The following is a 57,671-nucleotide window of genomic DNA, read 5'->3' on the forward strand; positions in this document are numbered from 1 at the left end:
GCCGCTCGGGCCGGCGAGGCCGCCGGCCGGGCCGGCGAGGCCGCCGCTCGGGCCGGCGAGGCCGCCGCTCGGACCGGCGAGGGCACGGGCCGGGTCGGCGAAGGTGCCGGCCGGGTCGGCGAGGCCGCCGGCCGGATCAGCGAGAGCGGCCGGGTCGGTGACGGCGCAACGGCGGGCGGACCTCTCCGCCAGCTCGGTGGCGGCGGCGAGGCGGTCGGCCAGCGCCCGGACCCGACGCGCTGGCCACAACGCGGCGAGCGGCACCCGCGCGTTGCGCAGCTCGTACCCGGGGACACCGAGTACGGCGGGGCCGACACCCGGGTCGAACCGCACGGCGGCGAAGCCGGTACCGGGCGGGCTGGTGGACAGCCAGGCCCGGGTGTCCGGGCCGGCGACGAGCAGTTCGCCGTCGACCGCGATCAGGTCCAGGCAACCGTCCGGCAGGATCCGGCCGGTGGAGCCCGCCGGGCCGACCCGCCGGGTCCACAGCGTCACCCCGGGCACGCCGGCCCGCCACTGCCGGTACCGGCCCTCGGCCGCGGCGGTGGTTGCGGTCGGTTCGACGTCGGGACGAGCGGCCACGGGAGCGGCGGGCCTTCGCTACGGCAGGGCGGCGATGATCTCGGCGACGTCGCGCCGCCGGCCGGTGTGGAACGGGATCTCCAGCCGGGTGTGCCGGCGCGCGGTCGCGGCCCGCAGCTCGCGCATCAGGTCCACGATCCGGTGCAGCTCGTCCGCCTCGAACGCGAGGATCCACTCGTAGTCGCCGAGCGCGAACGCGGGCACCGTGTTCGCCCGCACGTCCGGGTACTCGCGGGCCATCTTGCCGTGCTCGGCGAGCATGAACCGGCGCTCGTCGTCGGGCAGCAGGTACCACTCGTACGACCGGTTGAACGGGTAGACGGCGACGTAGTCGTGCGGATCCTCGGTCAGGAACGCCGGCAGGTGGCTCTTGTTGAACTCGGCCGGCCGGTGCACCGCCATCGACGACCAGGTCGGCGTCAGGTACCGGCCGAGCTGGGTGCGGCGGACCGCACCGAACGCGTCCTGCAGCGCGTCCGGATCGGTCGCGTGCCACCAGATCATCAGGTCGGCGCCGGCCCGCAGCCCGGACACGTCGTACGTGCCGCGCACCACGACGCCCTTGTCCGGCAACGCGTCCAGCAGCCCGGTCAGCTCACCGGTCAGTTCGTCGCGCAGCGTCGGCAGCGGCGCGGCCGCGGCGAACACCGACCACATGGTGTACCGCACGGTCGCGTTGAGTTCCCGGATCCGGGCGGCGTTGCTCGCGGTCTCGTCGGACATCGTCAATCTCCTGTGCTGATCTCGGCGGTTTCGGAGGTGGCCGCGGCGGCACGGCGGCCGGTTCCCGGGCCGGCCACGGAACGGCCGGTCGCGGGCGCGGCGGCACGCTCGGCGGCCGGTGCGGCAGCAGGCTGGTCGACGGCGAGCTGGTCGGCGCCAACGTGGTGGGCGGCAAGCTGGTCGGCGGCAACGTGGTCGGCGGCGAGCTGGTCGGCGGCGGCGAAGCCGGAACGGATACAGACCGGGATGCCCACCCCGTCGTAGCCGGCGCCGGCCAGCGCCAGCGTCGGGTGCTCGGCGAGCCCGGCCCGGGCGCGGGCGATCCGGTCCAGGTGGCCCGGCCCGTACTGCGGGAGGGCACCGCCCCAGCGCTGCACCCGGACACCGACCGGCTCGGGCAGCGTGCTGCCGAGGATCGCCGCGAGATCGGCGCGGGCCGCTTCGGCCAGGTCGGCGTCGCCGCGTTGCAGCACCCGGGTCTCGCCGTACCGGCCGAGCGAGAGCCGGACCACCGAGACGCCGGGCGCGGCGAGGTGCGGCCACTTGTGCCCGACGAACGTGGCCGCCTTGATCGCGTACCCCTCGGTGGCTGGCACCAGGAAGCCGGACGAGGCCGGCAGCACGTCGCCCGGCAGTACCAGGGTGACCAGCGCGATGCTCGCGTAGTCCAGCACGCCGATCTCGGCCGCGGCGGCCGGCGCGAACGCGGCCAGCAGCCGGGCGGCCGGCCGGGCCGGTACGGCCAGCACCACCGCGTCGGCGGTCAGGTGTTCCGGGTCGCGGGTCGAGCCGACGGTCAGCCGCCAGCCGGACGAGGTCGGCGCGAGCTCGCGGACCGGCGCGTCCAGCCGGGCGGTCGCGCCGCTCGCCGCGGCCAGTGCGGCGGCGAACGCGGACAGCCCGGCGGCCGGCACCCCGAACATCGGCCCGGTCGGCCGGGGCGCGTCCGCCTGCGCGGCGCGTACCGCGGCGGACAGGGTGGTCTCGTGCTGGGCGGCGGCGTGCAGGGCGGGCACCGTGACGGCGAGCGACAGGTCGTCGGCGCGACCCGCGTACACCCCGCCGAGCAGCGGGTCGACCAGCCGGTCGACGACCTCGTCGCCGTACCGGGGGCGCACCAGGGCGCCGACCGAGACGTCGGCACCGGGCGCGAGCAGCGGGTCCGGGCCGCCCGGCGGCTCCGGCGTCGCCCGGGCCGGCCCCGAACTGTCCAGTGTGGACGGATCGGCCGGGATGCCCAGCAGGGTGCCGCGCGGCACCGGCCGCGGCGCACCGGCCGCGATGATGCCGGCCGGCAGCGGAGCGGGCCGCGCCAGCGCGCCGAACCCGAGCTCGCCGGCCAGTTCGGCCAGCACCGGATCGCGCAGCAGCACCGACTCGGCGCCCTGCTCGACCCGGACGCCGGCCACCTCGCCGGTGGCGAGCTTGCCGCCCACCCGACCCGCCTGGTCCAGCAGCGTGATGTCCACGCCGGGGCCGAGGCGGCGGCGCAGTCGCCACGCCGCGCTCAGGCCGCTGATCCCGGCACCCACGACCGCTACGTGCACGCCTCCATCATTGCCCGCGCGCCGGCGCCGGCTACGCCGGGGGCAGCTGGTGCACCAGATCGACCACCCTGGCCAGCATGTCCGGATCGGTCTCCGGCAGCACCCCGTGGCCGAGGTTGAACACGTGCCCGGCGGCCTGGTCGCCCTCGGCACAGATCCGCCGCACCTCGTCGGCCAGCACCGGCCACGGCGCGAGCAGCAGCGCCGGGTCCAGGTTGCCCTGCACCGCCCGGTCCGCGCCGACCACCTCGGCCGCCGCCGACAGCGGGGTACGCCAGTCGACCCCGACCACGGTCGCGCCGGCCGCGGCCATCGCCGGCAGCAGGTGACCGGTACCGACGCCGAAGTGGATCCGCGGCACCTGCGGCGCGGCCTGCGCGACGGTACGCAGCACCGCCGCCGAGTGCGGCGCGACGAACGTGTCGTAGTCGGCGGCGGACAGCGCACCGGCCCACGAGTCGAACAGCTGCACCGCCGACGCGCCGGCCGCCACCTGCACCTTCAGGAACTCCCCGGCGATCGCGGCGAGCCGGGCGCACAGCTCGTGCCACAGCTGCGGCGCACCGTGCATCAACGCCTTGGTACGGGCGTGGCTGCGCGACGGCCCGCCCTCGATCAGGTAGCTGGCCAGCGTGAACGGCGCGCCGGAGAACCCTATCAGCGGGGTGTCGCCGAGCTCGGCGCACAGCATCCGTACCGCCGTGCTCACGTACTCCACGTCGTCGGCGGCGAGCGGCCGGATCGCGGCGACCGCGGCGGCGTCCCGGACCGGCTCGGCCACGACCGGACCGACACCAGGCTGGAGGTCCACATCGATGCCGACCGCGGCGAGCGGCACCACGATGTCGGAGAACAGGACCGCCGCGTCCACCCCGAGCCGGCGCACCGGCTGCAGGGTGATCTCGGTGATCAGCTCCGGCGTACGGCAGGCGGTCAGCATCGGCACGCCCTCGCGCACCGCGCGGTACTCCGGCAGCGAGCGACCGGCCTGACGCATGAACCACACCGGCCGGCGGGCGGTCGGCTCGCGCCGGCAGGCGGCAAGGAACGGGGACTCGGTACTCGTCGGCGTGCTCATCGCCGCCATCCTCGCACGCTGACCGGGCACCGCTGTCGGGTGCCCGTGGCGTACCGCAGCGGCACGCCACGGTGGGGAAACCCGTGCGGTTACCCACAATCCGGGCGCTCGGTGGGCGCCGCGCCCGGTACCGACGACGGGCAGACAGGGCCGGCGTGGCCCGGCGGATATCGCCGTCCCACCCGTTAGTCTCGTGGCATGGCGCCGTCGACCGTGCTGCCCCCCGAGACGTTCACGCGCGCCGTGCAGGGGCTGACCTCGGTCCGGCCGCGGGCGGAGATCGCGCTCGACCCGCTGCCGGCGCCGAAGCGGCTTGCGCCGTTCGCGCACGCGATCGGCGCCACGGTGCTGCGCGACGAGGACGAGGTGTCCACCGGCCGGCTGGTCCTGCTGTACGACCCGCAGGGCCATCCGGCCTGGCAGGGCACGCTACGGCTGGTCAGCTACATCACCGCCGAGATCGAGCCGGAGCTCGCGGCCGACCCGCTGCTGCCGGCGGTCGGCTGGAGCTGGCTGATCGACGCGCTGGACGCGCACGGCGCCGACTACACCGCGGTCGGCGGCACCGTCACCCAGACCACGTCCACCCGGTTCGGCGAACTGTCCGGGCCACCGGCCGCCGCCGACCTGGAGATCCGGGCCTCCTGGACCCCGCTGTCCACCGAGCTCGGCGTGCACCTGGAGTCCTGGTGCGCGCTGCTGTCCTCGACCGCCGGGCTGCCACCGCCCGGCGTCGCCGACCTCACCCGCTGACGGTGGTGGGGAGCAGACGCCGTCTGCTCCCCACCACCCGCGGTCGGCCGGTCAGTTGCCGAGGTAGGCGTCCGCCTTGTTGCACGGGTCCTGCAGCTGCTTGAGCAGCTTGTTGACCTTCTTGTCGTCGTTCTTCGACGCCGCGGTCAGGGCGTCCTCCAGCAGCGTCAGGCACTTGCCGATCGTGTCGCGTTCCTTGGTCACGTCGGCGTTCTTGTCCTTGGCGTCGGACAGATCCGACTTGGCGTCGTCACGCTGCTTCTTGACCGACGCCAGCTCCTTGTTGAGCTTGTCGGCCTTGGCGTTCAGTGTGTCGATCGTCTCCTGACGCGAGGCGGCGAGCTTCTTCTGCTGGTTGTAGTCGCCGTTCTTCGACACGTACAGCACGGTCATGGTCGCCGACAGGATCAGGAACACCGCGGCGACCGCGGCCAGCACCGGCAGCCACGGGCCCTTCTTGCGCTCGTTGGGCGCCGGCGCGAACCGGTTCTCCGGCGGCATGCCACCGGGGCCACCCGGTCCCATCGCCGGCAACGCCATGGTGTGCTGCGGACCCTCGCCGAGCGGCGGCTGCTGCTCCGGCGGGTACGGGCCGGGCGGCGGCCCGGCGAAGCCGGGGCCACTGGTCGGCTGCTCGCCGAAGCCACCACCGGGACCGCTGGTCGGCGGCACGCCGGGCACCCCGCTGGTGGGCGGGCCACCGAACCCGCCCTGCGGCGGCTGACCACCCTGCGGCGGCTCCCCGTAACCGCCCTGCTGCGGCGGCTGCTCGCCGAAACCGCCCATCGGCTGTGGCTGCCCGTACGGGTCGGGCGGCGGCTGGTTGTTCGGCGCTCCGGCGCCCCAACCCGGCTGCTGCGGGTTGTGGTCGGGCGGGAACGGACCACCGGGGTAGCCCGGTTGGCTCATCGTGACTCCTCCTCCATGGGGCGGTCGCCCCCTGCCTCAACGGACCCGGTGAAGGGACTGCCAGCGGGCCCTTCCACCGACCCCCATGTGACGATCATCGCTGGTCCGGGCAACCGGCCCGACATCACTTCCCGCAGACCGAGAACTGGTCGCAGGGCACGGAGATCGGGATCGCGAGGCCGATCCCCTCCGCGTCCCGGGCCTTCTCCGTGGCGATGCCGACGACCTGGCCGTCCGCGTTCACCACCGGGCCACCGGAGTTGCCGGGGTTGATCGCGGCGTCGAACTGGATGAACTTGTCGGCGCTGCCCGGCACCGCACGCTCCGGCGAACTGACCACCCCGGTGGTGACCGAGCTGCCCAGCCCCAGCGGCGAGCCCACCGCGACGACCGGCTCACCCGACCGCACCGGCTTGTCGACCACCGGGAGGACGTGGAAGCTCTCGTCGCACTCCAGCAGCGCGATGTCCTTGTCCGCGTCGTACTTGACCACCTTCGCCGGGTACGACCCGCCGGAACGCTCCAGCTTCACCGACTTGCTGCCGGAGGCCAGCAGATGCTCGACGACGTGGTGGTTGGTCAGCAGGTAGGTGCCGCCGCCGGGCGCGGCACCGACCACGAACCCGGTACCGAGGTATTCACCGGCGTCCACCTGGAACACGCTGGGCAGCACCTTCGCCGCGACCCCGGCGGAGTCCAGCGACTTCTTCACCCGCTGCCGCAGGCCGTCGACGTCGTTCTCCAGCTTGGCCAGCCGGCGGTCGTTCTTCTCCCCCGCGGCCACCGCCGACTTCTTCTGGTCGCCCAGCGCCGAGTTGGTCTCCACCAACAGCACCGTCTGCACGACGGTGACCACGACCAGCACGATCGCGATCACCGCGACCACCGTGCCGAGCCGGCTGCGCTGCGGGGACGGCGCCGGCCAGCCCGGCCCGCCGGTCGGCATCGGCTGGCCCGGCGCACCCCCGAACGGCGGCTGCCCGCCCACCGGCGGCTGCACCGACCAGGAGGAGGTGGCGTCCGACCAGCGGGCGGCGCCGTCGGCCGACGGCTCGGCGCCGGGCGCCGGCTGCTGCCCCGGCCCGGGCATCGGCTGGTACGGCCCGGCCTCGGCCGGGATCGATTGCGGCGCGGGGCCGGAGGTCGGCGAGTACGACGTCGGCGGGTACGGCGCGCCCTCGGGCGACGGTGGGTACGGCGCGTTCGAGGGCGACGGCGGGTACGGCGCGTCCGCTCCCTGCACCGGCTCCGCGCCGGGGGCACCGAGGTAGGGGCTCGACAGGCCGGGGTGGGCGGCCGTCTCCGACGACGGCGCACCGGCCGGCGTCGAGCCCACCGGCCCGGCCGCACCCGGCGTGGCCTCCGCACCGGGCCCGCTGGTCGTTGCCGTCGCGACGGCGGTCGAGGGCACCGCCTCGGGCGGCACCCCGGGCGCCCCGGCACCAGGTGTCGGAGCGGCCCCGGCCGGTTGCGGGGCCGGGTCACCGGCCGCCGACGGCGTCGGGGCGGGAACCGCCGGGAGGGGGTCCGGGCCGGCCGGCGGGGTCGCCGCCGGGCCGGGCGCGGCCGAGCTGGGGTTCGAGGCTTCCGGCTGGTCACCCGGGGTGGGCTCGGTCCGGCCGTCCGGCGGGTACGGGTCGGTCATCTGACTGCGGTCCTCCACGCTGCGCTGCCCCGGGCGACTGGCGAACGGGGTGGGGTGGTGCCGGCTGGAGCCGGCACCGGCTCGTGCGGCACACGTCCGAGCCGCGGACACACCCGCTGGCACACCGTAGCCGCTGCCCGCCAGTACCGGGAAGAGCCGGTCGGGCGGGCGGAGAGTACCCGACGCCGGCCGGGACCGGTACCAGCGGGCGCGTGGTGGCGAACCGGACCGAAACGGCTCCGCCCGAACGTGGTCGGGTCGCAAGAAAACGCCCGCCACGGCCGGGGCGGCCGGCGATCGGCGACGGTTTGCCCGTACGGTGGGCGGGTGGTCGACGCATCAACGCCGGTACCGCAGGACGCCGCCGCCCCAGCGCCTGCGGACAGCACGCAGGACACAGCGGTCGGTGACGCCCCGGCGCCGGTGCTGCTGCGCGAGCCTCGCGAGGGCATCCCCGAGCCGATCGCCGACGCCGCCGCGGTGCCGGCGCTCGCGGCCCGGTTCGGCGCCGGGACCGGCCCGGTCGCGCTGGACGCCGAGCGTGCCTCCGGTTACCGCTACAGCCAGCGGGCCTACCTGGTACAACTGCGCCGGGCCGGCGCGGGCACGGCGCTGGTCGACCCGATCCCGATCACCGACGCCGGCACCGACCTGTCCGCCCTGTCGGCCGCGCTGGCCGACACCGAGTGGGTGCTGCACGCCGCGAGCCAGGATCTCGCCTGCCTGGCCGAGCTGAACCTGCGCCCGCAGCGGCTGTTCGACACCGAGCTCGCCGCCCGGCTGGCCGGCTTCGAACGGGTCGGTCTCGCCGCCATCACCGAGCGGTTGCTCGGCTTCGCGCTGGAGAAGCAGCACTCGGCGGCCGACTGGTCCACCCGCCCGCTGCCGGCGAGCTGGCTCTCCTACGCCGCGCTGGACGTCGAGCTGCTGGTCGAGCTGCGGGACGCGCTGGACGCCGAGCTGCACCGGCAGGGCAAGTCGCAGTGGGCCGCCGAGGAGTTCGCCGCGCTGGTGCACGGGCTGCCGGCCCGGTCGCGGCCCGAGCCGTGGCGGCGCACCTCCGGCATCCACCGGGTGCGCGGCGCCCGCGGCCTGGCCCGGGTGCGGGCGCTGTGGACCGCGCGGGACGAGGTGGCCCGGCGCCGCGACACCGCGCCGGGCCGGGTGCTGCCGGACGCCGCCATCGTCGCGGCCGCCCAGGCCGATCCCGGCGACGAGCGGGAGCTGACCGCCGTACCGGGCTTCACCGGTCGCGGTGCGCGTCGCCTCGGCGGTACCTGGCTGGAGGCGTTGCAGCAGGCCAAGGCGCTGTCGCCGGCCGAGCTCCCGGCGGTGAGCGTGCCGCCGGACGGCCCGCCGCCGACCCACCGGTGGACCGAGCGTGACCCGGCCGCGGCGGCCCGGCTGGCCCGCGCCCGCGCCGCGGTCGGCGCCATCGCCACGGACCACACGGTGCCACCGGAGAACCTGCTCACCCCGGACACCCTGCGCCGGCTCGCCTGGGCCCCGCCGGAGCCGGTGGACGCACCCGCCGTACGGGCGTTCCTCGCCGACCACGGCGCCCGTCCCTGGCAGATCGGGCTGACCCTGGACGCGCTCACCGAGGCCCTCACCGACGAGTGACGCCGGACCGCCGGCGCCGGCCGACGCGGACACCACTGTGACCGGATGCACAGTCGGGGTTGCGTGCAAATCGTTCGTTACTGGCGAGTAGCATCGGCGGGAGAAGCCCGTACCTGCAAGGAGGCTCGCGTGCCCCGTAGCGTCCGCGACGTCGTCTTCGTCGACGGCGTGCGCACCCCGTTCGGCAAGGCGGGCGGCATGTACGCGGAGACCCGCGCCGATGACCTGGTCATCCGGTGCATCCGCGAACTGATCCGCCGCCACCCGGAACTGCCGCCCGAGCGCATCGACGAGGTCGCCATCGCGGCGACCACCCAGATCGGAGACCAGGGCCTGACCATCGGCCGCACCGCCGCACTGCTGGCCGGCCTGCCCAAGACCGTCCCCGGGTACGCGATCGACCGGATGTGCGCGGGTGCGATGACCGCGGTGACCACGGTCGCCTCCGGCATCGCGTTCGGCGCGTACGACGTGGCGCTCGCCGGCGGTGTCGAGCACATGGGCCGGCACCCGATGGGCGAGGGTGTCGACCCGAACCCGCGGATCATCGCCGAGAAGCTGGTCGACCCGTCCGCGCTGATCATGGGCGCCACCGCGGAGAACCTGCACGACCGGCTGCCCGGCGTCACCAAGCAGCGCGCCGACGCGTTCGCACTGGCCAGCCAGCAGAAGGTGGCCAAGGCGTACGCGGAGGGCAAGCTGCAGCCCGACCTGGTCACGATGGCCACCCGCTCGGTCGAGGAGGGCTGGGGCGTCGCCACCGTCGACGAGGCGCCGCGCGACACCAGCCTGGAGAAGCTCGCCGGGCTCAAGACCCCGTTCCGGCCGCACGGCCGGGTCACCGCGGGCAACGCGGCCGGCCTCAACGACGGCGCGACCTGCTCGATCGTCGCGGCCGAGGAGGTCGCCGCCGAGCTGGGGCTGCCGGCCGCGATGCGGCTGGTCAGCTACGGCTTCGCCGGCGTCGAGCCGGAGGTGATGGGGGTCGGCCCGATCCCGTCGACCGAGAAGGCGCTGCGGCTGGCCGGGCTGTCCATCGAGGACATCGGCCTGTTCGAGCTGAACGAGGCGTTCGCGGTGCAGGTGCTCGCCTTCCTGGACCACTTCGGCATCGCCGACGACGATCCGCGGGTCAACCAGTGGGGCGGCGCGATCGCGCTGGGACACCCGCTCGCGTCCTCCGGGGTACGGCTGATGACCCAGCTGGCGCGCCAGTTCGCCGAGCACCCCGAGGTGCGGTACGGGCTGACCGCGATGTGCATCGGCATCGGCATGGGCGGCTCGGTCGTCTGGGAGAACCCGGCTTGGGAGGGCAACAAGTGAGCGACATTCCGGTGTTCGACAACGAGGTCGTGACCTCGGCGCACGTGCGCTACGTCCCGGTGCCCGCGCTGTCCGGCGAGGCCGCGCTGATCACCCTGGACAACGGGTTCGACCACAAGAAGCCGACCTCGCTCGGCCCGGCCGGTCTGGCCAACCTGAACGCCGCGATGGACGAGATCGAGGCGCACTCCCCCGCCGTCCGGCTGATCGCGGTGACCGGCAAGCCGTTCATCTTCTGCGTCGGTGCCGACGTGACCGGCATGCACCTGCTGCGCGACCGCGAGCAGGCGAAGCTGATCACCAACTACGGGCACCGGGTGTTCGCCCGGTTCCGCGACTCGTCGATCCCGACGTTCGCGTTCGTCAACGGGGCGACGATGGGCGGCGGGCTGGAGCTCGCGCTGCACTGCGACTACCGCACCCTGTCGTCGTCGGTACCGGCGATCGCGTTCCCGGAGTGCTTCCTCGGCATCGTGCCGGCCTGGGGCGGTACCCAGCTGCTGGCGAACCTGATCGGCGCCGACAACGCGGTCAAGGTGATCATCGAGAACCCGCTCAACCAGAACCGGATGCTGCGCGCCCAGCAGGCGTACCAGCTGGGCATCGCCGACGTGCTGCTGGAGCCGGCCGACTTCCTCGAGCGCTCGCTCGCCTGGGCCGCCTCGGTGGTCGCCGGCGAGACGAAGGTACAGCGGGCCGAGGTCGAGCGCGGCGACGCGTGGGCGGCGGCGCTGGCCAAGGGCAGGGCGATCGCCGATGCGCGGCTGCACGGCGGCGCGCCCGCCCCGTACCGGGCGCTGGAGCTGATGGCGAAGGCGGAGACGGCGCCGTTCGCCGAAGGCACCGCCGCCGAGGACGAGGTCAACGCCGACCTGCTGATGAGCGAGGAGTTCCGGTCCGGGCTGTACTCGTTCGACCTGGTGCAGCGCCGCGCGAAGCGGCCGGCCGGCGCCCCGGACAAGTCGCTGGCCCGCCCGGTGACCAAGGTCGGGGTGCTCGGCGCCGGGCTGATGGCGAGCCAGCTCGCGCTGCTGTTCGCCCGCCGGCTGGAGGTGCCGGTGGTGCTCACCGACCTGGACCAGTCCCGGGTCGACAAGGGCGTCGCGTACGTGCACACCGAGGTCGACAAGCTGCTCGGCAAGGGCCGGATCAGCGCCGACAAGGCCAACCGGCTGAAGGCGTCGGTGACCGGGTCGATCGACAAGTCGGTGTTCGCCGACGCGGACTTCCTGATCGAGGCCGTGTTCGAGGACATGGCGGTGAAGAAGGCGCTGTTCGCCGAGATCGAACCGATCGTCCCGGCCGACGCGATCCTCGCCACGAACACCTCGTCGCTGTCGATCACCGAGATGGCCGCCGACCTCAAGCACCCGGAGCGGGTCGTCGGGTTCCACTTCTTCAACCCGGTGGCGGTGTTGCCGCTGCTGGAGATCGTCCGCGGCGAGGCCACCGACGACGCCACCCTGGCCACCGCGTTCGCGGTCAGCAAGCAGCTGAAGAAGAACTCGGTGCTGTGCAAGGATTCCCCGGCGTTCGTGGTCAACCGGCTGCTCACCCGGTTCCTCGGCGAGGTGTTCTCCACCGTGGACGAGGGCACCCCGGTCGAGGTGGCCGACCAGGCGCTGGAGCCGCTCGGGCTGCCGATGAGCCCGTTCGTGCTGCTGCAGTTCGTCGGGATGCCGGTCGCGCACCACGTGTCCGAGACGCTGCACGCGGCGTACCCGGACCGGTTCAAGGTGTCGGACAACCTGGCCCGGTTGATCGAGGCCGGCAAGCCCGGCGTGTACGTGTGGGACGAGAAGGGCCAGCCGTCCGTCGACCCGGACCTCGCCGGGCTGCTCAAGGTCGGCGACACCGTGCTCACCGCCGAGCAGGTACGCGACCGGGCCCTGTCCGCGCTCGCCCAGGAGGCGCGGCTGATGCTGGACGAGGGTGTCGTCGCGGAGGCGGCCGACATCGACCTGTGCATGATCCTCGGCGCCGGCTGGCCGTTCCACCTGGGCGGCATCACGCCGTACCTGGACCGCACCGGCTACAGCGAGAAGGTCACCGGCCAGCGGTTCCTGCCCCGGGGCGTGGCGAGCCTGCCCGCCTGAGCCACGCACCACCCGCGGCCCCGGTCGGTACCCCGACCGGGGCCGCGCCGCGTTCCCGCCCGCCGACGGGTGGTGCCCTGCCTCGAACGCGGCGGCCGACCGTCCGACCCGGCGGTTGCCCGTCCGCGTCCGCGAACGCCGTCGCGCACCCGGCGCCTCGGTTGCTCACCCGGCGCCTCGGTTGCTCACCCGGCGGCGCGACCGGCCATTCCGCGATGCAGCAGCGCGAGCGCGCCGACGCTCGCCGCCCCGAACGCCAGCGCGAGCAGCGCCGGCTGCCACAGGTCGTGCGGGACCAGCCCGAGCGCGCCGAAGGCCAGCACATTACCCAGCGTGGCAGCGGTCATCGCACCGAAGAGCACCAACGCGACGGCGCCGACGCCCACCTGCGCCCGGTTGACCGGTGGACCGCAGCGCCTGCGCCAGTCACGCACCAGCACGGCGGCCGCGACCACCATCAGCGCCACCGGGACCACGAGACCGAACCAGCGCAGCCAGTACAGACCGCTGCTGTACAGGGAGACCATGCACATGATCGTCGTGGTGAGGGTCGGCGGGACCAGCCACCAGGCGGCGGACCACCACATCGCCCGCACACCACCCGACCGCGTTTCGGCCACCACCGGTGCCCGGCGGGCCAGCCGGGCGAAGACCACGCTGAGCACCAGCCCCGGCAGGCAGAACGCCAGCGCCACCACCACGAGATCCTCGCCGTAGCCGTACCCGGTTTCCAGCCACCAGAACTCGTGCGCCACCGAGAGGGACGCCACGGTGCCGAACAGCGCCAACATCCCGACTCCGGTGAGCGCGACGTCGCGGCGCCGGTGGCCGTCGCCGTCGGCGGGCCGGGCCGGCCACGGCTGAGCCAGCAGCAACCCCCCGGTCGTCACCAGCGCGAGCGTGGTCACGCAGCCGACGAGTACGCCCGGCAGCGCGGAGAGGTGGATGGCCAGTGCCCAGCCGGCGAGGCTGGCCAGGATCGCGCCGGCGAACAGCGCGATCGACGGTACCGGGGAGGGCCGGCCACCGACGCTCGTGCCCTCGTGCCCCGGCTCCCGGACGTGCGGGGCGCCCTCGGCCGGCCAGCCGACGACAGCCGGTACGGGGCCGGCGTCGCCCGAGCCTCCGGTGGCGGGCAGCGGATCGCTCGCCGCCGTCCCGGCGGCTCCGGCTGCCCCGCTCGGCACCAGGTGCCCACTCGGCACCGGGCCGGCGGCGACGGTACCGGAGTCGGCGACCACGCGGGCGGCCGGCGGGTCGGCGGCCACGCGGGCAGCCGGCGGGTCGGCGGCCACGCGGGCAGCCGGCGGGTCGGGGGTCACGCGGGCGGCGGCGGTGCGCAGGGCGCCCTCGGCGACGACGGTCTCGGGCTGGTCGAGCGCATCGGGCGCCACCCGGGTGGCCCGGTGCACGGTGGTCGCGGCGAGCGGTACCCGGGACGAGCCGCCGACCAGGAAGATGCCGGCCAGTTCGTCGGGTGCGACGCCGACCCGCTCGATCAGCCGGGCGGTCAGCTCGGCGGCGCGGTCGAGCTTCGGCCCGGCGGCGGCCTCGAACTGCTCGCGGGCGATCTGCACGTCCCGGTCGAACAGTGGCACGAACAGGCCGGCGGCGCTGCGCCGGGACAGCGTCTCCTTGGCCGCCCGGGCGTCGTCCCACAGCGTTCGGAACGCCCGCCGGTCGGCGGCGGTCGCCGGGGCGGTCAGCCGGCGCCAGGCGTCCGGATCGCCGGCCGCCACGGCGGCACCGACCTGCTGCACCACCACCTCGTCCAGGTCCAGCCCGCCGAACGAGGCGAGCCCGTCCACGTCGACCACCTCGTAGCCGTCCGCGGTACGGCGCACCGCCGAGACGTCGAACGTCCCGGCGCCCAGGTCGTACACGACGAGCTGCTGGCCGGGCCCGAGCCGGTGGCCCAGTACCGAGGTGAAGTACGCCGCGGCGGCAACCGGCTCGGGGACCAGCCGGGGCGCGGGGAGCCCGGCCAGCGACGCCGCGGTGTGCAGCACCCCGCGACGGGAGGCGGCCCAGGCCGCCGGGTACGTGAGGATCACCGTGTCGGGGACCGCACCGACCGCCCGGCGGGCCTCGCCGGACACCAGCCGCAGCGTCGCCGCCACCGCCTCGCCCACCGGTACCTCGGTGCCGCCCAGCAGCAGGGCGCCGTCGCCGGCGTGGCTCTTCGGGTACGGCTCGTAGCTGGCCGGCGCGAGCCGGGCGCTGTGCACCGCGTCCCGGCCGGCGAGCAGGGTGCCGTCGGGCTCCCGGTACACCGCGGAGGGCAGCAGTGGGGAGCCGTCGAACAGCACCGGCCGGACCCGGCCGTCCGGCCAGCGCAGCACGGCCACCGTGTTCGACGTTCCGTAGTCGATGCCCAGCGCGACACCGGTCAGTGGATCTTGCATGACCCGGAGTCTAGAGGCCGCCGGGAAGCCGCCCAACTGTCTCATGTGGACAGACGCGGGCGCGGGACCGATCGGGTCCCCGTTCCGATCAGTCCCGCAGCGTGCCGATCAGCCAGCGCAGCCAGTCGAGTACGTACCGCTCCGAGCCGATGCCGTTGAGCACCGTGGCGTAGTCGACGAACCGCTGGGTGGTCGGATCCTCCGGGGTGCCGTCCGCCTCGAACTCGGCCCGCACCGTCAGGTAGTGCGCCAGCGACGCCTCCCGCCGTTCCAGCTCGGCGGTGAGCATCTCGCGCATCGCCGCCGGGTCGGCGAGCCAGCCGTTGTACACCCGCAGCAGCAGCTCGTCGTGCGGCTGCGGGGTCGGCAGCGGGCTCGCCGCCCACTCGGCGAGTGCGGCCCGGCCGGCCGCCGTCGCCGAGTACAGCTTCTTGTCGTGCGGCCCCGGGCCCGGCTCGGTGCGGTACTCGGCCCAGCCGGCCTCGACCAGCTTGCGCAGCGTGCCGTGGATCTGCGCGTGGCCGGCGTTCCAGAAGAAGCCGATCGGCTCCCGCATCAGCTGCGCCACCCGGTAGCCGCTGAGCGGTCGGCGGGCGAGCAGACCGAGGATCGCGAATCCCAGCGTGTTCACCCGCCACATCCTGCCCGCCCGCTCGTCCGAGCGGGCCACCCGCCGTCCCGGCCGGCGATTCGCGTCGCCGGCCTCAGCCGACCGGGTCGGTGGCCCAGTCCGGGTGGCCGGGCATCGGCGGGGTGCGCGTGCCGTACAGCCAGGCGGTGAGGAAGCCGTGCAGGTCCTGGTGCGCGACCGAGCTGGCCAGCGCGATGAACTGCCGGGTGCTGCCGGTGCCGCCGGCGTACCGGGCGGCCCAGGCCCGTTCGATCGCGGTGAACCGGGCCGCGCCGACCTTCTCCCGCAGCGCGTAGAGCACCAGCGCGCCCCCGTCGTACACGCCGTCGTTGAACAGGTTGTCCGCGGACGGCTGCGCGACCGGCCCGTACCGGCTGCGCCAGGTGTCGCCGTTGGCGTAGGCGGTGTGCATCCGGTCCACGAAGCTCGCGTAGCCCTCCCGGTCGGCCCAGCTCGCCTCGTAGTAGCTGGCGTGCCCCTCGTTGAGCCACACGTCGGCCCAACGCGCCGGGGCCACCGAGTCGCCGTACCACTGGTGCGCGAGCTCGTGCGCGAGCACCGGCGACCAGTACGACTGCGGCACCGCGCCGAACATCCCGGCCGAGGTGAGCGTCAGCGTCTGGCACTCCAGCGCGAAGCGGAAGTTCGCCGGCGCCGCGAGCACGCCGTAGGTGGCGAACGGGTAGCTGCCGGCCTGCCGGCGCATCCAGGCCAGCTGCGGCCCGGTCACGGCCAGGTCCGGGCCGAGCGTGCCGGCCATCGAGGTCGGTACCACGTTGCGGATCGTGGTGTGGTCCGGCCCGGGCGCGGTCTGCACGGTGTAGTCGCCGACGGCGACCTGCACCAGCTCGGTGGCCATCGGTACCCGCTGCTGGTAGGTCCAGGTGGTCTCGCCGCCGTGCTCGTAGCGCCCGGCGGGCACGCCGTTGGCGACGGCGGTCAGCCCGTCCGGCGCGGTCACCCGGAACGTGTAGCTGGCCTTGTCGCTCGGGTGGTCGCTGCCGGGGAACACCGACCGGGCGCAGGTCGGCTGGCCGGCGGTGACGAACCCGTCGCGGGTGGGCAGCCACCCGGAGGTGATCGGGTTGTTCGGCGGCGCGCAGTGGTGCGTGGCCGCCGGATCGGCCTGGTAGTCCACCGTGACCCGGAACCGCGAGCCGCGGTGCACCGGCCGGGCCGGGGTGACGACCAGCTCGTCGCCGTCCCTGCGGTAGCTCGCCGTGCGACCGTCGACCGTCAGGCCGGTGACGGTGTTGCCGTCGAAGTCCAGGTCGAACCGGGACAGCGACTGCGTCGCGCGGGCGGACACGGTGGTCCGGGCGGTCACCGTTCGCTCGTCCGGCCGGTAGCGCATCGCGAGGTCGTAGTGCGTGACGTCGAAGCCGCCGTTGCCCTCGTCCGGGAACAGCGGGTCGCCGATCCCGGGCGCGCCGGGGGTGGCGCCGCCGGGATGCCCGCCGGACGGGCGGGCGGGCGGTGCCGCGCTCGCCGGGGTCACGGCCACCACCAGCACGGCGGCCACCAGCACCGCGGCGTGCCCGGTACCGCGGCGCCATCGTCCAGGTCTGTCGGCGGTCATAGGTGCCCCCTCGTGGCTGGCCGACGGCTGTCGCACCTCGCGACCGGATCAGCATGGTCCGCGCCGGTCGGTTATGTCAATGCCGACATAGACGCGACACCTCGGCCGAACGGCTATTCCCGTCCCGTCGCGGGTGTGGGTTACGAGACAAACCAGTTCCGGAATCCGGCTCGGCGGCCTAATTTCGTTACGACACAGTCTCGTATCTGAATCGGAGTGACATGGACGCGGCCGAGAACAGTGGGCACCCCCGCCGCTGGCTGATCCTCGGGGTCATGGTCGTCAGCCTGCTGGTGGTCGTCCTCGACAACACGGTCCTGAACGTGGCGATGAAGGTCATCGCCGATCCGAAGGCCGGCCTGGGCGCCTCCCAGAGCCAGCTGGAATGGGCCATCAACGCTTACACCCTCGTCTTCGCCGGGCTGCTGTTCAGCTTCGGCATCCTCGGCGACCGGCACGGCCGGCGCCGGATCCTCATCGCCGGCCTGGCGGTGTTCGGCCTCGCGTCGCTGGTCTCCGCGTACGCGACGTCGCCCGGCGCGCTGATCGCCGCCCGGGCGCTGATGGGCCTCGGTGGCGCCGCCGTCATGCCGGCGACGCTGTCGATCATCTCCAACGTGTTCGACCCGCGCGAGCGGGCCCGCGCCATCGGCATCTGGGGCGGTTCGGTCGGCCTCGCCATCGCGATCGGCCCGATCCTGGGCGGCTTCCTGCTGGAGCACTTCTGGTGGGGCTCGGTCTTCCTGATCAACGTACCGATCGTGGTCGCCGGCCTGGTCGCGATCGTGGCCCTGGTGCCGGAGTCGCGCAACCCGAACCCGGGCAAGATCGACATCGTCGGCGTCCTGCTGTCCGTCGTCGGCCTCGTCGCCCTGGTGTACGGCGTGGTGCACGGCGGTGACCACGGCGACTGGGGCAGCCCGACGGTCTGGGGTCCGCTCGCCGCCGGCGTGCTGATCCTCGCCGGCTTCATCGCGTACGAGCGCCGGATCAGTCACCCGGCGCTGGACGTCACGCTGTTCCGCGACCCGCGGTTCTCCGCGGCGGTCGGCGCCACCGGCCTGATGTTCTTCGCCGCGATGGGCACGTTCTTCTTCTCGGTGTTCTACATCCAGAACGTCCGCGGCTTCAGCCCGCTGGAGGCCGGCCTGCTGATGCTACCGTTCGCCGCCGCCCAGGTGGTGTTCGCGCCGCTGAGCTCCCGGCTGGTCGCCCAGCGCGGGGCGAAGCTGGTCTGCACCGTCGGCATGGTGCTGGTGGCGATCTCGCTCGCCGGGTTCACCCAGCTCGGCGCCGACACCCCACTGTGGGTGCTGGAGGTGCTGTTCTTCGTCCAGGGCGTCGGGATGGCGAACGTGACGCCGCCGGCCACCGAGGCGATCATGTCGGTACTGCCGCGAGAGCGTGCCGGCGTCGGCTCGGCGATCGGCAACACCGTCCGGCAGGTCGGCGGCGCGCTCGGCGTCGCGGTCCTCGGTTCGGTGCTCGCCTCGGTCTACCGGGGCCAGATCACGCCGCACCTGACCGGGCTGCCGGACGCCGCCCGGGCCACCGCGGCCGAGTCGCTGCCGGCGACCGACGGGGTCGCCGCCGCAATGGGCCCGGCCGGTCGGGCCCTGATCGAACCGGCCAACCAGGCGTTCCTGTCCGCGATGCACGCGGCGGCGGCCGGTTCGGCGATCGTCGCGATCCTCGGCGCCGCCGTCGTCCTGCGCTGGCTGCCCGGGCGCTACACCGCCCAGCACCGGCACGTACCGGCGCAGCGGTCGGCACCCGACCGGGTGGCCGAGACGGCGGGTAGCCGGCGAGAATAGTGACGTGAGCACGCGCGGGAGCACCGCTGCGCGGCCGCCCGGGCGGCCGCGCAGCGCCCGCGTCGACGAGGCGATCGTCGACGCGGTGCTCGATCTCATCGCCGAGGGCACCACGGTCGAGGCGCTCTCGATGGACGCCGTCGCGGCCCGAGCCGGGGTCGGCAAGGCCACCGTCTACCGCCGCTGGCCGAACAAGGAGGCACTGGTCTCCGACGCCGTGGTCGCGCTCAAGGGCGATGTCCCGACGCCGCGGGGCGAATCGGTCCGGGCCGACCTGATCTCGCTGCTGACGCTGGTCGGCCGGGCGAACAACCGGGCCGGCAAGATCATGCCGTGCCTGATGCCGGAGATCAAGCGCAATCCGGCCCTCTACCAGCGGTACATGGACTGGATGGAGAAGCGCCGCGAGGTGATCCGGGACGTGCTGCGCCGCGGCATCGCCACCGGCGAGCTCGACCCGGAACTCGACGTCGAGCTGGCGCTCGCCGCGCTGACCGGTCCGATGACGCTGCAGAGCGCGCTGCGCTGGCATCCGCACCTGCCCAAGGAGCGGCTGGCGGAGCGGTTGGTCGACATGATGCTGGCCGGCATCGCCGGCCCCGCCCACCGCGACACCGCGCCCACCACCGGCCCCTCGCACCCCGGCGGGCGTTCCGCCGCCGGGCCCGCCGGCGACCCGCCGGTCACGGGGTGACGACGAGCTTGCCGCGCACGTGGGTGCCGACCAGGTCGGCGTACGCGCGCGGCGCCTCGGCCAGCCGGTAGCGCCGGCCGACGGTGCACGGCAACGTGCCGGCCACCGCGTACCGGGCGAGCAGGTCCAGATCCCCCGGCCCGGCGGCGGCGTAGACGTTGTCGACGATCACCGGGATCCCGACGAACGCGGCCGGGTCGGGGCTCGGGAACGCCGCGTTCAACAGCCGGCCGCCGGCCCGCAGCACCCGGCTCGTGGCCGGCAGCGCCGCGCCGGGCAGCGCGAGATTGACCAGCACGTCGACGCCGTCCGGATGGCGTCGCCGCACCTCCGCGACCGTGTCGACGTCCCGGTACCCGATCACCTCGGCCGCGCCGAGCCCCCGCAGGTACCGCTCGTCGGCGGCGACACCGGTCGCGAGCACCCGCGCACCGGCCGCCGCCAGCAGCGGCACGACCGCACCGCCGACTCCCCCGGCCGCCCCGATCACCAGCACCGTCGGCTCGGTCCCGACGTGCCGGCGGGCCGGACCGGCCGGGGCCGCTGCACGCTCCGAGCCGAGGCCACCGGCCGGATCCGTGGCAGGCTCCGGCCCGAGGCCGGCGGCTGAGCCAGCGGATGGCACGGGCGCGAGACCGGCGGGTGGCACGGGCGCGAGATCGGCGGCTGAGCCGGCGGGTGGCGCGGGGGCGAGACCGGCGGCGCGCAGGAGTGCGAGCGCGGTGAGCCCGGCGATCGGCAGGGTGGCCGCGTGTTGCGGGTCCAGACCGGGCGGGCGACGGCCGATCGCGGCGGTGTCCGCCTCGAAGACGGCGTACTCGGCCACCGTGCCGGTGGTCAGCGACGGCGGATCGGCCAGCATCGTCGCCATCCGGCCGGTGGCGCGCGGTAGACCGACGCCGAAGACCTGCTCGCCCACCGCGTACCGGTCGACGCCGGCGCCGAGTGCGGTGACGGTGCCGGCGAAGTCGCTGCCGAGCACGTACGGGAACCGCAACGGCGTCAGGTCGCGCAGCACCCCGCTGAGGGTGCGCAGGTCGGCCGGGTTGAGCGCGGCGGCCGCGATGCGGACCTGGAACTGGCCGGGGCCGGGCCGGGGCACCGCGATGTCGTCGACGGTCAGCACGTCCGGACCGCCGTACCCGTGGGCGACCACTGCCTTCATCGGCTTCCTCCAAAACTTGACCACGCGGTCATGTTGTTCGGAGGCTAGCACGGAACATGACCGTACGGTCAAGTTGCGCTAGGGTGAGCGGATGCCCCGTGCCGACGCCGCCCGCAACCGACAGTTGGTGCTTGCCGCCGCGTCGGCGGAGCTCGCCGCCCACGGCCTCGACGTCTCGATGGCCCGCATCGCGGCCCGGGCGGGCGTGGCGAAGGGCACCGTGTTCAACCACTTCCCCACCAAGGAGGACCTGGTCGCGGAGATCTTCGAGGACCGCATCGGCGGCCTGGTCGCGCTCGGCGCCGAGCTGCGCGGCGCCGACGATCCGGCGGACGCGCTGCTGCGGTTCATGGTCGCCGGCATCGAGTTGCAGGCCACCGACCGCTCGTTCTGCGAGGCCGCCACCTCGATCTCCCGGGCCGATCCCCGGGTACGGGCGGCGAGCGGACGGTTGGCCGAGACCGCCGAGCAGCTGACCCGACGGGCCCGGGACGCCGGCGCCATCCGCGCCGACGTCACCGGGCACGACATCGTGTTGCTGTTCAACGCCGCCGCCCAGGCCGCCGCGCCGGTCGGCGCCGCGGCGCCCGGGCTGTGGCGGCGCTACCTGCACCTGATCTTCGACGGGCTCGCGCCCGGGTCCGCGCACGAGCTGCCCGTCCCGGCCCCCACCGCGGCCGACTTCACCGCCGCCGCGTCGGCCGACCCCGGCCCGACCGGCTGAGCCCGGCCCCGCCGGGGGCGTCCCGGGCGGGGCTCAGCCCTGGTTGGGCATGCCGGCGGGCACGTAGCGCTCGCCCGTCGCCGTACCGTCGAAGGCCCCGGTCAGCGCGGTCAGCTCGGCGTCGGACAGCCGCAGCTGCGCCGCGGCGATGTTGTCGCGCAGGTACTTCGACCGCTTCGTACCGGGGATCGCGACGACGTTGTCGCCCTGGGCCAGCACCCAGGCGAGGGCGACCTGCGCCGAGGTGGCGTCGTGCGCCTGCGCGACCCGGCGTACCTCGGCGAGCAGCGGCAGGTTCGCGTCCAGCGCACCGTCGGCGAACCGCGGGTTGCTGCGCCGGAAGTCGTCCGGGGCCAGGGCGTCCAGCCCGGCGATGGCGCCGGTCAGGAACCCGCGGCCGAGCGGCGAGTACGCCACCAGCGTGGTGCCCAGCTCGCGGGCGGTGTCGAGCAGCCCGTTGTGCAGCACGTCCTGGCTCCACAGCGACAGCTCCATCTGCGCGGCCGCGATCGGGTGCACCGCGTTCGCCCGGCGCAGCAGGTCGGCGCTGATCTCGGACAGGCCGAGCTGACCGACCTTGCCGGCGGCGACCAGGTCGGCCATCGCGCCGACCGTGTCCTCGATCGGGGTCACGCCGTCCCACCGGTGCATGTAGTAGAGGTCGATCCGGTCGATGCCGAGCCGCTGCAACGACGCGTCGACCGCGCGCCGCAGGTACGCCGGGGACGAGTCGATGCGCCGGGTGTCCCCCTCGCGGACGATCGCGAACTTCGTGGCGAGCACGGCGTCGCCGCGGCGCCTGGCGAGCACCCGGCCGGCCAGCCGCTCGTTGTGCCCCCTGCCGTACATGTCGGCGGTGTCCAGCAGCCGGACGCCGGCGTCCAGCGCCTCGTCGATCACCTGCTCGGACGCCGCGTCGTCGCCCTCGCCGTAGAACTCGCTCATGCCCATCAGGCCGAGCCCGACCACCGGGATCCGCGGGCCGTCGGTACCGAGCTGACGGGTCGGTTGTGCAGTCACGTGGACGTTCCTTCCTCGCTGTCGCGGTCCGCGCCGCGACCTTGCCGTCGCGGCACTCACCGCGACCTGCCACACCGTCGCGGCGAGCGCCGCGACCTGCCACCACTCTGCGCCGGTGCCCGGCCCGGTGGCAGGGTGAACCGTGACGAGCAACGCCGTTCCTGGGTGCGGCAGGGTCACCCACCGCCCCGGGGGCGCTGCCAGACTGGTCGGCATGGCAGCCGACAACCGTCGTCGAACACCCGACCGCGCCGGGTTGGGCGAGTTCCTGCGGGCCCGCCGGGCCCGGGTGACCCCCACCGAGGTCGGGCTCGCACCCGGCCCCGGCCTGCGCCGTACCCCCGGGCTGCGGCGCGAGGAGCTGGCCGCGGTGGCCGGCGTCAGCGTCGACTACTACATCCGGCTGGAGCAGGGCAAGGAGACCCGGCCCAGCGCCGCGGTGCTCGACGCGCTCGCCCGCGCGCTGCGGCTGGGCACCGACGAGCGGGCGCACCTGCACGCGCTCGCCGAGCAGGCGGCCCGGCACTCGACGGCGCCGCGGCCGAACCCGGTGCGTACCGTGCGGCCGGTGTTGCGGCGCATGCTCACCAGCCTGCTGCCGGCCCCGGCGTACGTGCTGAGCCGCACCAGCGACGTGCTCGCGGCGAACCCGCCCGGGCTGCGGCTGTTCGCCGGGCTGGACGAGTGGCCGGCCGAGCGGCGCAACACGATCCGCTACCTGTTCCTGCACCCGGCGGCGCGGTCGCTGTTCCCGCAGTGGGAGCGGGTCGCCGCGGAGAGCGTCGCGCACCTGCGCACCGTCGCCGGTACCGACCCGGACGCGCCGGACCTGACCGCGCTTGTCGGCGAGCTGGTCGTCAAGTCGGACGAGTTCGCCACCATGTGGCGCCGCTACGACGTGCGGCTCAAGGCGACCGGCCGCAAGGAGTACGAGCACCCCGACGTCGGCCGGTTCGGCCTGGACTACGAGGTGCTCTCCCCGGCCCGCGCGGACGGCCAGCGGCTCGTCGCGTACCAGGCGGAGCCGGGGACGCCGGACCACGACGCGATGCTGCTGCTGGCGCTCGCCGCCGGCGCCGACGAGCGGCAGACCCCGAGCGAGCCGGCGGCGCACCCGGTCGAGCCGGCCGCCGACCCGGCCACCGGCCGGGGCACCGACGACTGATCGCCGCGCCCCGGCCGGCTCGACTCACCCGACCGGGCCGCTGGCTCGGTCGTTCGGCCCGACGGTCGCCGGGTCGAGGCGCTCGGTCGGCTCGCGCCGACCGAGCGGCCCGGTCAGCCCTGCCGCGGCGTCGCGGCCACCTCGGCCGCGGAACGCTCCACGCAGAACTCGTTGCCCTCCGGGTCGGCGAGCACCACGAAGCCGCGGCCGTCGGCCCGCCGGTGGTCGGCGAACAGGGTGGCGCCGAGCGCGAGCGCCCGGTCGACCTCCTGGTCCCGGGTGCGGCCGCCGCTGGGCTGCAGGTCCAGGTGCACGCGGTTCTTGACCGACTTGCCCTCCGGCACGGTGACGAACAGGATCGCCGGGCCACCGTCCGGCGCCTCGACCAGCGCCTCCGGGTCACCGGGCAGGTCGTCGACGCTCATCGGCCGGCCGAGCAGCTGGGACCAGAACCTGCCCAGCTCGTACGGGTCCGCCGCGTCGACGGTGATGTGACGTACTACGGGATGCATCCACGAACTCCTTGTACGGGTGCGCTTCCAGCCTCGATGTCGGGAAGCGCGGTGCGAAGACTCGACACGCTCACCACACCTCCTCTCGCCGGGGCCCGGAGGTGCACTCGCACCGGGCCTGCGCACTGTCTACCCGACCGACCCGCACGCGACCAGGCAATTCACCGACGACGAAGATCACACTGGAGTCTCCACCGACGGGAGAGGGCACGGTCGAGGACGTGAGCGAGCAGGACCAGCCGGGCACCGGTACGGCGACGCTGTCCATCGGGGCGCTGTCGGCGCGCACCGGGCTGCCGGTCAAGACCATCCGGTACTACTCCGACCTCGACCTGCTGCCGGTCGCCGGACGCACCAGCGCCGGGTACCGGCGGTACGACGAGGCGGCGGCCGCCCGGTTGGCGCTGATCCGCACCCTGCGCGAACTGGGGCTGGGCCTCGCGCCGATCCGCCGGGTACTGGACCGGCAGGCCGCGCTCGCCGACGTCGCCGCGGCGCACGCGGACGCGCTGGAGCAGCAGATCCGGATCCTCCGGCTGCACCGCTCGGTGCTGCGCGCGCTCGCGGTCCGCGAACCCGATCTCACGGAGGTGGAACGAATGAACGACATCGCCCGCGCGTCGGCCGCCGAGCGGCACCGGATCCAGGAGGAGTTCCTGGACCACGTGTTCGGTGGGCTGCGCGTCGACCCGCAGTTCGAGCAGCTGATGCGCCGGGCCCGGCCCGACCTGCCGGACGATCCGACGCCGGAGCAGCTCGACGCCTGGATCGAGCTGGCGGATCTGCTGGTCGACACCGACTTCCGGGCCCGGATCCGGCGGATGGCCGAGCAGCACGCGGCCGATGCGGAGATGGTCGCCGGCCGGCGGGACTCCCGGTCCTCGCCCGAGGTGGCCGAGCGGGTCGCCGCCCTGGCCGGCGCGGCGCTGGATGCCGGCGTCGATCCGGCGTCGGCCGCGGCGGCGCCGGTGGTGGCCGAGCTGGTCGGCGTGTTCGCCGCGCACGACGATCGCACCGACACCCCCGAGTACCGGGAGTGGATCCGCACCTCGATCGGGGGCGGCGCCGACGCCCGCGCCGAGCGGTACTGGCAGCTGCTCGCGGTCATCAACGGCTGGCCGGCGGTGCCGACCCGGGTACCGGCCTGGGAGTGGTTCGCCGCCGCCCTCGCCGCCCACACCGGCTGAACCGGTGGGATCCGTTGCAGTGCAACGGATCCCACCGACAACGGTGGGTGGCGGAAAGGTACCCGCCGGGTGGCCGGTCTCCGCTATCGTGACCGGATGTCCAACTCCCCTTCGGCTGCGGTTCGTCCCGCCGTCCCCCGCCCGGCCCTGGTGCAGGTGGCCCTGGTCGCCGCCGCCGTGGCCGGGCTCGCCGGGCTGGCCGTGCTGGTCACCTACCCGGTCGCCCGCTCCGCCATCGGCACGATCGTGGTCAGCCCCGACGCGCACAACCCGCGCCTCGACCTGCGGGACGCGGCGATCATCACGGCCGTGTTCGGCGCGGTCACCCTCCTGGTCGCCGCGGCCTCGCTGTGGCTGCTGCTGCGGCCGCGCCGCAACGGCAAGACCTGGCTGGTGATCGGCTGGGTGGTGGCGGCCTGCGGCCAGCTGCTCGGCTTCGCCGGCGGCTCCGGCGACAACTGGCACGACGTGCTGCCCGCGTTCTACCCACCCCTGCAGTACGGCACCGGCCTTGCCATCGTGGTGCTCGCGGTGCTGGTGATCGTGCTGCTGGTGCTGCGCCCGACGACCGCCTACCTGGACGCGGCGACCCCGGTCAGCGCCGGCGCCGACCAGCAGGTCTTCGACCTCAAGCGAGTCGGCCGCAAGGGTTAGGAACCGGCACCCGACGGTCGGGTCAGGGCAGGTCGGTGGTGGCCGGTGGTGGCACCGGCGCGGCGGCGCCGCGGGCCACCGGGGTGACGCCGGCGGCCGGCATCGTGCAGGTGACCTCCAGGCCACCGCCGGACAGCGCGCGGGCGCTCACCGAGCCGCCGTGCGCGTCGATGACCGCCCGCACGATCGACAGCCCCAGCCCGGACCCGCGGGTACCGGTGCGTTCCCGGCCGCCGCGGCGGAACGGTTCGAACAGCGCCGGTACCTCGCCCGGGTCCAGCTCACCGCCGGAGTTGCCGACCACCAGGTAGGCGTGCTCGGCGTCGGTGGAGGTGCGAACCCACAGCGTGCCGCCGGCATGGTTGTAGCGCACCGCGTTCTCGATCAGGTTGCCGGCCAGCCGCTCCAGCAGGCTCGGGTCGCCGACCACCGGCGCCGGCGGCGTCGCGACCTGCAACGACAGCTCCATCCGGGCCACGTCCGGCCGTACCGCCGACAGCGCCACCGCGACCCCGGCGGCGAGGTCCGCCGGCACCTTGCGGACCAGCCGGCGGCCGGCCTGCGCCTCGGTACGGGCGAGCAGCAGCAGCGACTCGACCAGTGAGTTCGCCCGCTCGGACGCCTCCCGGACCACCCGGCCCATCCGGCGCAGCTCCTCGGCGTCGGAGGCCGGATCGGCCAGCACCACGTCGACCTCGGTACGCATCACCGCGAGCGGTGTGCGCAGCTCGTGGCTGGCGTTCGCGACGAACCGGCGCTGCGAGGCGAACGCGTCGGTGATCCGGTCGAGCATCGCGTCGTAGGTGTTGGCCAGCTCGCGGATCTCGTCGTCCGGCCCGGCGTACCGGATCCGCTGGTCCATCGTCTCGGTCGACAACCGCCGCGCGGCCTGGGTGACCCGGGTCAGCGGCCGCAGCGCCCGGCCCGTGACGATGTACCCGCCGATCACCCCGGCCGAGCTGATCACCACCAGCGCCGCCAGCCCCTTGAACACCACCTCCAGCTCGGTGTCGCGCGCGAGCCGGGCCTGGTAGCGCTTCGCGTCGACGACCTGACCGTCGGCCAGCGTCACCTGGGAACCGGCCTGCAGCTGCTGTGCCGGTACCAGCGCCTGGCGGACCAGCAGCAGCGACAGCCCGAGCAGCAGCGCGCCGGCGCCGACCAGCAGCACGCCGTTGAGCAGGGTCAGCCGCAGCCGCAGCGTCGGTCGGGGCGAGGTGGCCCGGACCCGCCGGTACAGCCGGCCGCGCAGGCCCGGTGGTGGGGCCACGGTCTCGCCGGCGGCCGGACGATCGGTACCGGGGCCGCCGGTCATGCCGCGGTGATGCGGTAGCCGGCACCCACCACGGTCTCGATCAGCGGTGGATCGCCGAGCTTGCGGCGCAACGTCATCACGGTGACCCGGACGGTGGTGGTGAACGGGTCCGCGTTGGCGTCCCAGACCCGTTCCAGCAGCTCCTCGCTGGACACCACGCCGCCCCGCGCCTTGATCAGCTCCTCCAGGACGCCGAACTCCTTGCGGGTGAGGTCGAGCATCCGGCCGTCGCGCTGCACGCCCCGCTTGGCCGGGTCGAGCTCGACGTCGGCGACCCGCAGCACCGGCGGCGCGGCCGGCGTCGCCCGCCGGCCCAGCGCCCGGACCCGGGCCACCAGCTCGTCGAACGCGAACGGCTTGGCCAGGTAGTCGTCCGCGCCGAGCTCCAGACCCTCCACCCGCTCCGCGACGCTGCCGGACGCGGTGAGCATCAGCACCCGGGTGAGCAGGCCGGCGCGGACCAGGTCGATGCAGATCTCGTCGCCGTGCACCCCGGGCAGGTCGCGGTCGAGCACCACCACGTCGTAGCGGGTGGTGAGCGCCATCTCGTGACCGTTGGTGCCGTCGTACGCGGTGTCCACCGCCATGCCCTCGCGGCGCAGCCCGCGGGCGACGGCGTCCGCCAGCGCACGCTCGTCCTCGATCACCAGGACCCGCACCGGCAGTGCCTCCCCTCGACCGCGTCGGATGGCCGGCCCGTACGACGCGTCGGGTCGGCCTGGTGCATCATCCCCGGTCGTCCCGGCACGGAGCAAGCCAGGCGAACGGCACAAGCCGACCGGTACCCCCCGACCCGGTGATCGGACCGGGACGGGGGTACCGGGTCAGCGCGGCGACCGGGTGGCGGCAATCACTGAGTAGCGTCGCGAACGCTGTTCGCAACCTTCTGCACGTCGCTCTTGGCCGACGGCGGTGCGGTGAACCGGAGCACCACCTGACGGTCCATCGGGCCGCCGGGCTTGCTGTGCCAGTACCGCACCAGGACCAGGCCGTAGCCGGAGCTGCCGTCCGGCGCGGTGACCTTGTCCGCCTGCGCCCACGAGGAGTTGCCGCCGTCGCGCTGCCAGGGCAGGCCGAACGCCTCCTCCTGCTCACGCATGTTGATCTTCTTCGCCGCGTCGCACGGCTCGCCACAGGTACGCACGATCACGTCGCCGCCGGCCTTGGTCTTCGAGCCGACGCAGTGGTAGTTGACGTAGCTCGTCGACTGGTCCTTCTTGGTGCAGGTCCAGTCGGACGGTGCGACGAAGTCGAACCCCAGCCCGGCCAGGCCGGACATCGTCTTGGTCTTGTCGCCGGAGCCGAACTTGGCGAACGAGGACGGCCAGGAGGCGTCCTTCGGCGGCTCCTTGCCCGGGTGCTTGGGCGTGCTCGGCGCCGACTTCTGCGTGTGCGGCGTCGGCTGGCCCTGCGGCGCCGTGCTCTTGCCACCGGTGGGCTTGGCGCTCGCCGACTGCTTGGTCTGCGGCGTACCGCTGTCACGGGTGAAGTAGACCGCGCCGCCGATGCCGCCACCGAGCACCACGACGATCAGGATGACCAGCCCGATGAGCAGCCCGGTCCGGCGCGGCTTCTCCTCCGGCTCGGCCGACAGCGGCGGGTACTGCTGCGGCGGCTGCTGACCGCCGAACTGGTCGGGCTGCTGCTGCCGCGGCGGGGTGAACTGCCCGGCCTGCTGGCCGCCGAACGGCTCCGGCTGCTGCGCGGCGAACGGCTCCGCCTGCGGACCGGCGAACTCGGCCTGCTGCTGCCCCTGCGGGGCGAACGGGTCGGGCGCCGCCGCGGCCTGCTGACCACCGGCGTTGAACGGATCGACCGGCTCGAACGGGTTCGGCGCGCTCGCCGTGCCGAACCCCGGCGGCTGCTCGGCACCGAACTGGTCGGGCTGCTGCGGGACCGCGCCGAACTGATCGGGCTGGCTGGTCTGCTGTCCCGGCGCACCGAACTGGCCCGCCTGGTTGGCCTGCGGCGGCACCGCGCCGCCGGCATCGGGCCGGATCATCGTGGTCGCCGGCTCGTCGTCGCCGGCCGGTGGCTGGAACCCGGAGCCCATCGGCGCGCCGGAGGCCGGCATCCCGGAGACCGGCGTCGGCATCGGCTGGCCGGGCACCGGCGGCACCGCCCCGGGCGGCCCGGACATCGGCTGACCCGACATGGGCTGACCCGACATCGGCTGCGCCGACATCGGCTGACCGGACATCGGCTGCGCCGACATGGGCTGCGCAGACACGGGCTGGCCCGGCACCGGTTGACCGGAGACCTGCTGGCCGGGCAACTGCTGACCGGCGGGTGCGGTCACCGGCTGGCAGGGCGCGCCCATCGCGGCGAACACGTTCGCGGCGCTGGCACCGCCGTCGTCGGGGAACGCCACCCACGGTTGCTGGCCGACCAGGTCGGCGGCCACCGGGCCACCGACCGGCGCGGCCTGGCGCACCTGTTCGACCGTCGCGCTGAACTGCCAGCGACTCTGTGGATCGACCGCCGCCTGGCCCTCGAGCACGGCCATGGTGACCTGGTTGCCCTGCTGGTCGACTGCCCGCCAGACCCGGCCTGCCGGGCCCGCGCCGAGCAGGTCCCGCAACGCGTACGGGCCGATTGTCTGCATCTCACTCTCTCTCTTCCACGCCGCCGTGCTCTGCGACGGATGGTATAGCTCCGGTTCACCACCGGGGTACCGGCGTGGCGGCGCCGCGGCCGCCGGGGTGAGCGGTCTCCCGTCGGCGGCGGCCGGCGCGGGAGTGTTGTTCTGGGGCGGTATCTTGGGGCACTCCACCCGCAACCCCCGTATCGGCTGCCCGCCCGACCGCCCGTGCGACCTGTCAGGTGCCCCTCCTTGCGATGAACCGTGACTGAACTCGACGATGCAGCGATGCCGCCCGGACCCGACGGCGGCGATCCCACCGACCGCACCCAGGTCCGGCGCGGCCGGCGCCGGGGCGACGCCGACGAGGCGGCGGCGGACGCCGAGTCGTTCGCCGGTTGGCTGCCGGAGGAGCGCGCCGACGCCGCCGCCCGGCCGGCGGGCAGGGCCAGCGTCACCGGCACCGCGAAGGCGGAGGTGCGGCGGATCGTGCCGCCGCCACGGGGCGAGCGCCCCGAGGACGACTCCGATCACGAGGGCACCCGGCAGCACGACGACGAGCGACAGCGCAACTACCCCAAGCGATCTCACGACGACGCGGAGCGAGCGCCCGGCGCCACGGCACGGTCCGGTCGGGCCAGCGTGCCGGGCATCGCCACCGCCCGGGTGCCGGCGGGCGAGTCCCGTCCGGTGGAGCCGGACGACACGATGGACATCGCCCGCGCCGACGCCGACCCGCGGCACGGCGGCGATCCGGTCGACAGCACCGCACCGGTGTCGCCGGGCGCGGTCGTCGGTACCGCGGTGGTCGCCGACGGGTTCCGGGGCACCAACCGGGCGCTGACCCAGCTGGCCTGGTTGGGTTCGGCGCTGCTCACCGCGGTGATCACGATCTTCCGGGTGGACCGTCCCGGACTGTGGGCGGACGAGCTCGCCACCTGGGGCATGACCACCGTGTCGGCGCACGAGCTGTGGCCGCTGCTGCGCTCCACCGACATGGTCAACGGCGCCTACTACCTGCTGATGTGGGGTTGGACGCACCTGCTCGGCAGCTCGGATCTGGCGCTGCGACTGCCATCCGTGATCGCGATGACGGTGTCCGCCGCGTTGGTGGCCGCGCTCGGCTCGCGGTTCGGCGGCCCGCGTGGCGGCCTGCTCGCCGGGCTGCTGTTCGCGGTGGTGCCGTCGGTCTCCCGGTACGCCCAGGAGGCGCGGGTCTACGCGCTGGTGGTGCTGTTCGCGGCGCTGTCCACGCTGCTGCTGGCGCGGGCGCTGGACCGGCCGCGCTTCACCCGCTTCCTGCCGTACGTGCTGGTCGTCGCCCTGCTCGGAGCGCTCAACCCGATCTCGATGCTGTTGCTGCTGGCGCACGGCGTGCTGGTGCTGGCGCAACACCGCCGCGCGTTCGGCGGTTGGTTCGCCGCGGCGATCGTCGGCGCGTTGCCGGCGGTCGCGGTGCTGGTGCTGTCCGCCGGGCAGCGTCACCAGATCAGCTGGATCCCGCAGTCGCGCCTCACCGACCTGGCCGCGCTGCCGTACAACCTGTTCGGCGCGACGGCGATCGGCGGCGCGCTGCTGGTGCTCGCCGCCCTCTCGGTGTCGTACCGGCATCCCGCGCTGGTCTACAGCGCGTGGGCGCTGTTGCCCGCGGCGACGCTGTTCACGGTCGGCCACTTCACCGCACTGTGGCAGCCGCGCTACGTGCTGTTCACGGTGCCGGCCTGGGTGCTGCTCGCGGCCGGCACCCTGGACCGGATCCCGTTGGTACGCGGGCTGCTCGTGGTCGCCGCGGTCGGCCTGGTGTCGCTGCCGGCGCAGATCACCCTCCGCGGTGAGGCCGGGCACGACCAGGACACCCACAAGCTGGCGAACATCATCGCGAACAACGAGCAGCCCGGCGACGGCATCGTCTACGGCACCGACGATCCGGGCGGCGGCTGGGTGGGCCGCGACACCGTCGCGCACTACCTGAGCCCGGGCTCGCGGCCGAAGGACCTGATGGTCACCCAGCCACAGCGCACCCACGGCAAGGTCCTCGCGATCGAGTGCAAGGACGCGGCGAAGTGCCTGCCGGACACGGTGAACCGGGTGTGGGTGGTGCGGCTCGGCTCGGTGTCCGATCCGCTCCGCAATCTCGGCGGCAACAAGGAGGAGGCGCTGCGTACGGCGTTCCAGACGAGCAAGACGTGGCATCCGGCCGGCCTGACGCTGGCCCTGCTGACGCGCAAGCCGTCCTGACGCCGGAGGCATCGTGCTCGCGTTCCTGTTGCAGATCTCGGAGTGGCTGCACTCCGGCCACGTCTACCCGTTCGCCGTGTTCATGGCGGTCATCTGGCTGTTGTGGCTGACCAAGGCGATCCTGGCCCGTCAGTACCGGCCGTGGCAGGCCGACTGGCGCACCACCACCTCGGTGGTCATCCCCGTGGTCGACGAGGAGGAAGAGCTGTTCGTGTCGGTGCTGGAACGCATCGTGGTGCAGCATCCGACCGAGATCATCGTGGTCATCAACGGTCCGCGCAACGAGACGCTGGAAAAGGTGTGCGAACGCGTCGGAGTAGTGTGGACCTGGACCAAAACCCCCGGAAAACGCAATGCGGTCGACATCGGGGTGAGCATGGCCCGGGGGGAGATCGTGGTGCTCGTCGACTCGGACACCATGTGGACCCGGGACACGTTGCGTGAGTTGGTGAAGCCGTTCCGCGACCCCGAGGTCGGCGGGGTCAGCACCCGGCAGCGCATCCTCAACCCGGAGCGCGGCATGCTCACCCGCTGGGCCGACTGGCTGGAGAACATCCGCAACGAGTACTCGATGCCGGCGATGAGCGTGCTCGGCACCGTCGGCTGCCTGCCCGGCCGCACCATCGCGTTTCGTACCAAGATCCTGCGCGACAACATGGAGCGGTTCCGCACCGAGCCGTTCCTCGGCGTGTTCATCGAGGTCTCCGACGACCGCACGCTGACCAACTACACCCTGATGGACGGCTACAAGACGGTGGTGCAGTCCACCTCGCTGGTCTACACCGACGCGCCGACGAAGCTCACGAAGCTGGTCAAGCAGCAGTTCCGGTGGGCCCGCGGCTCGCAGTACAACACGCTGCGGATGCTCGGCTGGATGCTGCGCAACGCGCCGGTGCTGGCGCTGTTCTACGTCGCCGACATCGTGGTGCCGTTCATCCTGATCGGCTCGTACGTGTCGTGGATCGTGGCGCTGCTCGCCGGCAACAGATCCGAGCTGTACGGGCGGCTGCCGCTGCCGGAGTCCGGCCTGCTGGCGCTGTTCTCGCTGCTGGTGTTCAGCGCGATGATGACGATCATGGGGCTGGGCATCCGGTTCGGCCGGCACTTCGCGTACCGGCCGAACGACATGGCCTACCTGCCGATCTTCATGCTGATCAACACGTTCGTGCTGATGCCGGTGCGGGTCGTCGGCTTCTTCCGGCTGGCGCACAACGCGTCCTGGGGCACCCGCTCCGGCGGCTTCGCCGGCAAGAGCGGCCGCAACCCGCAGGCGCTGATTCCCTATCTGCTGGGCGGTTTGCTGCTCGCCGCTACGGTGGTGAGCAGTGTCTAGGCATCGACTCATCTCGCGGCGCAGCTACCGGATCTGGATGGGCGTCAACGCCGTCCTGCTGTTGCTGTTCTCCGGCGGCGTGCTCTACTTCACCGTCGGCGACGGCTTTCGCAGCACCCAGGCCGAGGCCCGCTCGATGCAGACGCCGGATCCGACCGAGAGCGCGAAGCTCGCCGCGAAGATCCCCACCAAGCAGCAGGTCATGAACCCGCACGGCATCTACTTCGGGCTGTCCACGCCGCAGGCGCCGTGGTCGGACAGCGAGATCGACGGCATCTCCGCCAAGGCGGGGATGCGCCCCGACCTCCTGGAGTACTTCGTCAACTGGACCGAGGACTTCCGCGCCCAGGCCGTCGTCCAGGCGTACCGGCAGGGCACCGTCCCGGCGATCACCTGGGAGCCGTGGTCCGGCCTGCAGAACGGCACCAGCCAGCCCGCCTACGCGCTGGCACGGATCATCGACGGAAAGTACGACGGCTACATCACCCGGTTCGCCTCCGCGGTGCGCGACCAGAAGTGGCCGATCGTGCTGCGGTTCGGGCACGAGATGAACGGCGACTGGTACCCGTGGTCGGAGAGCAAGTCCGGCAACCAGCACGGCGAGTACGTGCGGGCCTGGCGACATGTGCACGACCTCTTCGACCAGGTCGGCGCGGACAACGTGATCTGGGTGTGGAGCCCGAACATCACCCGCCCGGTGCCCAGCGTGGCGCTCAAGCCGCTGTACCCGGGCGACAAGTACGTCGACTGGGTCGGCATGGTCGGCTACGCCGCCGACGAGCAGACCACCGCCACGCAGACCTTCCAGGACACGATCCAGCAGTTCCGCACGTTCACCCACAAGCGGATCCTGATCACCGAGACCGGTGCCGGCCCCGGCAAGAACCAGTCGACCTGGACCACCAGCCTGTTCAACTGGTTGAAGAGCCGCACCGACATCGTCGGCTTCGTCTGGTTCGAGTACGACCACGAGGCCACCGGCACCAAGGACTGGCGGTTCACCGTCAACCAGGACACGCTGGACGCCTTCCGGTCCGGCATCACGAAGATCCGGGTCGCGCGCCCGATCGAGCGCTGACGGGACGCCACGTGGACACGACGGACCCGGACACCCCGCCGCGGCCCCCGGCCGGTACGGCCGCCCCCGCCGGTGCGGCCGGCACACCGGCGGCCGGCGCGCCGCTGCGGCGGCGCACGCTGCTCGCCGGCGGTGTCGCCGGGCTCGCCTCGGCCGGGCTGGTGACCGGCTGCGACAGCGACCGTCCGACCGGCAAGAGCGGCCCGCCGCCGCCGTCGATGGTCGACGACGTCGATCCGCTGATCGGCACCGCCACGCCGGGCAACACGTACCCGGGCGCGCACCTGCCGTTCGGGTTCGTCGCGGCGAGCCCGGACACCGACAACCCGTCCAGTGCCGGGTACACGCCGACCGATCCGATCGTCGGGTTCTCCCAGACGCACGTGTCCGGCACCGGCGGCGACAGCCGGTACGGCAACTTCCGGGTCACCCCGATCACCGGCCGGGTGCGCCTGGACGGGCTCGGCTCCGGCCGGTCCGGCGAGCACGCGGAGCCCGGGTACTACAAGGTGCTGCTGACCTACCCGAAGGTGCTCACCGAGCTGACCGCGACCCGCCGCTGCGCGGTGCACCGGTACACGTTCCCGGACGACAAGGGTGGGCACCTGATCATCGACGCCAGTTCGGTGATCATGACGGGCGGCGCGCAGCAGCCCAAGCACACCCGGCTCGCGGTGGTGGGCAACAACTCGATCGAGGGCTCGGTCACCGTCACCGGCGGCTGGGGCGACCGGGGCGGGCAGTACACGCTGCACTTCGCCGCGCAGCTGGACCAGCACTTCGCGGACGTGGCGACGTTCGTCGACGGCGCGCTCGACCACGGGTTCCGGGAGGTGACGGGCGGGGCCAAGCAGCGGGTCGGCGCGGTCCTGTCGGTGCGGAGCTCACTGCGCCGCGCGGTGCAGCTGCGCATCGCCGTCTCGTTCGTGTCCGTCGCGCAGGCACGGTCCACACTGGACAAGGAGCTTGGGTTCCGGTCGTTCGACGCGGTCCGCGCGGACGCGAAGGCCGCCTGGCGGGACGCGATGAGCCGGGCGGTGGTCTCCGGCGGTACCGCCGAGCAGCGCACCGTGTTCGCCACCGCGCTGTACCACTGCCAGCTGATGCCGCACGACGTGACCGGCGAGAACGTCTGGTGGCAGGGCAGGACGCCGCACTACGAGGACTTCTACACGCTCTGGGACACCCACCGGGCGGTGCACCCGCTGCTGACGCTGATCCAGCCGAAGCGGCAGGCCCAGATGGTCAACTCGCTGATCGAGACCTACCAGTACACCGGGTGGCTGCCGGACGCCCGGATCGCCGGGGTCAACTCCTACATCCAGGGCGGTACCTCCGGCGACGTGGTGATCGCCGACGCGGTGGTGAAGAAGCTGCCCGGTATCGACGTCAAGACCGGCTACCGGGCGATCCGCAAGGACGGCGAGCAGAACTCGCCGAAGCCGCAGATCGAGGGCCGCGAGCTGGACGACTACCTGCGGCTGGGCTACCTCGCCATCGACCAGCAGCGGCCGGACGACCCGCACGGCAGCCGGGTCGGCTCGCGCACCCTGGAGTACGCGTACGAGGACTTCTGCATCGGGCGGGTGGCCGAGCACGTCGGCGACGACGCGGTCGCCGCGAAGTACCAGCAGCGTGCGAAGAACTGGGCGAAGCTGTGGGACTCGACCACCGGCGTGATCCGGCCCCGCTACTCCGACGGCCGGTTCCTGTCGCCGTTCGACCCGAACGACGCGTCCACGCCGTACTTCTACGAGGGCAGCGCGTTCCAGTACACGACGATGGTGCCGCACGACGTGCCGGGGCTGATCGACCGGTTCGGCGGCGACAAGAAGTTCGTCGCGTTCCTCGACCGGTTGTTCAGCCGCGACCGCTTCGACGCGTCCAACGAACCGGACCTGCTCGCGCCCTACCTGTACCTGCACGCCGGCCGACCGGACCGCACCGCGGACCTGACCCGGCAGCTGCTCGCCACCGGCTACCACGCCGCACCGGACGGCCTGCCCGGCAACGACGACGCCGGCGCGATGTCCGCCTGGTACGTGTGGACCGCGCTCGGGCTCTACCCCAACCCCGGCCAGGACTGGTACTACCTGACCAGCCCGCTGTTCGAGCACGCGGTGCTGCGGCTGGCCGACGACCGGACGCTCACCATCACCGCGCCCGGCGCCTCGGACACCAACCGGTACGTGCAGTCGGTGCAGTTGGGCGGCAAGCCGGTGCCCGGCCCGTGGCTGCGGCACCGCGACCTGCTGCGCGGCGGCGAGCTGAGGTTCCGGCTCGGGTCGAAGCCGTCCGGTTGGGGCGTCGGCAACCGCCCGCCCAAGCCCTGACCTGTTGCCGTCCCGCGCGCGACGGCGACAGGTCAGCGCAGCCCCACGATGCGGTAGGTGCCGGCGCCGGTGGCCGCGGCGCCCGTGCCGGCGACCCACGCGCCCGGCGCGGCGATCAGGAACCAGACCTGGTCGATCGACCCGCCGTAGCGTTGGAACGGCCCGCCCAGGTCGATCGGCACGCTGCGGCCCCGGCCGGAGAACTCCCGTACGTGCACGGTCTGCGTGCCGCGCGCGTCGAACGAGTCGTCGACCGTGGTGCAGCCGACGGCGCCGGCCGCCACCACCCCGCGGGAGCCGACGTAGCACGATCCGGGCGAGTCGGCCCGCCGCGTGCCGCCCTGCGCGTCGTGCACCACCACCGCACCGTGCACCAGCTCGTACCAGGCGCCGCCCGGCAGCGGATTCTGGTGGTACGGCACGGATCGGCCGGTGCGCGGATCGAACCCGACCTGGTGCGTGCTGCCGTCGCCGGCGCTGATCTGGGCGCCGTAGGTCGAGCCGTCCGGCGCGATCCGCCCGATCACCGTCGGCGCGGCCGAGCCCGGCGGGATCGCCACCCGGCGCTGCCACAGCGGCCTCGGGCCGGTGCCGTACGCGACGAACCGGATCGAGTCCTCGACGCCGTGCGGGCGGCAGCCGACGGCGAGGATCACCACGTGCGCGGCCGTGTCGCGGGACAGGAAGTCGCGGACCACGCAGTGCTCCGGCGTGCGGTAGCGCCACACCGGCCGGGCGTCGCGTACCGACCAGGCCCGGATCTGCGCCCGCGGCTCCAGCAGGTCGTCGGCCGACAGCCAGACGTCGTCGGTCATCGGCACGCTGTAGGAGAACAGCGGGGTGTCGCCGTCCTCGGTGAACCGCACCCGACCGGTGTCGGCGTCCAGGAACACCAGCTGGGTCCGCCCGTACTCGCCGGCCTTCCACTGCAGCAGCACGGTCGCCCCGTCCGGGCTCGCCGTCACGGAGGTGGCGACCGCACCGCGGCGGCGGTGCAGCCAGCGGATCCGGCCGGTACGCCCGTCGACGCCGGCGACCCCGTCGTCGAGCCGTACCGCGACGCCGGCTCCGGCGGCCACGACCTCGTGCACCCGGGTGGGCATCGCCCGCGACCAGGCCACCCGCGACACCGTCGCCGGTACCGCCGGGGTCGGTGCCGGGTCGGCCACGACCGACGTCGCCCCGACGCCCGGCGCCAGCGCGCCGGCGACCGCGGCGGTGCCCGCCACGACCAGGGTGACCGCCGCCCCGACGCCGACCAGCACCCGCCACCGACGCCTGCCGCCACCGCCACCAGGTCCGGCATCGCCCGCCGGTCCAGCGCCGTCGCCCGAACCAGCCTCGCCGGTGGGGCCTGCGCCGTCGCCGCGGCCAGCGCTCTCCCCCAGACCAGCACCGTCGCTCCGGCCAGCACCATCGCTCCCGCCAGCACCATCGCTCCGGCCAGCACCGTCGCTCCGGCCAGCACCGTCGCTCCGATCAGCGCCCTGCCGGGGGCCGGCGTCGCTCCCGCCGGCTGCCTGCCGGGGGCCGGCGTCGTCGCTCCGGTCGGCGGCGCCACTCGGGCCGGCGCCGGCATGCCGGCGTTCGCCGTCGCTCCGGCTGCTGGCGGCACGGCGGGCCGCGAGCAGCACCAGCGCCACCCCGACCAGGACGGCGACGGCCGCGACCGCCGCGATCGTGGTCGCCCGGCCGGGGAAGCCCTTGCCCGCCTCGGTACGCAGGCCGAGCACCGCGCAGACGCCGGTCGCCACGGCCAGCACCGCGACGGTGACGGGCGCGAGGTACTGGCCGCCCGGCTCGGGCCGCCACGACCGGCGCCGCCGCCAGGCGGCGACCGGCCAGACCAGCGCGGCGACGGCGAGCAGCACCCCGAGCGCCCGCAGCCAGTGCTGCGCGGTACTCGTTCCGGCGAGCCCGGCCGGCAGCAGCCAGCCGGCGACCAGCACGACCGCCGTACCGGCACCGACCGCGGCACTGCCGCCCGCCCACCGAGCCGACCGGTCACCGGTACCGCCTGCCGCGACGCCGGCTGACTCCGCCGCGACTCCGCCGTACCCGTCCCCGGCGGCTCCGGCGATCCCGCCGCCGGCCCCACCGGTACCGACGCCGGCTCCGGCCGCCCCGTCACCAGCCCGCCCCGAGCCGACGGTGCGGCCGGCACCGTTCCCCGCGGTCCCGGCCGCACCGTCGGCCGTACCGGCACCGGTGTCGGACCCGGCTCCGGTCACGGCGGTCTCGGCGTCGGCGTCGGCCGGGGTGGCCGCCGCGGCGTCGTTGCGGCGGTCCGGTCCGTCGGGCATCGCGCCAGCCTCCTCGCTCGGTACGGGGCAGAGCGTGCCACAGCGCGGCAACCGGCTCGCGGGTGTCACGCGACGGCTCGCGGCGCGTCCGGGTGCCGGTCGGCCTCACCCGCCGGCGGCGACGATCCGGTCGACCACGGCCGCCACCGCGCCGGCCGCGTCGACCGCGGTGGCGACCCGGGCGGGGCCGGGACCCGCGGCGAAGGTGCTGACCCCGCTCTCACCGTCGACCGACACCGCGCCGGACGCGTACCCGAACAGGTCGGGCACGAGCATCGTCAGCACGGTGAGCGGATCGTGCGGGACGTTGCCCCGCTCGCCGCGGAACCGCCACCACTGCTCGATCTCGCTCCGCAGCGCGGCGCCGAGCGCCCCGGCGCCGGCGATCCGGTCGACTGCGGCGGGGCCCAACCGTACCGTGGTCGTCACGTCCAGCCCGGTCGTCGTGGACCGGATGCCGGCCGCGTAGACGAGGCTGGCAGCGGTCGCGTCGGAGCGGAAGTTGTGCTCTGCCCCGGGCCCGCCGGCGCCGCCCGGGACCGACCGGTCGGCCGATGGGGCCGGGTCGAACCGGCCGCCCATCACGTACAGGTGCCGCAGGGCACCGGCGAACCGTTCGTCCGCGCGGATCGCGGCCGCGACGTTGGTCAGCGGCCCGATCGCGACCAGGTCGATCGCGCCGGGCGCGGCGAGCACGGTGTCGACCAGGTATCCGACGCCGTCGTCGCCGGTGATCGGCTCGTCCGCGAGGTCGTCGAACGAACCGCCCTCGTGCCCGGCCCACCACACCTCCCGGCCGGACAGCGGTCGGCGCCGCCCGGCCACGGCGGTGATCTCCCGGCCGGCGAGCCGGGCCAGCCGGGCCGCGAGGCGGGCCCGCAGCGCGGTGTCGCCGTACACGGTGGTCACGCCGACCAGCTCGACCTCGGGCGAGCCGAGCAGCACGCCGAGCGCCAGCGCGTCGTCGACGTCGGAGCCGAGGTCGGTGTCCAGGATGACGCGGTGGGTCATGTCGTGTCCCCGATCGACGAAGGTCGCGGCGGGTGTGCTGGGCGGACGAGCCTACCGCCGTGCCCCGGGCGAGAGCCGGTCACCGGCCGATCGGACGGACCGGCTCCCGCCGCGCGGCTCGGCCCGCCACCTGGCAGGCCGACGCGAGCGCCCAAAGACCACCCACCCGGGCGGACCAGCGCAACCGGCGGGTGGACCAGCGCGGACCGGCCCGGTGGGCGGCGGAGCGGGGCGGGGCGGCCGACACGAGGCGATCGCGACCGCCTCACGCCGGGCGAGGCGACAGCGCGCCGGGCGGTCGACACCGAGCGATGCGGCCGTGGGTGACCCGGAGCAGGCGTCAGCGAGCCGGGCGGCGCAGGTGGCCGGTGGGCGTGCCGACGGTACCGGCGTGGTCCGAGTCGACGCCCGCGATCCAGCCGGTGACCTGGCGCGCGACGTCCTGCGCGGTCAGGCCGAGCGCGGCGAGGATCTCGTTGCGGGTGCCGTGCTGGTGGAACCCGACCGGGACGGCGATGTCGCGCACCGGCACCGCCACCTCGGCGTCGGACAGGGCCTGCACGACCGCGGTGCCGAAGCCGCCGGCGCGTACCCCGTCCTCGACCGTGACGACCAGCCGGTGCTCGGCGGCCAGCTCGACGACGTGCGACGGCACCGGGCGGACCCAGCGCGGGTCGACGACGGTGACCCCGTAGCCCTGGCCGGCGAGCCGCTCGGCGACCTCCATCGCCAGGTGGGCGAACGAGCCGACCGCGACCAGCAGCACGTCGGCGCGGGCGTCGCGGCGCAGTACGTCGACCGCGCCGATGCCATCGCCGAGGCGTTCGACGGCGGGCAGCTCGGCCGGCAGCGAACCGGTCGGGAACCGCACCACGGTCGGGCCGTCGTCGACGGCGACCGCCTCCCGGAACTCCTCCGCCACCCGGGCGCCGTCCCGCGGCGCGGCGAGCCGCAGGCCGGGCACCACGCCGAGGATCGAGGTGTCCCAGATGCCGTAGTGGCTGGGGCCGTCCGGGCCGGTGATGCCGGACCGGTCCAGCACGAACGTGACCGGCAGCTCGTGCAGCGCGACGTCGAGCAGCACCTGGTCGAACGCCCGGTTGAGGAACGTCGCGTACAGCGCGACCACCGGGTGCATGCCGCCCAACGCGAGGCCGGCGGCGGAGGTCACCGCGTGCTGCTCGGCGATGCCGACGTCGAACACCCGGTCCGGGTACACCTCGCGCAGCTTCTCGATGCCGGTCGGTCCGGCCATCGCGGCGGTGATGCCGACGATGTCGTCCCGCTCGCCGGCGACCTTGACCAGTTCCTCGGCGAACGCGCTGGTCCACTTCGCGCTCGGCTTCGCCAGCGGCTTGCCGGTCTCCGGGTCGAACGCGCCGGGGCCGTGCAGCCGGTCGGCGGCGTCGGTCTCGGCCGGCTGGTACCCGCGGCCCTTCTGGGTCATCGCGTGCACGATGACCGGCCCGCCGAACCGCTTCGCCTTCACCAGCGCGCTCTCCAGCGCGAGGATGTCGTGCCCGTCCACCGGCCCGACGTACTTGAGGCCCAGGTCCTCGAACATCGCCTGCGGCGCGAGCACGTCCTTGAGGCCCTTCTTCACCGCGTGCAGCACCTCGTACGCGGGCGGACCGACCAGCGGGGTGCGGCTCAGCGACTCCTTCACCCGCTCCAGCACCCGCTCGTACCCGGGGCTCAGGCGCAGCGAGGCGAGGTGGCTCGCGAGCCCGCCGATGGTCGGCGAGTAGGACCTGCCGTTGTCGTTGACGACGATCACCAGCGGGCGGTCCGAGGCGGCGATGTTGTTCAGCGCCTCCCAGCACATGCCGCCGGTCAGCGCGCCGTCGCCGACCACGGCGACCACGTGCCGCCGCTCCCCCTTCAACGCGTACGCCTTGGCCAGGCCGTCGGCGTAGGACAGGGCGGTGGAGGCGTGCGAGTTCTCGATGGTGTCGTGCTCGCTCTCCGCCCGGCACGGGTAGCCGGACAGCCCGTCGCGCTGCCGCAACGAGTCGAAGCCCGACTGGCGGCCGGTGAGCATCTTGTGCACGTACGCCTGGTGCCCGGTGTCGAACAGGATCCGGTCGTCGGGCGAGTCGAACACCCGGTGCAGCGCCAGGGTCAGTTCCACCACACCGAGGTTCGGGCCGAGGTGACCGCCGGTCTTCGCCACCTTGGTGACGAGGAAGTCGCGGATCTGGCTCGCCAGCTCGGGCAGCCGGTCGGCCGGCACGCGGCGCAGGTCGGCGGGGGATTGCACGGAGCCGAGCAGGCCGTCAGGCGATGTCATGGGCACGAAGTCTAGACCTGCGCGCCGGGTCACACCGGCGAGCGAGACGAGGACCCCCCGACATTCGCGCAGTCATTCCCCCAGTCCTTCACAACTCCCACACAAACGCCGGACCGGCACCCAACGCGGTCGAGCGCGGACACACCGTTCCGACCGCCGTGCCGGTGCCCGATCGCGCGACGGGCCGGACGGACCGGTCAGACCAGGCGCAACCGGGCCGGCATCTCGGCCGGCGGCGGGAGCCGCAGCGCAGCGGTACCGGGGGTGATCGAGCCGAGGACCGCCGGCCGGTCGGCGCCGGTCACGCTGGGCAGCGCGCCGGGCAGGCCGTGCCAGGTCAGCCAGCCGAGCAGGGCGAACGCGTACGCCTCCTTCGCGTCGGGGTCGATCCCGTACGCGTCGATCGAGACCAGCCGGCAGCCGGCCAGCGCGGCGATCCGGTCGGTCAGCACCGGGTTGCGCAGCCCGCCGCCGGCCGCGACGACCTCGGCGATGCGGTGCGCCCGCAGCTGGTCGGCCACGGTACGGGCGGTCAGCTCGGTCAGCGTGGCGACGACGTCCTCGCCGCGTTCGTCCCCGGTCAGGAAGCCGTCCAGGTAGCCGGGGTGGAACAGCTCCTTGCCGGTCGACTTCGGCGCCGGCGCCGCGTAGTACGGCTCGGCCAGCAGCGCGGCGAGCAGCTCCGGCAGCACCGTACCGGCGGCGGCGTGGTGGCCGGCCGCGTCGTACGGCTCGCCGAAGAACCGCTCGCACGCCACGTCGATCAGCGCGTTCGCCGGCCCCGTGTCGTAGCCGAGTACGCCCGCACCGGACGCCGCCGACCGCCCGGCGTCGGGGAGGACGGTGATGTTGGCGATGCCGCCGAGGTTGAGCGCGGCCCGCCGCGGCCCGCCGGCGTCCGGGGTGAGCAGCAGCGCGTCGAACATCGGTACCAGCGGGGCACCCTGGCCGCCCGCGGCGAGGTCGGCGGACCGGACGTCCGAGACCACCGGCAGGCCGGTCGCCGCGGCGAGCCAGGCCGGCTCGCCGAGCTGCAGGGTGCCGAGCGCGCGGCCCTGCTCGACCCAGTGGTACACGGTCTGGCCGTGCGAGCAGACCAGGTCGGCCCGGCCCCCGCACAGCTCGGTGACGGCGCGCCGGGCCGCGGCGGCGTACGCGTGACCGAGCCGAGTGGTCAGCCGGCAGACCGCCTCGACGGTGGTCGGCGCCGGCGGCAGGATCGCCCCGATCGCCGCCCGCAGGTCCTCGTCGTACCCGACACCGAGCGCGCCGAGCGGTCGCAGCAGCAGCGTGTCCCCGGCCCGCTCGAACTCGGCGGCGGCCAGGTCGATCGCGTCGTACGAGGTGCCCGACATCAGGCCGACCACCCGGGTGGTGGCCGGTCGCGCTCCCCCGGTGGCCGGGTCGGCGGTGGTCGTGTCGTTGGTCATACCTGCTCCCGGGCGGCGGTGAGGATGCGGTCCCAGTACGGGTTGAGGTCGAGCAGCCGGGTGCCGGTCGCGTGCACCCGGTTGGTCATCAGCAGCACGACGCGCCGCGCGTCCGGCAGCACACCGAACCGGATGCCGGTGAAGCCGCTGTGCCCGATCGCGTCGTGCTCCGGCCAGCGCCAGAACCCGAGCCCCTGGCCGGCGTCCGGCCCGGCGGCGGCGAAGCGCTGTACGGTCTCGGGGCGCCACGGGCCGTCGGCGGCGAGCAGCGCCCGGCCGAACGCGACGAGGTCGTCGGCGCCGCCGAACAGCCCGGCGTGCCCGGCCACCCCGCCGAAGCCGTGCCAGGCGTTCCCGTCGTGCACCTCGCCGACGATGGTGTACTCCCGCCAGCGGTCGAACGCCGAGGGCGCGATGCCCGTCGGGTACGGCTGGTCGGTGGCGAGCATCCGCCGCTCGTACCAGTCGCCGTGGCCGGTCGCGACCAGCGGCACGGCCGGGCCGTCGCCGCCCGGACGGTAGTGCGCGCCGGTCATCCCGGCCGGTTCGAACACCAGCCGGCGCACCGCGTCGTCCAGCGGCCGGCCGGCGGCCCGGGCCACGATCAGGCCGAGCAGCATGAACCCGAGGTCGGAGTAGTGCCGCTCGGCGTCCCGCGGGTACCGGGCGGGCAGGGCCGCGATGGTCGCGGCCGGGTCGGTGGGTCCGGTGCTCGACGCCACGATCTCCGGTGACGCCGCGTACACCGGCCACCACTCGGCGAGGCCGGCGCGGTGCCGCAGCAGGTCGCGTACCCGGATCTCGGCCGGCAGCGCCGGCAGCCAGTCGCGGGCCGGCCCGTCCACGTCGACGGCGCCGGACTCGGCCAGCGACATCAGCGCGGCGGTGGTACCGGCGAGCTTGCTGACCGAGGCGAGGTCGAACACCGAGTCCGGCGTCAGCGGTGCCGGATCGTCGAGCCGTACCAGCGGGCGTCGGGGCGGTTCCGCGTCGTCCGCGGGCACCCGCCGGTCGGCCGGTTCGCGACGGACGGGCGCGGGACGGTCGCCGGGTGACGCCGCCGCAGACACGGTCGGTGACGGTTCCTCGGCGGGAAGCCAGCCCGAACCGGGCGCCATCCGGTATGTCTGGCGGTGCCCGGCGACCAGTTCGGCGACGGTGCCGCGGTGATCGGCGACGCGCAGCAACACCCCTGGTACGCCGGCTGCGGTCAGGTCGGCGACGATGTCGTCGAGGTTCTCGGCCATCCCCGGACTGTAAATAACCTTCGACGACAAGCACACACCCGGTACCCCTTGACTAGGCACTTCGCGATGAGGTTACTCTCTGTCGATCCCGACTCCGAGTACGGAGGACCACCCGTGACAAGGATTCCCGCCCGCCGATGGGGCGTTGCCACCGCGATCCTGGCACTGGGTGCCGGCGCGGTCGCGTGCAGCCCGAGCCCGAGCTCCGACACCAAGTCCGGCAGCAAGGCCGAGCTGGTCGTCGCCCGTACCGCGGACGTCGACGTGCTCGACCCGGCCCGCGCCACCGCGTTCTCGACCACCCAGACCCTCGCGCTGGTGTACGACCAGCTGGTCGACACCGACGCCAGCGGGAAGCTGGTGCCCGGGCTCGCCACCAAGTGGACGGTCGCACCGGACGGCAAGTCCGTCACCTTCGCGCTGCGCACCGGGGTGAAGTTCCACCACGGGCAGGCGTTCACCTCGGCCGACGCCAAGGCCACCCTGGACCGCATCCGCGACCCGAAGACCGCCTCGGTCGACGCGTCGTACCTGGCGAACGTCACGGCGGTGGACGCGCCGGACGCGCACACCCTCAAGCTGACGCTCAAGCAGCCGGACGCCTCGCTGCTGACCGCGCTGTCCTACACCGGTACCTCGATCCTGTCCGCCGCCGACATCAAGGCCGGCACGGTGGACAAGAAGCCGGACGGCACCGGCCCGTACACCTGGAAGACCTGGAAGCAGGGCCAGCAGCTGGACCTCGCCGCCAACAAGGACTACTGGGGCGGCGCGCCCAAGAACGCCGGCGTGCAGTTCCGGGTGATCCCGGACGAGGCGTCGATCGTGTCCGGGATGAAGGCCGGCAGCTTCAGTCTGGGCATCGTCAGCGATCCGGCGCTGACCAAGCAGCTGACCACGAGCAACCGGATGAAGCTCGTCGCCAACCCGACGCTGGACTACCACGTCCTGCAGCTCAACGGCCGCCGCGGCCCGCTCAAGAACCAGGCGGTACGGCAGGCGATCGGGTGTGCGGTCAACCGCAAGGACGCGATCGACACCGTCTACTTCGGACAGGCCAAGCAGACCGGCCCGATCGTCAGCCCGGCCTACTCCTACGACCCGCTGGAAGGGCTCGGCTGCACCGACGGCGACACCGCCGCGGCCAAGAAGATGCTGGCCAAGGCCGGGTACGCCAAGGGGTTCCACCTCAAGACGATCGTGATGACCGGGCAGTACTCGACCTCGACGAACCTGGCGCAGGTGCTGCAGGCGCAGTTGAAGAAGGTCAACATCACGCTGGACCTGGACCGGCAGCAGACCAACGTGTACGTGCCGAACTGGTCGAAGGCGAACTTCGACGCCGCGGTGGCGCTCAACGGCGGCAGCACCGACCCGTACCTGCAGTACAACCGGTACTTCACCACCGACGGCAGCCTGAAGGTGCCGGCCGGGCTGGCCGACAAGAAGCTGGACTCGTTGCTGCGCAAGGGAAACGAGACCACCGACGAGGCGACCCGCAAGCAGGTGTTCGGCGAGCTGTCCACGCAGCTCAACACCGACTCGCCGTGGGTGTGGCTGTTCCGCAACCAGACCTACTACCTGCAGGCGAACAACCTGACCGGGTTCACCGCGACGCCGTCGGACTCGCTGGAGAACCTGCGCGTCGCCGGCCTGAAGTGACATGAGTGACCGTCGGCATCGGCGTTCGGGCCGCATCGACGTTGCGGCGAAGGAGGAACGTCGATGAGCCTGCGTTACCTGGCCGGGCGGGTGGCCGGCATGGCCGGCACCCTGCTCGGCGTCGCGGTGGTGGTGTTCGTCGTGCTGCGGGCGCTGCCCGGCGACACCATCACCGCGAAGCTCGGTACCCAGGCGGCGACGCTCACCGCCGAGCAGCGCGCCGCGCTGCGGCACTTCTACGGGCTGGACGCCTCCCCGGTCACCCAGTTCTTCCGCTGGTTCGGCGGGCTGCTGCGCGGTGACCTCGGCGTCTCGATAGACACCGGGGTACCGGTCACGCACCTGATCGGCGACGCGCTGCCGGTCACCGTGGAACTCGCGGTACTGGCGATGGTGATCGCGGTGCCGATCGGCGTGCTGTTCGGGATGCTCGCCGCGAGCCGCCCCGGCGGCGCCCGGGACTTCTCCGTCCAGGGCGTCGGGCTGCTCGGGCTGGCGCTGCCGGAGTTCGTGGTGGCGACGGTGACCGTGGCGTGGCTCGCCTCGGCGTTCGCGTACTCGCCGAGCGCCGGCACCTACGTCTCGCTCGGCGACTCGTTCTCCGGCAACCTGCGCCAGATGCTCTACCCCGCACTGGTACTCGCGGTCGGGTTGGCGGCCACGGTGATGCGCACCACCCGGTCGGCCTACCTGGAGGCGGCCGGCTCGGACTTCGTGCGTACCGCCCGGGGCAAGGGGCTGACCGAGGCACGGGTGCGGTTCCGGCACATCCTGCACAACGCCGGCATCCCGATCGTGACGATGGTCGGCATCCAGTTCGGCTACCTGCTGGGCGGCACGCTGATCGTCGAGCAGGTCTTCGCCCTGCCCGGGCTGGGCCGGCTGCTGCTGGACGGCATCCTGCACCAGGACTACGCGATCGTGCAGGGCGTCACGCTGCTGGTGGCCGCCGCGTTCGTGGTCGTCAACTTCGCCGTGGACCTCGTGTACCGGCTGCTCGACCCGAGGACCCGGTCGGAGGGGAGGCGGGCATGACGCAGGAGATGCCACCGGCGGCCGCGGCGGTCGTCCCGGCCGCGCCGCGTACCGCCGGCCAGCCGTCACTGCCGCGCCGCATCCTCGCCGACCGCAACGGCCTGATCGGCGTGGTACTGATCGGCGCGCTGGCCCTGATCGCGCTCGCCTCGCTGGTGCACCTGGGACAGGATCCGCTCGCACAGCACCAGTCCGGCCAGCTCGCCGGGCCGTCCGGGGCGCACTGGCTCGGTACCGACCAGTTCGGCCGGGACATCGCCGCCCGGGTCGCCGCCGGCATCTTCGCCTCGCTGCGGGTCGCGCTCGTCTCGGTGGCGCTCGCCACCGTGATCGGCGGGCTGCTCGGGGTGCTCTCCGGCTTCGCCGGCGGCATCCTGGACGCCGTGGTCGGCCGGCTGACCGACGTCCTGTTCGCGTTCCCGGCGACCCTGCTGGCGCTGGCGCTGGTCGCGGCGCTCGGGCACGGCTGGTTCAACACCGCGGTGGCGATCGCCGTGGTGTACACGCCGATCTTCGTCCGGGTGGCCCGCGGGCCGGTGCTGACCGTCCGCGAGTCCGAGTACGTCCGGGCCGGCCGGGTGCTCGGCTTCTCCCGCTCCCGGCTGCTGTTCCGGCACGTGCTGCCGAACGTCTCCGCACCCATCGCGGTACAGGTGGCGCTCGCGCTGTCCTGGGCGATCCTGACCGAGGCCGGCCTGTCCTTCCTCGGCCTCGGCACCCAGCCGCCCAACCCGTCGCTGGGCCTGATGGTCGCCGACAGCCGGAACTTCTTCCCGGACGCCTGGTGGACGCTGCTGTTCCCGGCGCTGGCCGTGGTGGTCGCGGTGGTCGGGCTCAACCTGATCGGCGACGGCCTGCGCAACGCCCTGGACCCGAGGACGGTACGCCGATGAGCGAGCGTCAGCGAGCGAACCAGGGGCACTGCGCGTGGTGCCTCATCGGGCTTCCGACGAAGGAGGAAGGCCGATGAGCGTGTTGGAGATCGTCGACCTGCACGCGGTCGTGGCGACCGACGGCGGCGAGCTGCCGGTGGTACGGGGCATCTCGCTGTCCATCGACGCCGGCGAGATCGTCGGGCTGGTCGGCGAGTCCGGCAGCGGCAAGAGCTTCACCGCGCTGTCGGTACTCGGGCTGCTGCCCGACGGCGCCCGGGTGTCCGGTGGCCGGATCCTCGTCGACGGCGAGGATCTGCTGTCGCTGCGGGCGGCCGAGCGGCGGACCCGGCGCGGCGGCACGGTCGCGATGATCTACCAGGATCCGATGACCGCGCTGAACCCGCTGATGACGGTCGGCGCGCAGATCGCCGAGGGTCTGCGGGCGCACGGTGTCGACGGCGCCGAGGCGAAGAAGCGCACCCTGGCGGCGATCGAGGAGGTCGGGCTGCCCCGTCCGGAGCGGATCGCGCGCAGCTACCCGCACCGGCTCTCCGGCGGGCAGCGGCAGCGGGTCGTGATCGCGAGCGCGCTCGCCCTGCGCCCCAAGGTGCTCATCGCCGACGAGCCGACCACCGCGCTGGACGTGACCATCCAGCAGCAGATCCTCGCGCTGGTCGACGAGCTGCGGGTGGCGCACGACCTCGCCGTACTGTGGATCACGCACGATCTCGGTGTGGTGGCACGGATCGCGAACCGGGTCGCGGTGATGTACGCCGGGCGCATCGCCGAGGCGGCGCCCACCAGGAGCCTGTTCGCCGCGCCGCAGCACCCGTACTCGGCTGCGCTGCTCGCGTCGATCCCGTCGCCGACCGACACGGTACGCGGGCCGCTGCCGCAGATCGGTGGCGCGCCACCGGATCTGACCGCGCTGCCGCCGGGCTGCCCGTTCGAACCTCGCTGCGCGCAGCGCGAGCCCGGGTGCGCGGCGACCGAACCCGACCCGGTCCACCGCGGCGACGCCGACACCGCCTGCTTCGTACCCCGAGAGCGCTGGACCACCGCGGAGGAGGCGGGATGACCGACGACGCGATCCCTCCCGCAGAGGAGGCGGAATGACCGACGACGCGATCCCTCCCGCGGAGGAGGCGGCATGACCGACGACGCGATCCCTCCCGCGGAGGAGGCGGAATGATCGAGGTGACGGAGGCGGCCCGGCACTACCGGACCTCCGACGGCGTGGTGCGGGCGGTCGACGGGGTCAGCTTCGTGGTGGCCGAGGGCGAGACGCTGGGGCTGGTCGGCGAGTCGGGCTGCGGCAAGTCGACCACCGCCAAGCTGCTGGTCGCGCTGGAGCGGCCGACCGCCGGCACGATCCTGGTGGACGGCATCGACGTGGCCACCGCCCGCGGTGCCGAACTGCGGCGGCTGCGCCGGACCATCCAGCTGGTGTTCCAGGACCCGTACGCGTCGCTGAACCCGCGCCGCCGGATCGCCGCCACCCTCGCCGAGGTACTGGCGGTGCACGACCTGGCCCGCGGCGCCGCGGCGACCCGCCGGGTCGGCGAGCTGCTGGAGATGGTGGGGCTGCCGGCGTCGGTCGGCGAGAGGTACCCGCACCAGCTGTCCGGCGGGCAGCGGCAGCGGGTCGGCATCGCCCGTGCCCTCGCGGTCGAACCGAGGGTACTGGTGCTGGACGAGCCGGTGTCCGCGCTCGACGTGTCGGTCCGGGCGGAGGTGATGAACCTGCTCGTGTCGCTGCGCGCCTCGCTCGGCCTGACCTACCTGTTCATCTCGCACGACCTGGGCATGGTGCGGCACCTGTGCGACCGGATCGCGGTGATGTACCTGGGCAAGGTGGTGGAGGCGGGCGGCTGGCGGCAGGTGTCCGACGACCCGCTGCACCCCTACACCCGGTCGCTGCATGACGCGGTACCGGTGGCCGATCCGACCGTCGAGTCGGGCCGCTCCGGCCGTACCCTCACCGGCGAGGTGCCGGACCCGGCCGCGCCGCCGCCCGGCTGCCGGTTCCACCCGCGCTGCCCGATCGCCGAGGACCGCTGCCGGACCACCGAACCGCCGCTGCTCGCGCAGCCGGACGGCGACCGCCTCGTCGCCTGCCACCTGGTCTGACAGCCACCTTCTCGGCCGCAGCGCCGTGGGAACGCACCGGGCCGCCGTCCCCGGCAGGGACGGCGGCCCGTTCGTACCGCGGTGCTCAGGCTCGACCGGAGGCCTTCTGGCTGCGGCGCGACACCGAGTCGATGACCACGGCGGCGAGCAGCACGATCCCGGTCACCATGTACTGCGCGTAGTTGGTGATGCCGAGCAGGTTCATCCCGGCCGCGATGGACTGGATCACCAGCACCCCGAGCAGCGCCGAGAACGCCGAACCACGACCACCGAACAGGCTGGTACCGCCGATGACGGCCGCGGCGATCGCGTACATCAGGATCTGCTGGCCGGTACCGGACTGGGTGACGCCGCGGTTGACCGACGCGTAGAACACGCCGCCGATCGCGGCCATCGTGCCGGAGATCGCGAACACGCTGATCCGTACCGCGGCGACGTTGATGCCGGCACGGCGGGCGGCCTCGATGCTGCCGCCGACCGCGAACACCTTCCGGCCGTACGAGGTGTGGTTCAGCACGAACCCGGCGATCAGGATGAACGCCAGGAAGATCAGCGGCGCCAGCGGCAACCCGCGGGCCTGGTTGAACACGACGGCGACGGCCAGCAGCACCACCGCGAGCACCGCGCTGCGGATGATCACCTCGGTGACGCTGCGCGCCGGGATCCCGGCGCGCCTGCGGGCGAGGCTGCCCCGCAGCGAGATCACGAAGTAGACCACCGCGACCACGATCGCCACCAGGTAGCCCCAGAACAGTTCCTCGAAGTAGGTGTTCGTGAGCAGGTCGATCAACCCGTTGCTGTTCGTCAGGTTGTACGACCCGGTCTTGCCCAGCACCCACAGCGAGACGCCGAGCCAGCCGAGCAGGCCGGCCAGCGTGACGATGAACGCCGGTACCCCGATCTTGGCGAAGAAGAAGCCGTGGATCAGCCCCATCGCCAGGCCGGCGGCGACCGCCAGCAGGATCGACAGCCCCTCGCTCAGGCCCCAGGTCTGGTTCGCGACCGCGACGATCGCGGCGCAGGCGCTGGACACCGACCCGATGGACAGGTCGATCTCGCCCAGCAGCAGCACGAACACGATGCCGAGCGCGAGCATGCCGGTGGCCACGATGTTGATCGACAGCTCGGTCAGGTAGCTCGGCGACAGGAAGCCGGAGTTGAGCGACTGGAAGATCGCCCAGATCACGATCAGCCCGACGACCACCGGGATCGAGCCGAGCTCACCGCCGCGGACCCGGCGCCAGAACTCCCTGAGGTACCCGCGCACGCCGCCTTCGGCGAGGATCAGCCGCGGGTCGACCTGCGCCGCCGCCGCCGGCGCCGCAGTCTGATCCGTATCGCTCACTTCTCCCCCTCCGGCCCGGTCTGCCGCGCCGCGCGCCGGGTGACAGCGTTGTCGCTGGCCCCGGTGATCGCGGAGATGATCTGTTCCTGGGTGGTGTCCCGCATGCCGAAGGTGCCGTTGTTGCGGCCCAGCCGCAGCACCGCCACCTTGTCCGCGACCGCGCCGACGTCGGCCATGTTGTGGCTGATCAGGATCACGCCCAGGCCGCGCTCGTCGCGCAGCCGCTCGACCAGGTCGAGTACCTGCGCGGTCTGCTCGACACCGAGCGCCGCGGTCGGCTCGTCCAGGATGACGACCTTGGGGTCGCCGAGCAGCGACCGGGAGATCGCCACCGTCTGCCGCTGGCCACCGGACAGCGACGCCACCGGGATGCGCACGCTCGGGATCTTGATGGACAGCGTGTCCAGCAGTTCCCGGGAGCGGCGCTCCATCTCCACCTCGTCGAGCAACCCGAACCGGCGGATCTCCCGGCCGAGGAACAGGTTGCCCACCACGTCCAGGTTGTCCGCGAGGGCCAGATCCTGGTACACGGTCGCGATGCCCAGGTTGGTCGCGTCGTGCGGCTTGCCGATCGACACCGGCCGGCCCTGCCACTCGATCACGCCCGAGTCGATCGTCTCGACCCCGGCGATCGTCTTCACCAGGGTGGACTTGCCGGCGCCGTTGTCACCGACCAGCGCCACCACCTCGCCCGCGTGGACCTCCAGGTCCACGTCGGCCAGCGCCTGCACCGCGCCGAACCTCTTGCTGATGCCGCGCAGCGCGAGCACTGGTGTGTCCGTCTGCGCCGGTGCGCTTGTCACCTCAACCATCCCTTGCCGTACGTCGCCGGAGCCTGATGAACCGGCCCGGGAACCGTGTCGGTTCCCGGGCCGGGACGCACCGAGCTACTTGATGCCGGCCTTCGCGCAGTCGGCCTTGTACTTGGCGGTGCAGATCTCCGACGGCTTCCAGTAGCCGTCCTTGACCACCGTCGACTCGATGTTGTCCACGGTCACCGTGGTCGCCGGGACGATCTTCGCCGGTACCGACACGGTGCCGTTGTTGACCTTGTCGCTGCTGCCGGTCCACTTCTTGCCGGTGGCGACGTCGACCGCCATCTCGGCGGCGGCCTGGGCCTGCGGCTTGATCGACTTGTAGATCGTGGCGTACTGCTCACCGGTCAGGATCCGCTGGATCCCGGCGAGCTCGGCGTCCTGGCCGGTCACCGGCGGCAGCGGGGTGACGTTCGCGGCCTTCAGCGCGGCGATCGCGCCACCGGCCATGCCGTCGTTCGCGGCGTACACACCGATGATGTTCTTCTTGCCGACCTTGCTGATCGCGCCGGCGACCTCCTGCCGGGCCTGGTCCGGGCTCCAGTCCTGGGTGTCGTACTCGGCACCCACGTTGACCTTGCCGTCCAGAACGCTGTGCATGCCCTTCTTGAAGTCGGGCGCGTTCGGGTCGTCCGGCGAGCCGTTGACCAGGATCACCTTGCCGCGCTTCGGGCTGCCCTTGGCCGAGATGGCCTTCAGGAACGCCTCACCCTGCTGCTTGCCGATGTCGACGTTGTTGAACGACGAGTAGCCGGAGATCGGCCCCTGCGCGAGCCGGTCGTACGCGATGACCTTGACGCCCTGGTCGTTGGCCTTCTGCACCGAGCTCTTGATCGACTTGTAGTCGACCGAGTCCAGGATCAGCACCTTCGCGCCGGCCGCCAGCACCGCGTCCACCTGCTGGCGCTGGGTGTCGGCGTCCTGGTTGGCGTTGCGGTACTCGATGGTGCATTTCGGGCACAGCTTCTTGATGTCCGCCGCCAGGAACGGGTGGTCGAACTTCTCGTACCGGGCGGTCTTGGACTCCGGCAGCAAGATGCCGATCTTGAAGCCCTTGTCGACGCTGAGTTTCTCGCCGCCGCTGCCGCCGCCGGCCTGCTTGGCCTTGCCGCACCCCGCGACGCCGATGGCGATCACGGCGACGGCGGCGACGGCGAGCCCGCGACGCAAGTAAGTCCTCACGTGCACGAAACCTCCCTGACACAGGCCGCTCTCACGCGGCCAAGTTCACGACAGTCAACCGCTATGTGCTGGCGTCGTCAATAAGTGAAGATGGATCGGCGCAAAACCGCGCCCATTCGTTATCTACCCGAACATTGCCCTGGCCATCAGCCCGAACGTGGCCAACCACCGGCCGCCACGCCGACCGCCTGATCGGTCTCGGCCATCGCCAACGCCAACGCACCCAACACCTCCGCGCGGGCTCCGAGCGTGCCCGGCAGCACCCGCAGCTGCCGGGCCGCGCTCGGGATCGCATACCGCGCCACCGACTCCTGCAGCGGCCCGATCAACAGGTCACCGGCCGCCGCCAGGTCACCACCGATGATGGCGCACCGGGGGTTCAGCAGGTTGCACAATGCCGCAACGCCCACGCCAAGGTGACGCCCCATGTCGGCGAGTACCCGCCGGCAGCCCGGATCGCCCTCGTGCGCGAGCCGGATCGCCCGGGCCACCGTCACATCGTCGCCGTGGCTGTCGCGCAGCAGCGACAGCAGGTACTTCGCGTTGGCCTGGGTCTCCAGGCAGCCACGGTTGCCGCACCGGCACACCGGCCCCGACTCGTCCAGGGTGATGTGCCCGATCTCGCCGGCCGTCCCGCCGGCACCGTGGTAGATCCGGCCGCCGAGCACCAGCCCGGCGCCGATGCCGGTGGAGACCTTCAGGTACACCAGGTCGCCCTGGTCCCGGCCGGCCCCGAACACCAGCTCGCCCAGCGCGCCCAGGTTGGCGTCGTTGTCCGCGTGTACCGGCAGGTCGACCCGCCGTTGCAGAGCCTCCTTGGGCCGCACCCCGATCCAGCCGGGCAACAGCGCGCTGGAGCCGATCTCCCCGGTGTCCACGTCGATCGGCCCCGGCACGCCCAGGCCGACCCCGAGCACCCGGTCGCGGCCGGCGCCGGCCCGCCGCAGCAGGGTGTCGATCAGCTCCTCGGCACGGTCCAGCGCCTGCTCGGCGGAGGTGTCCACGTCGGCAGGGACCGCGTCGGACGCGAGTACCCGGTGGGACAGGTCGCCGACCGCGACCCGCAGGTGGGAGTGGCCGAAGTCGACGCCGACCACCAGACCGGTCGACCGGCTCAGCGCCACCCGGCGCACCCGGCGACCGCCGGCCGAACCGGTCCGTACCTCGACGGCGCCGCCGTCCGCCAGCTCGTGCACGATGTTCGACACCGTCGCGGCCGACAGCCCGGTCCGGCGGGAGATCTCCGCCTGGCTGAGCGCACCGGCGTCGCGCACCGCCCGCAGCACCCGGGTCACGTTCGCCCGGTGCAGCGAGGACTGCGACCCCGGTGGGTGGACGTCGGCGCCACGGCCAGGCATGCATGCTCCCTGCGTCCAGCCGGTACCCCGGCGGACGCGGGGGGAACGGCGTGGGTTTCGGCTACGAGTACAAGAACTGAAGCTATGGTGCGCCTGTGACACGTACATCCGTCAAGAGCCGAATCCGAACCGAGGCCTTCGGCGTACCCGTGCGGCAGCTCACCGCACCGCCCGAGCCGATGAAGGTAACTGCCCGGTAACGTTGCCCGGGTGGAGCTGATCGCCGACGCACTGCTGTTCGATCTCGACGGCACCCTGGTGGACTCGACGCCGGCGGTGATCCGGTCCTGGACCGCCTGGGCCACCGAACGCGGCATCACCGCGGAGCGGTTCGCCGCCATCGCGACACACGGCCGCACCTCGCGTTCGATCGTCGCCGACCTGGTGCCGGCCGACCAGCTCGACACCGCCGACGCCCGCATCCAGCAGCTGGAACTCGCCGACCTGACCGGGGTCACCGCGCTGCCCGGCGCCGCCGAGCTGCTGGCCCGGCTCGACCCGGCCCGCTGGGCGGTCGTCACCTCCGGGGTACGGCGGCTCGCCGCGGCCCGGCTCGCCGCGGCCGGGCTGCCCACCCCGCGGGTACTGGTCAGCGCCGACGACGTGCGGCACGGCAAGCCCGACCCGGAGCCGTACCTGGCGGGTGCCGCCGGGCTCGGCGTCGCGCCGGGACGCTGCGTGGTCGTCGAGGACGCACCGGCCGGCCTGACCGCCGGCCGCGCCGCCGGCATGGCGACCGTCGCGGTGGCCGGTACGCACCGACCGGAGGAGCTGAAGGCCGACCTGGTGCTGCCGGACCTCGCCCACCTGTCCGCGACCGGTACCAGCCGATTCGTCCTGCGCGCCGCCTGACCCGGGTGTTCCGGCGCGCGCGGGCGGGCCGCCCGGATCGGGTGTGGTGGCGGCCGCGATGCCGGGGCGCCGGGTCTGGTCGGGCTCGACGACATCGGCTACGCTGCGGCAACACCGCGTGAGCGGGCGGCAGCCGGGCCACGCGGAACACCCCCTGATCGCCGCGCCGCGCCGACGGCGGGCCCGGCACGACCGAGAGGGCAGGCCGACCCATGTCCGATGCCCTGACCATCCAACTGCCCGCGCTGGGCGTGCACCTGCGCCACGGGGTCAAGCATCTGCTCGAAGCGACGCTCATCCCGCTCGGGCTGTTCTACCTGGTCATGGCCTTGGCGGGGCTGCACGGCGCGCTGTTCGCCGCGCTCGGCTGGTCGCTCGCGGCGCTGAGCTGGCGGCTGGTCACCCGCCGGCCGATCCCGACCGTGCTCGCGTTCATGACCGCGCTGCTGGTGGTGCGCACCGCCGTCGGATACGTCACCAACAGCGTGTTCCTCTACTTCCTGTCCCCCTCGCTGCAGGACTTCGTGATCGGCCTGGCCTTCCTCGCCCTGCTGCCGTTCGGCAAGTCGCTGATCGCCAAGCTCGCCGCCGACTTCTGCGTGTTCCCGGCCGAGCTGACCGACAACCCGCGGGTACGCCGGTTCTTTCACCAGGTCTCGGTGCTGTGGTCGTCGGTGTTCCTGCTCAGCGGCGGGCTGACGCTGTGGATGCTCGCCCGCACCAGCCTCGGCAGCTACCTGCTGATCGGCACCGCCGCGTCGTACTCGCTGATCGGCGTGGCGATCGTCGTCTCGTTGGTGTGGTTCCGCCGCTCGCTCGGCCGCGAGGGCATCCGACTGCACCTGCCGTTCCGCGCCACCGTCTGACCGCGCGACCGCCTGCCCCGAGCGCCGACGCCACGCCGTACAGCCGACGCGGTGCCGGTCAGCGGACGCGGTGCCGGTCAGCCGACGCCATGCCGGTCGACCCGACGCCGCGCCGGTCAGCCCACGCCATGCCGGCCGACCGACGCCGCGCCGGTCAGCCGACCAGGTCGGACCAGAACGGTACGGTCGGGCGCGCGCCGGCCACCATCTCGGCCCGGTGCGCGTCGCCGAACTCGGCCCGCAGGTAGCGGGGCAGGTCGGCGCCGTAGACGATGATGTCGGTCTGGTGCACCGACAGCACCGGGTGCCCGGCCGGCCCGCCGACCCCCGGCAGGTACCGGTGCCCGTAGACCGGCACCATCGGCGGCACGGTGGCGAGCTCGCGGCGCGCGGTCGCCAGCGCGTCCGCGACCCCGGACGGCCGGTCGCCCCAGACCGGGTACCAGAAGCCGTTGTGCTCGACGTCGAACAGCACGCCGTCCACCGGCCCGGCCAGCGCGGCGGCGAGCTCGTCGGCGGAACCGTTGCGCCAGTCCGGGAAGCCGCGCCCGACCGGGAGTGCC

46 protein-coding genes and 1 pseudogene (1 of these 47 running past the window's edge) are annotated in these 57,671 nt (G+C 73.6%); 22 read left to right on the plus strand and 25 right to left on the minus strand.

The features are described 5' to 3' along the window. The 4 genes and pseudogenes from NUM_RS09130 to hemE all read right to left on the minus strand — a co-directional run. A partial coding sequence (locus NUM_RS09130) for a DUF6597 domain-containing transcriptional factor (protein ID WP_370466949.1) occupies positions 1-582 on the minus strand: 582 nt, incomplete at its 3' end. A gap of 18 nt (positions 583-600) precedes the next feature. Next, complete coding sequence (hemQ, locus tag NUM_RS09135; protein WP_207124371.1) at positions 601-1,305, minus strand: hydrogen peroxide-dependent heme synthase; 705 nt, start codon at positions 1,303-1,305, stop codon at positions 601-603. A 203-nt stretch (positions 1,306-1,508) separates the two neighbouring features. Next, positions 1,509-2,852: pseudogene (hemG, locus tag NUM_RS09140) on the minus strand (protoporphyrinogen oxidase); the annotation flags it as partial. Positions 2,853-2,883: 31 nt separating this feature from the next. Then, positions 2,884-3,930 (minus strand): uroporphyrinogen decarboxylase, encoded by a 1,047-nt coding sequence (gene hemE, locus NUM_RS09145; RefSeq protein ID WP_225918447.1) that lies wholly within the window; start codon positions 3,928-3,930, stop codon positions 2,884-2,886. A 198-nt stretch (positions 3,931-4,128) separates the two neighbouring features. Here hemE and NUM_RS09150 point away from each other — a divergent pair, with 198 nt between their 5' ends. After that, complete coding sequence (locus NUM_RS09150; protein ID WP_207124373.1) at positions 4,129-4,683, plus strand: DUF3000 domain-containing protein; 555 nt, start codon at positions 4,129-4,131, stop codon at positions 4,681-4,683. Positions 4,684-4,734: 51 nt separating this feature from the next. Here the strand turns inward: NUM_RS09150 and NUM_RS09155 are convergent, their stop codons facing one another. Beyond that, a complete protein-coding gene (locus NUM_RS09155; protein ID WP_207124374.1) occupies positions 4,735-5,592 on the minus strand; it encodes a hypothetical protein in 858 nt (285 codons plus the stop codon). Between the two features lie 124 nt (positions 5,593-5,716). Continuing rightward, entirely contained in the window at positions 5,717-6,469 is a 753-nt protein-coding gene (locus NUM_RS09160; protein WP_207124375.1) for a S1C family serine protease, read from the minus strand. On the opposite strand from NUM_RS09160, the gene NUM_RS09165 reads away from it, so the two are divergent. The 4 genes from NUM_RS09165 to NUM_RS09180 all read left to right on the plus strand — a co-directional run bounded on the left by NUM_RS09165 (position 6,441) and on the right by NUM_RS09180 (position 12,279). Continuing rightward, positions 6,441-6,863: a hypothetical protein gene (locus NUM_RS09165; protein WP_207124376.1), complete on the plus strand. Its 423-nt coding sequence runs from the start codon at positions 6,441-6,443 to the stop codon at positions 6,861-6,863. The two genes, NUM_RS09160 and NUM_RS09165, sit on opposite strands and share 29 nt — an antisense overlap. A 701-nt stretch (positions 6,864-7,564) precedes the next feature. Beyond that, positions 7,565-8,860: an HRDC domain-containing protein gene (locus NUM_RS09170; RefSeq protein ID WP_207124377.1), complete on the plus strand. Its 1,296-nt coding sequence runs from the start codon at positions 7,565-7,567 to the stop codon at positions 8,858-8,860. Between the two features lie 129 nt (positions 8,861-8,989). Beyond that, positions 8,990-10,183 (plus strand): thiolase family protein, encoded by a 1,194-nt coding sequence (locus NUM_RS09175; protein WP_207124378.1) that lies wholly within the window; start codon positions 8,990-8,992, stop codon positions 10,181-10,183. A gap of 5 nt (positions 10,184-10,188) precedes the next feature. Next, positions 10,189-12,279 carry a 3-hydroxyacyl-CoA dehydrogenase NAD-binding domain-containing protein gene (locus NUM_RS09180; protein ID WP_207124412.1) on the plus strand — a complete coding sequence of 697 codons (2,091 nt, stop codon included), beginning with the start codon at positions 10,189-10,191 and terminating at the stop codon, positions 12,277-12,279. Between the two features lie 185 nt (positions 12,280-12,464). Here NUM_RS09180 and NUM_RS09185 read toward each other — a convergent pair whose 3' ends face one another. The 3 genes from NUM_RS09185 to NUM_RS09195 form a co-directional block, all read right to left on the minus strand. Then, the gene (locus tag NUM_RS09185) at positions 12,465-14,684 is read right to left on the minus strand and encodes an Hsp70 family protein (protein ID WP_207124379.1); all 2,220 of its coding nucleotides are present in this window, start codon (positions 14,682-14,684) and stop codon (positions 12,465-12,467) included. A gap of 88 nt (positions 14,685-14,772) precedes the next feature. Continuing rightward, positions 14,773-15,315 (minus strand): PadR family transcriptional regulator, encoded by a 543-nt coding sequence (locus NUM_RS09190; protein ID WP_207124380.1) that lies wholly within the window; start codon positions 15,313-15,315, stop codon positions 14,773-14,775. A gap of 73 nt (positions 15,316-15,388) precedes the next feature. Next, on the minus strand, positions 15,389-16,894 hold the full coding sequence (locus tag NUM_RS09195) for a M1 family metallopeptidase (protein WP_207124381.1): 1,506 nt from the start codon (positions 16,892-16,894) through the stop codon (positions 15,389-15,391). A gap of 221 nt (positions 16,895-17,115) precedes the next feature. Here NUM_RS09195 and NUM_RS09200 point away from each other — a divergent pair, with 221 nt between their 5' ends. Then, positions 17,116-18,708, plus strand: coding sequence for an MFS transporter (locus tag NUM_RS09200; protein ID WP_207124382.1), 1,593 nt, complete (start codon positions 17,116-17,118; stop codon positions 18,706-18,708). A gap of 4 nt (positions 18,709-18,712) precedes the next feature. Continuing rightward, positions 18,713-19,402: a TetR/AcrR family transcriptional regulator gene (locus NUM_RS09205; RefSeq protein WP_207124383.1), complete on the plus strand. Its 690-nt coding sequence runs from the start codon at positions 18,713-18,715 to the stop codon at positions 19,400-19,402. On the opposite strand, the gene NUM_RS09210 is transcribed toward NUM_RS09205, so the two are convergent. Further along, a complete protein-coding gene (locus NUM_RS09210) occupies positions 19,392-20,567 on the minus strand; it encodes an NADP-dependent oxidoreductase (RefSeq protein ID WP_207124384.1) in 1,176 nt (391 codons plus the stop codon). The genes NUM_RS09205 and NUM_RS09210 overlap by 11 nt on opposite strands. Before the next feature lie 91 nt (positions 20,568-20,658). Here NUM_RS09210 and NUM_RS09215 point away from each other — a divergent pair, with 91 nt between their 5' ends. Next, the gene (locus NUM_RS09215) at positions 20,659-21,291 is read left to right on the plus strand and encodes a TetR/AcrR family transcriptional regulator (protein WP_207124385.1); all 633 of its coding nucleotides are present in this window, start codon (positions 20,659-20,661) and stop codon (positions 21,289-21,291) included. A 33-nt stretch (positions 21,292-21,324) separates the two neighbouring features. Here the strand turns inward: NUM_RS09215 and NUM_RS09220 are convergent, their stop codons facing one another. Next, positions 21,325-22,311 (minus strand): aldo/keto reductase, encoded by a 987-nt coding sequence (locus tag NUM_RS09220; RefSeq protein ID WP_225918448.1) that lies wholly within the window; start codon positions 22,309-22,311, stop codon positions 21,325-21,327. Between the two features lie 214 nt (positions 22,312-22,525). On the opposite strand from NUM_RS09220, the gene NUM_RS09225 reads away from it, so the two are divergent. Then, on the plus strand, positions 22,526-23,476 hold the full coding sequence (locus tag NUM_RS09225; protein ID WP_207124386.1) for a helix-turn-helix domain-containing protein: 951 nt from the start codon (positions 22,526-22,528) through the stop codon (positions 23,474-23,476). A gap of 113 nt (positions 23,477-23,589) precedes the next feature. On the opposite strand, the gene NUM_RS09230 is transcribed toward NUM_RS09225, so the two are convergent. After that, positions 23,590-23,988, minus strand: a complete 399-nt coding sequence (locus NUM_RS09230) for a VOC family protein (protein WP_207124387.1) — start codon at positions 23,986-23,988, stop codon at positions 23,590-23,592. Between the two features lie 221 nt (positions 23,989-24,209). Here NUM_RS09230 and NUM_RS09235 point away from each other — a divergent pair, with 221 nt between their 5' ends. Both NUM_RS09235 and NUM_RS09240 read left to right on the plus strand, forming a co-directional pair. Continuing rightward, positions 24,210-25,175: a MerR family transcriptional regulator gene (locus tag NUM_RS09235; RefSeq protein WP_225918449.1), complete on the plus strand. Its 966-nt coding sequence runs from the start codon at positions 24,210-24,212 to the stop codon at positions 25,173-25,175. Positions 25,176-25,271: 96 nt separating this feature from the next. Continuing rightward, positions 25,272-25,829, plus strand: coding sequence for a hypothetical protein (locus tag NUM_RS09240; protein WP_207124388.1), 558 nt, complete (start codon positions 25,272-25,274; stop codon positions 25,827-25,829). 22 nt (positions 25,830-25,851) lie between these two features. Here NUM_RS09240 and NUM_RS09245 read toward each other — a convergent pair whose 3' ends face one another. From NUM_RS09245 to NUM_RS09255, 3 genes are all read right to left on the minus strand, one after another. Further along, positions 25,852-27,144, minus strand: coding sequence for a sensor histidine kinase (locus NUM_RS09245; RefSeq protein ID WP_207124389.1), 1,293 nt, complete (start codon positions 27,142-27,144; stop codon positions 25,852-25,854). Then, entirely contained in the window at positions 27,141-27,803 is a 663-nt protein-coding gene (locus NUM_RS09250; protein WP_207124390.1) for a response regulator transcription factor, read from the minus strand. The genes NUM_RS09245 and NUM_RS09250 overlap by 4 nt, the downstream gene beginning before the upstream one ends. Before the next feature lie 191 nt (positions 27,804-27,994). Next, positions 27,995-29,749 (minus strand): mediator complex subunit 15 domain-containing protein, encoded by a 1,755-nt coding sequence (locus NUM_RS09255; RefSeq protein WP_207124391.1) that lies wholly within the window; start codon positions 29,747-29,749, stop codon positions 27,995-27,997. 264 nt (positions 29,750-30,013) lie between these two features. On the opposite strand from NUM_RS09255, the gene NUM_RS09260 reads away from it, so the two are divergent. The 4 genes from NUM_RS09260 to NUM_RS09275 are packed head-to-tail and all read left to right on the plus strand — an operon-like array spanning position 30,014 to position 36,707. Next, the gene (locus tag NUM_RS09260) at positions 30,014-31,963 is read left to right on the plus strand and encodes a glycosyltransferase family 39 protein (protein ID WP_207124392.1); all 1,950 of its coding nucleotides are present in this window, start codon (positions 30,014-30,016) and stop codon (positions 31,961-31,963) included. Positions 31,964-31,976: 13 nt separating this feature from the next. Continuing rightward, entirely contained in the window at positions 31,977-33,296 is a 1,320-nt protein-coding gene (locus tag NUM_RS09265) for a glycosyltransferase family 2 protein (protein ID WP_207124393.1), read from the plus strand. After that, on the plus strand, positions 33,289-34,374 hold the full coding sequence (locus tag NUM_RS09270; protein ID WP_207124394.1) for a glycoside hydrolase family 26 protein: 1,086 nt from the start codon (positions 33,289-33,291) through the stop codon (positions 34,372-34,374). Before NUM_RS09265 ends, NUM_RS09270 begins: the two co-directional genes overlap by 8 nt. An 11-nt stretch (positions 34,375-34,385) precedes the next feature. Beyond that, positions 34,386-36,707: a GH92 family glycosyl hydrolase gene (locus NUM_RS09275; RefSeq protein ID WP_207124395.1), complete on the plus strand. Its 2,322-nt coding sequence runs from the start codon at positions 34,386-34,388 to the stop codon at positions 36,705-36,707. Positions 36,708-36,739: 32 nt separating this feature from the next. Here NUM_RS09275 and NUM_RS09280 read toward each other — a convergent pair whose 3' ends face one another. From NUM_RS09280 to NUM_RS09300, 5 genes are all read right to left on the minus strand, one after another. Then, positions 36,740-39,010: a hypothetical protein gene (locus NUM_RS09280; RefSeq protein WP_207124396.1), complete on the minus strand. Its 2,271-nt coding sequence runs from the start codon at positions 39,008-39,010 to the stop codon at positions 36,740-36,742. A 105-nt stretch (positions 39,011-39,115) separates the two neighbouring features. Then, positions 39,116-40,021 (minus strand): nucleoside hydrolase, encoded by a 906-nt coding sequence (locus NUM_RS09285; RefSeq protein WP_207124397.1) that lies wholly within the window; start codon positions 40,019-40,021, stop codon positions 39,116-39,118. A 340-nt stretch (positions 40,022-40,361) separates the two neighbouring features. Continuing rightward, positions 40,362-42,311, minus strand: a complete 1,950-nt coding sequence (gene dxs / locus NUM_RS09290) for a 1-deoxy-D-xylulose-5-phosphate synthase (RefSeq protein ID WP_207124398.1) — start codon at positions 42,309-42,311, stop codon at positions 40,362-40,364. A 197-nt stretch (positions 42,312-42,508) separates the two neighbouring features. Then, positions 42,509-43,741 carry an anhydro-N-acetylmuramic acid kinase gene (locus tag NUM_RS09295; RefSeq protein ID WP_207124399.1) on the minus strand — a complete coding sequence of 411 codons (1,233 nt, stop codon included), beginning with the start codon at positions 43,739-43,741 and terminating at the stop codon, positions 42,509-42,511. After that, positions 43,738-44,988: a serine hydrolase domain-containing protein gene (locus tag NUM_RS09300; protein ID WP_207124400.1), complete on the minus strand. Its 1,251-nt coding sequence runs from the start codon at positions 44,986-44,988 to the stop codon at positions 43,738-43,740. The genes NUM_RS09295 and NUM_RS09300 overlap by 4 nt, the downstream gene beginning before the upstream one ends. Positions 44,989-45,102: 114 nt before the next feature. Here NUM_RS09300 and NUM_RS09305 point away from each other — a divergent pair, with 114 nt between their 5' ends. The 5 genes from NUM_RS09305 to NUM_RS09325 all read left to right on the plus strand — a co-directional run bounded on the left by NUM_RS09305 (position 45,103) and on the right by NUM_RS09325 (position 50,690). Beyond that, positions 45,103-46,650, plus strand: coding sequence for an ABC transporter substrate-binding protein (locus NUM_RS09305; protein WP_207124401.1), 1,548 nt, complete (start codon positions 45,103-45,105; stop codon positions 46,648-46,650). Between the two features lie 63 nt (positions 46,651-46,713). Then, on the plus strand, positions 46,714-47,685 hold the full coding sequence (locus NUM_RS09310; protein ID WP_207124402.1) for an ABC transporter permease: 972 nt from the start codon (positions 46,714-46,716) through the stop codon (positions 47,683-47,685). Further along, positions 47,682-48,578 (plus strand): ABC transporter permease, encoded by an 897-nt coding sequence (locus tag NUM_RS09315; RefSeq protein WP_207124403.1) that lies wholly within the window; start codon positions 47,682-47,684, stop codon positions 48,576-48,578. Before NUM_RS09310 ends, NUM_RS09315 begins: the two co-directional genes overlap by 4 nt. 73 nt (positions 48,579-48,651) lie before the next feature. Further along, positions 48,652-49,638, plus strand: coding sequence for an ABC transporter ATP-binding protein (locus NUM_RS09320; protein ID WP_207124404.1), 987 nt, complete (start codon positions 48,652-48,654; stop codon positions 49,636-49,638). Between the two features lie 110 nt (positions 49,639-49,748). After that, positions 49,749-50,690, plus strand: a complete 942-nt coding sequence (locus NUM_RS09325; protein WP_207124405.1) for an ABC transporter ATP-binding protein — start codon at positions 49,749-49,751, stop codon at positions 50,688-50,690. A gap of 85 nt (positions 50,691-50,775) precedes the next feature. Here the strand turns inward: NUM_RS09325 and NUM_RS09330 are convergent, their stop codons facing one another. The 4 genes from NUM_RS09330 to NUM_RS09345 form a co-directional block, all read right to left on the minus strand. After that, positions 50,776-52,035, minus strand: coding sequence for a sugar ABC transporter permease (locus NUM_RS09330; protein WP_207124406.1), 1,260 nt, complete (start codon positions 52,033-52,035; stop codon positions 50,776-50,778). Next, positions 52,032-52,847 carry an ATP-binding cassette domain-containing protein gene (locus NUM_RS09335; RefSeq protein WP_207124407.1) on the minus strand — a complete coding sequence of 272 codons (816 nt, stop codon included), beginning with the start codon at positions 52,845-52,847 and terminating at the stop codon, positions 52,032-52,034. Before NUM_RS09335 ends, NUM_RS09330 begins: the two co-directional genes overlap by 4 nt. A 75-nt stretch (positions 52,848-52,922) precedes the next feature. Then, positions 52,923-54,038: a substrate-binding domain-containing protein gene (locus NUM_RS09340; protein WP_225918451.1), complete on the minus strand. Its 1,116-nt coding sequence runs from the start codon at positions 54,036-54,038 to the stop codon at positions 52,923-52,925. A gap of 140 nt (positions 54,039-54,178) precedes the next feature. Next, positions 54,179-55,390 (minus strand): ROK family transcriptional regulator, encoded by a 1,212-nt coding sequence (locus NUM_RS09345; protein WP_207124408.1) that lies wholly within the window; start codon positions 55,388-55,390, stop codon positions 54,179-54,181. Positions 55,391-55,600: 210 nt separating this feature from the next. Between NUM_RS09345 and NUM_RS09350 the strand changes: the two genes are divergently transcribed. Next, positions 55,601-56,242, plus strand: coding sequence for an HAD-IA family hydrolase (locus NUM_RS09350; RefSeq protein ID WP_225918452.1), 642 nt, complete (start codon positions 55,601-55,603; stop codon positions 56,240-56,242). 212 nt (positions 56,243-56,454) lie between these two features. Then, the gene (locus NUM_RS09355) at positions 56,455-57,108 is read left to right on the plus strand and encodes a VC0807 family protein (RefSeq protein WP_207124409.1); all 654 of its coding nucleotides are present in this window, start codon (positions 56,455-56,457) and stop codon (positions 57,106-57,108) included. A 154-nt stretch (positions 57,109-57,262) separates the two neighbouring features. Here NUM_RS09355 and NUM_RS09360 read toward each other — a convergent pair whose 3' ends face one another. Then, on the minus strand, positions 57,263-57,671 hold the 3' portion of the coding sequence (locus NUM_RS09360) for an SMI1/KNR4 family protein (protein ID WP_207124410.1). 125 nt of this gene lie beyond the right edge of the window; only the last 409 of its 534 coding nucleotides appear in the window; the start codon falls outside the window, past its right edge — the gene reads right to left on this strand; the stop codon is at positions 57,263-57,265.

The sequence above is a fragment of the Actinocatenispora comari genome (assembly GCF_017312725.1).
Taxonomy (GTDB): domain Bacteria; phylum Actinomycetota; class Actinomycetes; order Mycobacteriales; family Micromonosporaceae; genus Actinocatenispora; species Actinocatenispora comari.

Bases quoted from the DNA above. Each gene is read 5' to 3' on its own strand.
- NUM_RS09325 (WP_207124405.1), top strand. From the start codon at position 49,749: ATGATCGAGGTGACGGAGGCGGCCCGGCACTACCGGACCTCCGACGGC.
- NUM_RS09280 (WP_207124396.1), bottom strand. From the start codon at position 39,010: ATGCCCGACGGACCGGACCGCCGCAACGACGCCGCGGCGGCCACCCCG.
- NUM_RS09255 (WP_207124391.1), bottom strand. From the start codon at position 29,749: ATGCAGACAATCGGCCCGTACGCGTTGCGGGACCTGCTCGGCGCGGGC.
- dxs (WP_207124398.1), bottom strand. From the start codon at position 42,311: ATGACATCGCCTGACGGCCTGCTCGGCTCCGTGCAATCCCCCGCCGAC.
- NUM_RS09210 (WP_207124384.1), bottom strand. From the start codon at position 20,567: ATGAAGGCAGTGGTCGCCCACGGGTACGGCGGTCCGGACGTGCTGACC.
- NUM_RS09215 (WP_207124385.1), top strand. From the start codon at position 20,659: ATGCCCCGTGCCGACGCCGCCCGCAACCGACAGTTGGTGCTTGCCGCC.
- NUM_RS09245 (WP_207124389.1), bottom strand. From the start codon at position 27,144: ATGACCGGCGGCCCCGGTACCGATCGTCCGGCCGCCGGCGAGACCGTG.
- NUM_RS09150 (WP_207124373.1), top strand. From the start codon at position 4,129: ATGGCGCCGTCGACCGTGCTGCCCCCCGAGACGTTCACGCGCGCCGTG.
- NUM_RS09320 (WP_207124404.1), top strand. From the start codon at position 48,652: ATGAGCGTGTTGGAGATCGTCGACCTGCACGCGGTCGTGGCGACCGAC.
- NUM_RS09310 (WP_207124402.1), top strand. From the start codon at position 46,714: ATGAGCCTGCGTTACCTGGCCGGGCGGGTGGCCGGCATGGCCGGCACC.
- NUM_RS09195 (WP_207124381.1), bottom strand. From the start codon at position 16,894: ATGACCGCCGACAGACCTGGACGATGGCGCCGCGGTACCGGGCACGCC.
- NUM_RS09230 (WP_207124387.1), bottom strand. From the start codon at position 23,988: ATGCATCCCGTAGTACGTCACATCACCGTCGACGCGGCGGACCCGTAC.
- NUM_RS09300 (WP_207124400.1), bottom strand. From the start codon at position 44,988: ATGGCCGAGAACCTCGACGACATCGTCGCCGACCTGACCGCAGCCGGC.
- NUM_RS09185 (WP_207124379.1), bottom strand. From the start codon at position 14,684: ATGCAAGATCCACTGACCGGTGTCGCGCTGGGCATCGACTACGGAACG.
- NUM_RS09295 (WP_207124399.1), bottom strand. From the start codon at position 43,741: ATGACCAACGACACGACCACCGCCGACCCGGCCACCGGGGGAGCGCGA.
- hemQ (WP_207124371.1), bottom strand. From the start codon at position 1,305: ATGTCCGACGAGACCGCGAGCAACGCCGCCCGGATCCGGGAACTCAAC.
- NUM_RS09315 (WP_207124403.1), top strand. From the start codon at position 47,682: ATGACGCAGGAGATGCCACCGGCGGCCGCGGCGGTCGTCCCGGCCGCG.
- NUM_RS09225 (WP_207124386.1), top strand. From the start codon at position 22,526: ATGGCAGCCGACAACCGTCGTCGAACACCCGACCGCGCCGGGTTGGGC.
- NUM_RS09345 (WP_207124408.1), bottom strand. From the start codon at position 55,390: ATGCCTGGCCGTGGCGCCGACGTCCACCCACCGGGGTCGCAGTCCTCG.
- NUM_RS09200 (WP_207124382.1), top strand. From the start codon at position 17,116: ATGGACGCGGCCGAGAACAGTGGGCACCCCCGCCGCTGGCTGATCCTC.
- NUM_RS09240 (WP_207124388.1), top strand. From the start codon at position 25,272: ATGTCCAACTCCCCTTCGGCTGCGGTTCGTCCCGCCGTCCCCCGCCCG.
- NUM_RS09155 (WP_207124374.1), bottom strand. From the start codon at position 5,592: ATGAGCCAACCGGGCTACCCCGGTGGTCCGTTCCCGCCCGACCACAAC.
- NUM_RS09260 (WP_207124392.1), top strand. From the start codon at position 30,014: ATGCCGCCCGGACCCGACGGCGGCGATCCCACCGACCGCACCCAGGTC.
- NUM_RS09285 (WP_207124397.1), bottom strand. From the start codon at position 40,021: ATGACCCACCGCGTCATCCTGGACACCGACCTCGGCTCCGACGTCGAC.
- NUM_RS09335 (WP_207124407.1), bottom strand. From the start codon at position 52,847: ATGGTTGAGGTGACAAGCGCACCGGCGCAGACGGACACACCAGTGCTC.
- hemE (WP_225918447.1), bottom strand. From the start codon at position 3,930: ATGAGCACGCCGACGAGTACCGAGTCCCCGTTCCTTGCCGCCTGCCGG.
- NUM_RS09355 (WP_207124409.1), top strand. From the start codon at position 56,455: ATGTCCGATGCCCTGACCATCCAACTGCCCGCGCTGGGCGTGCACCTG.